Origin of the sequence: Burkholderia sp. Bp9143, from assembly GCF_003853645.1 — a bacterium.
Classification (GTDB): domain Bacteria; phylum Pseudomonadota; class Gammaproteobacteria; order Burkholderiales; family Burkholderiaceae; genus Burkholderia.
The window spans coordinates 109,109-165,114 of the sequence record NZ_QTPO01000011.1 but is presented as its reverse complement, the minus strand read 5'-3'; the positions used below and the strand labels follow the sequence as shown (position 1 = coordinate 165,114).

The following is a 56,006-nucleotide window of genomic DNA, read 5'->3' as shown; positions in this document are numbered from 1 at the left end:
GCCGGTGAATGGTCCGGGCGACGTTGATCCCGCCGCCGCCGGGGTCGCGCCGCGGCCGTGCGCAGCGCAGCTTGTGCGTATCGACGATGTGCTCGACCGACGTCGCGACATCGACGGCCGGATTCAAGGTGACGGTGACGATATCGGTCATGGTGCGTGGCTCGCAGTCGATGGCAGGCACGATCCGCCGCTTTGCGCGACGGACGCCGGCGCGGCGATTCCCGGCACCGGATGCGTGCCGGCCGTGGCTCCACCTTACGTTCGACGCCGGTCGCGGCGTTGACACCCATCAAGCGATGCCGCGAAGGCACCCGATTGCGCTCGATCAACGACACGTTCGGGCGGGCTCTTACAGTGAGTCATTGACCGTTGCCGAGCCCCGCCATGGACGAGCAGCCGCTTTGCACCACCGTCTTCGCCGAGCGCTACGCGCAGCCCGGCGAAACGTCTCGCGCAGCCGTATTCCATCGCGTCGCCCATGCGCTGTCGCTCGCCGAGCCGCCGGAGCTGCGCGCGCAGTGCGAGCGTGCGTTCTTCCGGAACCTGCAGCGCGGCGCGATCGGCGCGGGCCGCATCCTCGCGAACGCCGGTGCGGATACCGGCGGGACGATGGTCAACTGCTTCGTCCATCCGCTCGCGATTCCGGCCGACACACCCGTGGCGGCCGTCGACGCGGCGCTCGCGCAGGCGCTCGACGAGGCACGGCTCACGCTGTCGATGGGCGGCGGCATCGGCTATGACTTCTCGCCGGTGCCGCCTGCCGATGCATACGAACGACGCCTGGCATCCGGACGCGGCGTATGCGCGGCGATCGACCGCTTCGATGAAATGTGCCGCGCGCTGGCGTTCACCGGCCCGCGCCGGGGCGCGCAGATGGGCGTGCTGCGCTGCGATCATCCGGACCTCGTCGCATTCGTCGCGGCCAAGCGCGGACGCGCGCGCTGGCCGACGTTCAACCTGTCGGTCAGCGTCACGGACGCGTTCATGGAGGCGGTCCGGTACGACCTGCCGTGGTCGCTCGTCCACCACGCGCCGCCCGGCTGCGCATCCGGCGCACCGCCCCGGCTGCCCGACGGACGCTACCTTTACGCGACGGTTCCGGCCCGCACGCTCTGGCACGCGATCGTCAACGCGGCGCGCGACAGCGCCGAACCCGGGGTGCTGTTCCTCGACACGATCCGCGACGCGAATCCGCTGCGCGAGCACGAACGGATCGACGCGACGAACCCGTGCGGCGAGCAGCCGTTGCCGCCCTACGGCAGCTGCGTGCTCGGTCCGATCGACCTGTCGCGGCTCGTTCTCCACCCGTTCGGTGTCGACGGCAAGCCGCGCTTCGACTTCGCGTCGCTAGCGGACGCGGTGCACATCCAGGTCCGCATGCTCGACAACGTGCTCGACCTGACCGCGTGGCCGCTCGCCGCGCACGAGCACGAGGCGCGGCGCACGCGGCGCATCGGGGTCGGCGTGACCGGGCTGGGCGACGCGCTGACGATGCTGCGGCTGCGCTACGACAGCGAGGAAGCACGCGCGTTGGCACGCGGGATCGTGCTGACGATGCGCGAGCATGCATTTGCCGCGTCGGCCGCGCTTGCCGCCGAGCGCGGCGTGTTTCCGGCCTACGACCCGGCCGCCTATCTGGCCGGCCCCGCGCACCGCATGCGCCTGCCGCTGAAGGTGCATCACGCGATCGCGCGGCACGGACTGCGCAACAGCCATCTGCTGTCGTTCGCGCCAGCCGGCAGCGTGAGCCTCGCGTTCTGCGACAACTGTTCGAACGGGATCGAGCCGGCCGTCGGCTGGACGCAACGTCGCCTGGTCCGCACCGCGGACGGGCGGGTCCGGCCGTTTCGTGCGGAGAATCACGCTTACCGGCTGTTTCGCGAACTGCATGGCGATAGCGTCAAGCTGCCGGGCTATTTCGTCATGGCGGCCGATATCGCGCCGGCCGATCATGTCGCGATGCTCGCGGCACTGCAGCCGTACGTCGACGCCGGCATCTCGAAGACCGTGACGATGCCTGGCCAGTGTTCGCTCGCCGAGGTCGACGCGCTGTTCTTCCAGGCGTGGCGCGACGGGCTCAAGGGCATCACGGTCTTCCGGCCCGATCCGCGGCTCGCGTCGGTCGTGACCGATGACGCGGCGCAAGCGCGGCGCGACGGCCCGGTCTGCATCGGCTGTTGAACGACACGATGGCCGGCCGCAAGCGTCCGGCGCGATCGTGGCGATCGTTGCTTCAGACGGACTTCAGGCGGCCTCGCCCGTGGTCGTTTCCGCGTCGGCTTCCACCGGCCGGGGCGTCTCGCCGGCCGCGTCCGGCGGCGCGATGAGCGCCACCAGCATGTCGTGATCGATCGATTCGTGCTGCAGCAGGCTGCGCGCGATTCGTTCGAGCGCATCGCGGTGTTCGCCGAGGGTCGCCGTGACCCGCGCATGCGCATCCTCGAGCAGCGCGCGCACCTCTTCGTCGATCAGTTGCGCCGTGTGCTCGCTGCAGTGGCCGTCGCCCGGGGTCCAGACGCCCGGCGCCCCGATATGCGGCGCGGCGTCGTCGAAGGTCGCCAGCCCGATCTTGTCGCTCATCCCGTACTGCATGACCATGTGGCGCGCCAGCGCGGTCGCGCGCTCGAGATCGTTCTGCGCGCCGGTCGATACGTCGCCGAACACGAGCTCTTCCGCGACGCGCCCGCCGAGCAGCACGTCGAGCCGGTCGAGCAATTCGCTGCGGCGCAGCACGTAGCGATCCTCGGTCGGCACCTGCTGCGTGTAACCGAGCGCCGCGATCCCGCGCGGGATGATCGACACCTTCTTCACCGGGTCGCAGTGCGCACGGCTTTGCGCGACGAGCGCATGCCCCGATTCGTGGTACGCGATGGTCCGCTTCTCCTGCTCGTTCATTACGCGGCTCTTGCGCTCCATGCCGGTCATCGCGCGATCGATCGCTTCGTCGAAATCGGCCATCCCGATCGCGGGCTTGCCGAGTTCGGCCGCATGCAGCGCGGCTTCGTTGACGACGTTCGCGAGATCGGCGCCGACGAAGCCCGGCGTGCGCTGCGCCAGCTCGGCCAGGTCGACTTCCGGCGCGAGCTTCACGTGCTTCGTATGCACGGCCAGGATCTGCTTGCGGCCGGTCAGGTCCGGCCGGTCGATCGCGATGTGCCGGTCGAAACGCCCCGGGCGCAGCAGCGCGGGATCCAGGATCTCCGGCCGGTTGGTCGCGGCCATGATGATGACGCCCGAATTGGCCTGGAAGCCGTCCATCTCGACGAGCAGCTGGTTGAGCGTCTGCTCGCGCTCGTCGTTGCCCGACATCAGGCCGACACCGCGCGCCTTGCCGAGCGCATCGAGCTCGTCGATGAACACGATGCACGGCGCGCTCTGCTGGGCCTGCTCGAAAAGATCGCGCACGCGCGCCGCGCCGACGCCGACGAACATCTCGACGAACGCCGAGCCGCTGATCGTGAAGAACGGCACCGCCGCCTCGCCGGCGACCGCGCGCGCGAGCAGCGTCTTGCCGGTACCGGGCGCGCCGACGATCAGCACGCCCTTCGGGATCTTGCCGCCGAGCCGCTGATAGCGTTCGGGATTGCGCAGGAATGCGACGATCTGCTGCAACTCGGCCTTCGCCTCGTCGATGCCCGCGATGTCGTCGAACGTGATGCCGGTTTCCTTCTGCATGTACACGCGGGCCCGGCTTTTTCCCATGCCGCTCATATCCCGCATCCCGCCTGGCCTGCGCAGCATGAAACTCCAGATCACGACGAAGCCGATCAACGGGAAGATCCATGACGCGAGCGTCCCGATCCAGCCCGTATCCGTCGCGCCACGGTAGCGAATCCCGGCAGTCGTCAACGTGGCGACCAGGCCTTCGTCGCTCACCCGGTTCGTCGTGAAGCGCCACGGCGGTCCGGCCGTCTTCACCTCGGCCGCGTCGGACGCGGGCAGCGCCGCGCCGGCTTCCGGCATGCGCAGCGTGCCCGAGATCGACGACGGGCCGATCTCGAGATCGTCGACGAGCCGTGCGTCCACCAGATGATGAAAATCGCTGTAGGAAATCGACGTCGACGCCGGCTGACGCGCCAGCAGTTGAACCGCGACCAGCACGGCGAACGCGATCGGAATCAGCAATCCGGAGTAGTCGAATGATTTTTTCATGGGTTCGAACCTGCGCGGCATACAACCGCCCGCTCATGCATCGTCGCGCTTCCATTGCGCGCGCAGCACGTCCTCGCTGTCGCGATAGTTGAGCGCGAGATCGCCGTGATGCGCATGCAGCAACGCATCCGCCAGACGCCGGACCATGTGCACGCCCGTCGTCCTGACGATGAGCGCATCGGCGGATTGCTCGATGTCCATGATGCGTTCGAGCGCGTGCTCGCTCGTCTCCCTCTCGGCCTGGCGCTGGAGCAGCTCGAGAATCGTGGACCGGTGCGCGCGCAGGTACGCGCCGTGCAACGTCAGTTCGCCCGCCGGCACGTTTTCGCGCATGCGCTTGCAGGCCGGGCATTCGAGCTGGCGCCGGTCGAGCGAGGTCGCGTACCAGGTCCAGCGGCCTGCGTCGCAGACGGCGCCGCAGCCTTCGCAGATCCGGTCGCCTTTGGGCCGCTTGGGATCACGGTAACTGTCTTTCGTATGGGGCTGCATGCGCTTGTCGCGGCGCAGGGTGTGTCGGCCGAGGCCGGTATGCGAACGGTTCATCGCTGCTTCTCCTGGTAGTGGACGGAGCGGGCAAGCCGGTCAGGCGACGGTCAGCCGGTCGACGACTTCCCGGACACCTCTCACCGATCCGGCCGCACCGCACGCGGCACGCCGTTCGGCGAGCGAGGCGACCGTGCCCGTCAACGTGACGATGCCGTCGGCCGCTTCGATCGAAATTCCCGCGGATTCACGCTGTGCGCGACGCGCAAGCGCTTCGGCGATCCGGGCGCCGACGTCCGGCACCGTATGGTCGGCGCGCACCCGGATGCGGTTCGCCACGCCGATGACGCCGATCATCCGGCTCACCATGGCTTCCGCCGCTCGGCTCTGGAACGCATGATCGACCTCGCCGTCGAGCGTCACGCAGCCGTGATCGACCTCGACGCCGATCTTGTGATTGCGCAACGCCTCCTGCCAGCCGAGCGCGAACGTGATCGCGATCGCCAGCTCCTGGTCCGCGCAGGCGTTCTCCGGCGGGTTGACGTTCAGTTCGAGCACCAGCGCGCGCGCGTCGGCGACATGCAGCGCCGTTTTCTGCGCCTCGAGCTTCTGCGCCCAGCTGTCGACCGTGCCGCGCAACGTCACGACGCGATCGCGGACGTCGACGTCGATCCGGCGCGCTTCGATCGCCGGGTTCCAGAACAGCGCCTGCTCGACATCCTGCTTGAGTGCTGCATCGGACTTCATGTCGGTCTCCCGTCGGCCGGCGCCGATCGCGAAGCCTGCGATCGGATGCGCACCGCACTGCAGCCAGCATCGCGCACGGCGGCGCCGGCGGCTTGACGAGGATCAATCAACGGCCGGCTTGCGGCGGAGGCTGTCGGGCATGCGGCGTCCGACTTTTTTCCGTTGACGCAGATCAACCGTGCGACGCGGCGCGACGCGATCATGAGTACGCGGGACGTCGCGGAAGCCGCGACAACCGGCCGTTTCGCATTCGTACGACCGTCGACGCCCGCCGCTTCCCGGGAGACCGTCATGATCCGCAAGCAGTTCCGCATCGTGCTCGCGACGCTCAGCGTGTTGATCGCGATTGCGTCGCTGGTCGGCATCGTGCACGGGATGCTGTTCGACGAGCAGGTTTTCCGGTACTCGATCGCCACGCTGATCTCGAGCATCATCGCGTTCGTCGTGCTGCTGAACCCCGGGCCGGGCGACCGCCCGTGACATGCGCCGCGCGGTTCGGCACGCCTTCACGGCACCTCACGAACGCGCCCGGCGCACGCTCCGGCACGCGCGTCAAGCGAGGGGCCGCTCGAAACGCATTCCCGCCCGAGTGACGCAGATCAAGGGGAAACCCGGTAATCGTCGGATATAAGTGAATCCGAAGCGGCGACGCCTTGTGGGCGGCGCCATCCCGTGTTCCCGTATTCGACGAGGCACCTCATGCGCGCTGCCGCGCCTCCCGTCCGCTTTCACCCTGCCGTCGCGCGGCGCATGCGTGCCATCGCGCTGGCCGCGGGCATGGGGATGTTGTCGGGATGCCTGTCGCTTGCGCCGCCGGACGAACGTCCCGCCGCGCCGATTCCCGCCTCCTTTCCGGATCCGTCCGCCGACGCGACACCCGCGGCGCCCGTGCTGCCCGAGTGGCAGGCTTACTTCGTCGACGCGCGCCTTCGCGCATTGATCGGGCAGGCGCTCGCCAACAACCGGGATCTGCGCGCGGCCGTTGCACGCGTCGAGCAGGCGCGCGCGCTCTACGGCATCCGCGGCGCGGATCAGTGGCCGACGATCGGCGCGGGCGCGGCCTATGCGCGGTTTCGCACACCGGGCGGTTTTCTCACGCCGACGCCCGTGATTGGCCAGATCTACGAAGTCCAGCTGGCCGAAACGCAATGGGAGATCGATTTCTGGGGCCGCGTACGCAACCTGAAAGAAGCGGCGCTCCAGCGCTACCTCGCGAGCGACGCGGCCCGGCAGGCGGTGACGCTGAGCGTCGTCACCGGCGTAGCGGATGCGTATCTGACCCTGTGCGAGATTGACGAGCGCATCGCGCTGACCCGCGCGACGATCGACACGCGGCGCGAGTCGCTGCGGATTTTCCGGCTGCGTCACGCGGCTGGCGCGATCTCGCGCCTCGATCTGACGCAGTCGGAAATTCTGCTGCAGCAGGCGGAATCGCTCGGCGTCCAGTTGCAGCAGGCCCGCGCGGCGGCGGCCGATGCCCTGGCGCTGCTCGTCGGTGCGCCGCCGGATGCGGCCGACGTGCCGCTCGCGCTCGACGACGACGCGGTGATGCCGTCGCTCGCCCCCGGCCTGCCCTCGACGCTGTTGACCCGGCGTCCGGACGTGATTGCGGCCGAGCACGAACTGCAGGCGACCCGCGCGAACATCGGCGCGGCGCGTGCGGCGTTCTTCCCGCGCATCGCGTTGACGAGTGCGATCGGTTCGGGAAGCACCGCGCTGCATGAACTGCTGTCGTCCGGATCGGGCGTGTGGTCGGTGATACCGAACGTCACGCTGCCGCTCGTCGACGGCGGCCGCAACCGGTCGAATCTCGCGCTCGCGCGTGCGCAACGCGACGAGGCGCTCGCCCAGTACGAGAAGACGCTGCAGCGTGCGTTCCGCGACGTGTCCGATGCGCTCGCGGCGCGCTACTGGCTCGCCGACCAGGTCGCCATCGAGCGTGCCACGCTGGCCTCGCAGGCCGAGCGGGCGCGCCTCGCGAAGCTGCGCTACGACAGCGGCGCAACCCGCTTCCTCGAAGTGCTCGATGCGCAACGTGACCTGATGAACGCCGAGCAGCAACTGGTCATGACCCGCCGCGCGCTGCTGTCGAGCCGCGTCGCGCTGTACGGCGCGCTCGGGGGCGGAACGGCGGACACCGGCGAGACCGCCGCGGCAACGGACCACCTTTCGACAGACTCGGAACACCACCAATGAAAACCATCCAGCGCCCTCTTTTGATCGGTGCCGGTGCGGCCGTGCTCGCGATCGGCCTCGCGTACTACGGCTGGACACGCTGGCACGACGGGCAGGCGGATGCGGGGCTCGTCAGCGGCAACGGCCGCATCGAGGCGACCGAAATCGACGTCGCGACCAAGCTGCCGGGGCGCGTGACCGCCATGCTGGTCGACGAAGGCGACTTCGTGACGGCCGGCCAGCCGCTCGCACGCATGGACGTCGTCGTCCTGCAGGCACAGCTCGACGAAGCGCAAGCCCGGGCACAACAGGCGGTCAACACCGCGGCGAGCATCGACGCGCAGGTGGCGCAGCGCCGCAGCGACAAGGCCGCGGCCGCGGCCGTCGTGGTGCAGCGGGAAAGCGAGCTGGATGCGGCCACGCGGCGGCTCGCGCGGTCCGAAACGCTGTCGCGTGACGGCGCATCGTCGATGCAGGAACTGGACGACGATCGCGCGCGTGCCGGCAGCCTGCGGGCGACCGTGAATGCCGCGCGAGCCCAGGTGGAAGCCGCGCAGGCCGCCATCGACGCCACGCGGGCCCAGCTCGTCGCGGCGCGCTCGGCCGTGACTGCCGCGCAGGCGACCGTTGCGCGCGTGCGGGCCGACATCGCGGACAGCGAACTGACGTCGCCGCGCGACGGGCGCGTCCAGTACCGGATCGCCGAATCGGGCGAGGTGCTGCCGGCAGGCGGCAAGGTGCTCAACGTCGTCGACCTGTCCGACGTCTACATGACGTTCTTCCTGCCCGAAGCGGTCGTCGGCCGGGTGCCGCTCGGCGCCGACGTGCGGATCGTGCTCGATGCGGCGCCGGAATACGTGATTCCGGCGCGCGTGTCCTACGTGTCGAGCACCGCGCAGTTCACGCCGAAGACGGTCGAGACGGCCACCGAGCGGCAGAAGCTGATGTTTCGCGTCAAGGCGCGCATCGACCGCGACCTGTTGCGGCGCCACCTGAAACTCGTCAAGACCGGGTTGCCGGGCGTCGCGTGGCTGAAGGCCGACCCGCACGCGGGCTGGCCGGATCGCCTCGCGGTCAAGGTGCCGCAATGAAATCAACGACGCCTGCCGATACGGATGCCGGCTCGACGGACGGTCAGCCGGTGCCGGCCGGTCCGGGCGTGGTCGCGCGGCTGTCCGGCGTCTCGCTGCGCTATGGCGACAAGTACGCACTCGCCGACGTGACGCTCGAGATCCCGGCCGGCCGCATGATCGGGCTGATCGGGCCGGACGGCGTCGGCAAGTCGAGCCTGCTCGCGCTGGTGGCCGGCGCGCGTGCGATCCAGCAGGGGCGCGTATGGACGCTCGACGGGGATCTTGCGTCGCACCGCCATCGCGCGCGCGTATGCCGGCGCATCGCCTACATGCCGCAAGGCCTGGGCCGCAACCTGTACGCGACGCTGTCGGTCGAGGAAAACCTGCAGTTCTTCGCGAGACTGTTCGGCCACGATGCGGCGGAACGCCGCCGCCGGATCGACGCGCTGACGCACAGCACCGGCCTGCATCCGTTCCTCGATCGCCCCGCCGGCAAGCTGTCCGGCGGCATGAAGCAGAAGCTCGGCCTGTGCTGCGCGCTGATCCACGATCCCGACCTGCTGATCCTGGACGAACCGACGACCGGCGTCGACCCGCTGTCGCGCGCGCAGTTCTGGGAGCTGATCGGACGCATTCGCGCCGCGCGCCCGACGATGAGCGTGCTGGTCGCCACCGCATACATGGACGAGGCCCGGCGTTTCGACCGGCTGATCGCGATGGACGCCGGCCGCGTGCTGGCGACGGGCAGTCCGGGCGAACTGCTCGAGCGCACCGGTTGCGACACGCTGGAGGACGCGTTCATCGCGTTGCTCCCGGACGCGCGCCGGCACGGCTATCAGCCGGTCCGCATCGCGCCGTTCCAGCCCGACCCGGCCGCCGGCTACGCGATCGAGGCCGATGCGCTGACGATGCGGTTCGGCGATTTCGTCGCGGTCGACCACGTGAGCCTGCAGATCCGCCGCGGCGAAATCTTCGGCTTTCTCGGCTCCAATGGCTGCGGCAAGTCGACGACCATGAAGATGCTCACGGGGCTGCTCCCCGCCTCCGAAGGCACCGCGACGCTGTTCGGCCGGCCGGTCGCCGCGAACGACCTCGACACGCGCCGGCGCGTCGGCTACATGTCGCAAGGGTTTTCGCTCTACGGCGAACTGACCGTCCGGCAGAACCTCGTGCTGCACGCGCGCCTGTTCGGCGTCCCGGAACCGGACGTCCCCGCGCGGGTGACCGAAATGGTCGCGCGCTTCGGGCTTGCCGACGCGCTCGACGCGCTGCCCGAGCGCCTGCCGCTCGGCATGCGACAGCGGCTGTCCCTCGCGGTGGCGATGGTGCACAAGCCCGAGCTGCTGATCCTGGACGAGCCGACGTCGGGCGTGGACCCGGTCGCGCGGGACGACTTCTGGCGGCTGATGATCGAGCTCGCGCGCCACGATCGCGTGACCATCTTCATTTCGACGCACTTCATGAACGAGGCCGCGCGGTGCGACCGCATCTCGCTGATGCATGCGGGCCGCGTGCTCGCGAGCGCCGCGCCCGCGGAACTGGTGCGCCTGCGCGGCGCCGCCACGCTCGAGGACGCGTTCATCGGCTACCTGGGCGACGCACAGCGTGCGGATGGCGCGAATGGTGCCGACGGCGCGACGGCCGACGCGACGTCCGACGCCGGCTGGCTCGCCGCGCCGCCCGCGGCGACCGGCGCCGGCCATCCGGCCGCATGGTTCAGCCCGGCGCGTGCCGGCAGTTATCTGTGGCGCGAGGTGCTGGAACTGCGACGCGACCCGCTGCGCGCGACGCTGGCGCTGTTCGGCTCGCTCGTGCTGATGTGCGTGATCAGCATCGGGATCAGTCTCGACGTCGACCACCTGACGTTCGCGGTACTGGACCGCGATCAGTCGATCCTGAGCCAGGACTATGCACAGAACCTCGCCGGTTCCCGCTACTTCGTGCCGCGCGCGCCGCTCGCGGACGATCGCGACATCGAGCGCCGCATGCGCAACGGCCGGCTGTCGCTCGCGATCGAGATCCCGCCCGGTTTCGCGCGCGACGTCGCGCGCGGCCGACGCGTGGAGATCGGCGCATGGGTCGACGGCGCGATGCCGATGCGTGCGGAGACGATCCGCGGCTACGTCGCCGGCATGCATGAAAACTGGCTGCGCGACCAGGCGAAGCGCCGTCTCGGCGTGTCGCTCGTCCCGGCCGTCGACATCGCGATCCGCTATCGCTACAACCCCGACGTCAAGAGCCTGCCGGCGATGATTCCGGCGATCATGCCGATGCTGCTGCTGATGCTGCCCGCGATGCTGACGGCGCTTGCAGTCGTGCGGGAACGGGAGCTCGGGTCGATCGTCAACCTGTACGTGACGCCCGTCACGCGGGCCGAATTCCTGCTCGGCAAGCAGGCGCCGTACGTGATGCTGGCGATGCTGAATTTCCTGCTGATGGTCGTGCTGGCCGACGTCGTGTTCGGCGTGCGGATCAAGGGCAGTTTCGCGACGCTGGCGGCCGCGGTGCTGATCTTCAATGTCGCGGCCACCGCCATCGGGCTGTTCGCGTCGACGTTTACCCGCAGCCAGATCGCCGCGATCTTCATGACGATCGTCGGCACGCTGATCCCCGTCGTGCAGTTCTCGGGGCTGCTCACGCCGCTGTCGTCGCTCGAGGGCAGCGGCAAGTGGATCGGCACGGTCTATCCGGCCACCTACATGCTCGCGATCAGCCGTGGCGTATACAACAAGGCGCTCGGCCTGGCCGACCTGTCGTCCCAGTTCTGGCCGATGCTCGCGGCCGTGCCGGTCATCCTGGTCATGACCGGCGTCCTGCTCCGCAAGCAGGAGCGCTGACCATGGCGCGCCTGCTCGCCATTTTCAGGCTGGGGGTCAAGGAGCTCTGGAGCCTCGCTCGCGACCCGATCCTGCTCGCGCTGATCGTCTACACGTTCAGCGCGTCGATCTACGTCGCCGCCACCGCGCGTCCGGAAACGCTGCACAAGGTGCCGATCGCGATCGTCGACGAGGATGCGTCGCCGCTGTCGGCGCGCATCGCGGCGGCGTTCTTTCCGCCGCAGTTCGCACCGCCCCCGATCGTCGACGCCGGCGCGGCCGATCGCGGCCTGGACAACGGCGACTACACGTTCTCGCTCGACATTCCGCCGGATTTCCAGCGCGACGTGCTCGCCGGCCGCCATGCGACGGTCCAGCTCAACGTCGATGCGACGCGCATGACGCAGGCATTCACCGGCGGCGGCTACGTCCAGCAGATCGTGGCGGGCGAGATCGACGCATTCGTGCGGCGCCAGCGCGGCACGACCTTGCCGAGCGTCGATCTCGCGATGCGGATGCGCTTCAACCCGAATCTCGACGAAGTCTGGTTCGGCGCGCTGATGGAGCTGATCAACAACGTGACGATGCTGTCGATGATCCTGACCGGGGCCGCGCTGATTCGCGAGCGCGAGCACGGCACGATCGAGCATCTGCTCGTCATGCCGGTGACCGCGGCGGACATCATGCTCGCGAAGGTCTGGTCGATGGGGCTCGTCGTCGCGGCGGCGGCCGTCGCGTCGCTGACGTTCGTCGTGGGCGGCGCGCTGCACGTGCCGATTCCCGGGTCGGTGCCGCTGTTCGTGGCCGGCATGGCGTTGCACCTGTTCGCGACGACGTCGATGGGGATCTTTCTCGCGACGCTCGTGCGCAGCATGCCGCAGTTCGGCATGCTGCTCGTGCTCGTGCTGCTGCCGCTGCAACTGCTGTCGGGCGGACTGACGCCGCGCGAGAGCATGCCGCTCGCCGTGCAGGACATCATGCTGGCCGCGCCGACCACCCATTTCGTCGAACTCGCGCAACGCATCCTGTACCGCGGCGCCGGGCTCGACGCGGTCTGGACGCAGTTCGCGGCGCTGTTCGCGATCGGCTGCGTGCTGTTCCTGCTGTCGCTGAAGCGATTCCGCAAGACGATTGGTCAGATGACTTGATCGCCCCTCGCTCGCGCGAGGCCGGGATTCGTCCGTTGATACAGATCAACCGGGACGTGGCCCGGCACGCGATCATGACGCCATGTGTCGCGCAAGCCGTGGCAGCCGCGGTCGCGGCGCAACCGTGCCACCGGCGGCCGCTTTCCGGGAGAACGTCATGACTCGACAGCATTTCCGAAGCGTTCTTGCGACGCTCTGCGTGTTCATCGCGCTCGCGTCGCTGCTCGGCGTCGTGCATGCGATGCTGATCGACGGGCGTGTCCTCGCGTACGCGATCGTCACGCTGGTGTCGGGCATCGTCGCATTCGTCGCGCAGCTCGATCCGGCGCCGGCCGGACGTTAGCGACGCGGCCGGACGCGTCGCATTCGACATCATGAACGGCATCCTCCGTCTCGCGTTCAAGCTGCTCGTCAACGACAGCGCGAAATTCACCGCGCTGACCGTCGGCATCACGTTCTCGGTGCTGCTGATGATCGAGATGACCTCGCTGTTCGCCGGCATCCTGAACAAATCGTCGGCGTCGGTCATCAATATCGGCGCGAAGGTCTGGGTGATGGACCCGGCCGTGAAGACGATCGCGAACAGCATCGGCATGCCCGGCTACGTGCTCGACGCCGTGCGCAGCATCGACGGCGTCAAGTACGCGGTGCCGCTCTATTCCGGCGGCGCGCTCGTCAAGCTGCGCTCGGGTACCTATCAGGCCGTGACGGTCGTCGGCCTCGACGACGCGAGCCTGCTCGGCCGCCCGACGATGCTGCAGGGCCGCATCGAGGACATCTACGCGGAAAACGGCTTCATCGCGATCCAGGATCCCGAGTTTGCCAAGCTCGAGAATCCGTCCGTCGGCACCGATTTCGAACTGAACGATCACCGCGGCGTGATCGTCGGCATCGCGAAGGTCGCCGCGAGCGGCCTGTTCGGCACGCCGACGCTCTACACCACGTACGCGCGCGCGATCCGCTATATTCCGTCGCCGCGCTTCACGACCTCGTACATCCTCGTCGAGCCGAAGTCGGATGCGGACATCGCACACATCAAGGCGGTGGTGACGTCGCTCGGCTATCGCGCGTACACGCGCGACGAATTCATCGCGCAGATCGCGCGCTTCTACAAGTATGAGACCGGGCTCGGCACCAACATCATGCTGATGACGATCATCAGCTTCATCATCGGCCTGTCGATTTCCGGCCAGACGTTCTACGCGTTCATCCTCGAGAACCTCGACAAGTTCGGCGCGCTGAAGGCGATCGGCGCGAAGAGTCGCGAGCTCGTCGCGATGATCCTGTTCCAGGCGACGTTTACCGCGCTGACCGGCTACGGCATCGGCGTCGGGCTGTGCGTGCTGATGATCACGCTCGCGAAACTGCGGATCCCCGACTACGCGGCGCTCATTACATTCGGCAACCTGTCGCTGGCGTTCGGCATGGTGGTCGTGATCGCGACGATCTCGAGCTATCTCGGCGTGCGGCGCGTGCTGCGCATCGAGCCGTTCGACATCTTCCGGGGCTGACGATGGCCGGCATCGCGATCGACGCCCGCGGCGTCAGCAAATGGTTCGGCGAAGGCGACGCGCGCACGCAGGCGTTGCGCGACGTGTCGATCCAGGCGAACTTCGGCGAAATGCTGCTGATCGTCGGGCCGTCCGGCAGCGGCAAGACGACGCTGCTCAGCGTGATCTCCGGCATCCTGCGGCCGGACGACGGCTCGGTATCGATCGACGGCGTCGACCTGTGGGCGCAGCCGAACGACGCGATCGCCGATTTCCGGCTGAACCGGATCGGCTTCGTGTTCCAGGACTATCACCTGTTCCCGCGGCTCACGACCGCGGAGAACGTCGCGATCCCGCTGATCCTGAAGCGCCGGCCGTGGGATGACGCCATCAAGGAAGCGCACACGTATCTGGACGTCGTCGGGCTTGCGAATCGCGCGCAACTGCCGCCCGTCAAGCTGTCCGGCGGCGAACAGCAGCGCGTCGCGATCGCGCGCGCGATCGTCAGCCAGCCCGACCTGCTGATCCTCGACGAGCCGACCGCGTCGCTCGACGGCGACACGGGCCGCATGATCATCGACTTCGTCAAGAACAAGGTGCTCAGCGACACGCGCTGCATCGTGATCGTCACGCACGACGCGCGGATCTTCGAGTACGCGGATCGCGTCCTGCGGATGGAAGACGGCAGGCTGAACGGCATCGAGCGCGGAGGTGCGCGATGAAGCACCGGCTCGTGTTCGTGGCGGCCCTGCTCGGCTTCCTGGCAAGCCTGATTGCCGCGTGGGTTTACAGCCGGCACGAGCCGCCGCAGCCGCCGGTGTTCAAGCCGGCCGCCAATCCGTACGCGCGCGGCGTCTATGCGAACGGCATCGTCGAGAGCGAGCAGCCGGCCGGCGCGAACGTGAACGTCTATCCGGACGTGTCGGGCGCGGTGACACGCATTCTCGTGCGCGACGGCGATCCGGTGAAGGCTGGCGACGCGCTGCTGACGATCGACGATTCGGTGCAGCGCGCGACGGCCGCGCAGCTCGCGGCACAGGCCGACGCGGCGGCCGCGCTGCTCGACGAGCTGAAGGCGCAGCCGCGCCGCGAGGTGCTCGACGTGGCCAGCGCGCAGACGGCGGCCGCGCAGGCGAGCCTGAAGCTCGCGCAGGATCAGTACGACAAGCAGCGGCACGCGTACGACATCGACCCGAAGGCCGTCAGCCGCGATGCGCTCGACACGGCCGCGAACGCGGTGCGCGTCGCGGCGGCCAACCTGGACGTCGTGACGCGGCAGTATCGTCTGACCAAAGCCGGCGCATGGAGCTACGACGTGCGCAACCAGGAGGCGCAGGCCATCGCGCTGCGGCGCGCGGCCGATGCGGCGGCCGCCCTGCTCGCCCGCTACACGCTGCGCGCGCCGGCGGACGGCACCGTGCTGGCGATGAACGCGGCCGTCGGGTCCTACCTGACCTCGCAGGGGCTCTACGACACCTATACGCGCGGCAGCACGCCGGTTGCAGTGCTCGGCACGGCGGTCGACCGGCTGCAGGTGCGCTGCTACATCGACGAAATCCTGATCCACCAGTTGCCCGACCTGCGCGCGTTGAAGGCGCACATGTTCGTGCGCGGCACGTCGGTCGAGGCCGATCTCCAGTTCGTCCGCGTGCAGCCGTACGTGACGCCGAAGATCGAATTGTCCGACCAGCGCACCGAGCGCGTCGACGTGCGCGTGCTGCCGGTCATTTTCCGTATCGTGCCGAACAGGAATGTGCGGCTGTTTCCCGGGCAGATCGTCGATGTCTACGTCGCAGGCAAATAGCGGGGCCCGTCTCGCGCATGCGCCGCGCCGCCGAACCGGTGCACTGATCATCGCCGCGCTGCTCGCGGGCTGCACGGTCGGGCCGAACTTCGTCCCGCCGCCCGCGCCGCGCGTCGCGCGCTTCGTGCCGCGCGACGATCCGGGCACGGCGGCCGGCCCCTGGACCGGCGGCGGCCGCGCGCAGGCCTTGTCGGCAGACACGGCGCTCACGCGCGACTGGTGGACGCGCTTCGGCAGCCGCGCGATCGACTCGACCGTCAACGAAGCCCTGACCGGCAGCCCGACGCTCGATCTCGCCGAAGCGACGCTGCGGCGCAGCGAACACGCGCTGCGGGCCGGCCAGGGCGTCTTCTTCCCGCAGGTCGATGCGCAGGCCGGCGCGTCGCGCGAGCGCGCCGTGCTGCTGCGCACCGGCCAGGCGCTGCCGGCGTCGATATTCAACCTGTTCACGCTGTCGGCGACGGTCAGCTATACGATCGATCTGTGGGGCGGCGAACGGCGCCAGGTCGAGGCGCTCGCGGCCGGCGTCGATGCGCGGCGCCAGGCGCTGGCGGGCGCATACCTGATGCTGACCGCCAACGTCGTCAATACGATGGTCGCGCGCGCCGCCTATCGCGACGAAGCCGCGGCCACGCGCGAAATGATCGGCCTGCTCGACGAGCAGGTTCGCCTGACGCGCGCGCAGGTGACGGCCGGCGCGGCGGCCTACGTCGCGGTGCTGACGCTGGAATCGCAGCGCGCGTCGCTCGAGGCGACGCTGCCCGCGCTCGACCAGAAACGCGCGCAGGCCGACGACCTGCTCGCGCTGCTGGCCGGCCGCTACCCGTCCGACTGGCGGACGCCGGACCTGTCGCTCGACGGGATCGAACTGCCCGCCAGCCTGCCCGATACGGCGCCGTCGTCGCTGGTGCGCCGGCGGCCCGACATCCTGCAGGCGGAAGCCGAGTTGCATGTGGCCAGCGCGCAGGTCGGCGTCGCGACGGCCGCGCTCTACCCAAACCTCACGCTGTCCGCGTCCGGCGGGTTCGACAGCATGGTCGCCGCCAAGCTGTTCTCGCCGGCCGGCCGCGCATGGAGTGTCGGCGCCGGACTCACCGCGCCGCTGTTTCATGGCGGCACGCTGCTGAACCAGCGGCGCGCCGCGCAGGATGCGTACGACGAAGCCGATGCGACCTATCGGCAGGTCGTCCTGTCGGCGTTCTCGCAGGTGGCCGACACGTTGCGCGCGCTCGCGAACGATGCGACGGCGCTCGATGCGCAGGCCCGCGCGATGGCCGCGGCCCGCGATGCGCTGAGGCTCACGCAGGTCGGCTACGACGCCGGGATTGCAGGCTATGTCCAGTTGCTGGTCGCCGACGTGCAATACCATCAGGCGCGGCTTGCGTGGCTGCAGACGGTCGCGCAGCGCCTGCAGGACACGGTCGCGTTCTACGTCGCGCTCGGCGGCGGCTGGGGCGAAGCCGGCTGACGAGTGCGCCGCACGGGCATTCGGCCCGATTCGGCTCGCTTCAACCCGATTCAACCCGATTCAACCCGATTCAACCCGATTCAACCCGATTCAACCCGATTCAGCCCGTTTGCGCCACGACGTCGGGCCGCCGCCAGGGCGGCAATTCCGCCCAGCCGAGCGGGCCGTAGACGGTACCGCCGGCGGCCTCGATCGTTTCGACGAACGCGGCGAGCGTCATCCCGGCCGGAACGGTCAGCGTCATCGCGTCGACGAAATCCTCGCTGCGCAGCCACGGCGCCGCGCCGTGATTGATCTCCTGGACGCTCCATGCGTGGCCGTGCCGCCCGGCCTCGGGCGGCAACAGACGCGGCGCATCGAACGCCACCCGCAGCAATTGCGCGCGCGAATCGCTGTACGGCGGTTTCGCGGCGTTCTGGTAAGGCACGTCCGCCCAGCGCTCGCCGCATTGCTCGTCGAGCGGCAAGCAGGTGAACCACGCCCATGGCGAGCGGACGAAGCACAGCCGGTAGAGGGGCCCGGCGCCGTCCAGATTGGCGATCAGCGTCATGATGGATTCGTCCCGAAAGGCTCGTGATGCCGATGCGCGGCGTGCGAACGGCATGCGCGGACAACGCGGTCATGACATCGCCTGCGCGCACAGGATCACTATCCTGCCGCCGCCGGGGCCGAGGGTTGATCGTTGTCAAACGGCACGAGCGGCGTGCCGCCCCGCCCCGGAACCTCGGCCGGCCACGGAATCCCGCAATTCCTGATTTCGGTCAACCGTCGCGCACGCGTTCGCGCTGTAATCAGCTTACTGTTCCGTCGACTCCCAGCGAGGCGATTCCATGAAACTGACTTTTCTCGGCGCGACCGAAACCGTGACCGGCTCGAAGTATCTGGTCGAGCACGGCGGCCGGCGCATCCTGGTCGATTGCGGCCTGTTCCAGGGCACGAAGAACCTGCGGCTGCGCAACTGGTGCCCGTTGCCGATCGCGCCCGACACGCTGGACGCGGTCGTGCTCACGCACGCGCATATCGATCACACCGGCTATCTTCCGGTGCTGGTGCGCGAAGGCTATCGCGGGCCGGTGTACTGCACGGCGGCCACGGCCGAACTCTGCGACATCATGTTGCGCGACAGCGCGCGGCTGCAGGAGGAGGAAGCCGACTTCGCGAACCGGCACGGTTACTCGAAGCACCATCCGGCGCAACCGCTCTACACGCTGGACGACGCGCAGCGCGCGCTGCACCTGCTGAAGCCCGTCGCCTTCGACGAATGCACCGCGCTGGGCGGCAGCCTGGCGTTCCGCCTGCTGCCGGCCGGACACATCCTCGGCGCGGCGAGCGTCGTGATGCACTGGGATCACAAGGTGCTCGCGTTCTCCGGCGACCTCGGCCGCTATCACGACCCGATCATGCAGCCGCCGCGACCGCCCGGACACGCGGATTACCTGGTGGTCGAATCGACCTACGGCGACCGGCTGCACCCCGAGTCGGATGCCGAGAACGAACTGGCCGCGATGTTCGACAAGACGTTCGCGCGCGGCGGGGTCGTCGTGATGCCCTGCTTCACCGTCGGCCGCGCGCAGGAAATCCTGCACTACATCGCGCGGCTGAAAGCGTCCGGCCGCATGGCGCGCGTCCCGGTGTACCTCGACAGCCCGATGGCGACGGACGTGACGGAGATCTATCGCCACCATATCCTCGAACACCGCCTGACCGTGTCGGACGCGAATGCGCTCGGCCACGCGGCGACGATGACCCGGTCGGTCGACCAGTCGAAGGCGATTGCCGAGCACCATGGCCCGATGGTCATCATCGCCGGCAGCGGGATGGCGACGGGCGGGCGCGTGCTGCATCACCTGAGCCGCTACGCACCCGATGCGCGCAACACGATCGCGCTGGTCGGCTACCAGGCCGTCGGCACGCGTGGCGCGGCGCTCGCCGCGCACGAGCCGACGCTGAAGATTCACGGCGAATATGTTCGCGTGCGTGCGCAGGTCGAGTCGATCACGACGCTGTCGGCCCATGCCGATTACGAAGAGATTCTGAAGTGGCTCGGCACGATGCAGTGCGCGCCCGTGCGGACGTTCATCACGCATGGCGAACCCGCCGCCGCGGATGCGTTGCGCCGGCGCATCTCGGAGAGCCTGCATTGGCCGTGCGAGGTGCCGACTTACGCGCAGTGCGTCGATCTGGACGAGGTCGAATCACGCGACACGCAGGAACCCGCCGCGCTGTCGTCCTGACTGGCGGCGACGCCGCCGAATCGCCGAACCCGCGTGACGGGAGGCAGGCACGCCCTGGTCCCGTCACGCGCCGCCCGGCCAATCAGGCGACCTCGATGATCACCTTCAACGCATGGGTTTGCGCGGCACTCCCGAACGTGTCGTAAGCGCGTTCCACGTCGTCGAGCGAAAACCGGTGCGTGATCAGGCGCGCCGGATCCAGGCGCCCGGCGCGCACGGTCTTCAGCAGCATCGGCGTGCTGACCGTGTCGACGAGCCGCGTCGTGATCGCGATGTTTCGATCCCACAGCTTCTCGAGGTGCAGGTCGGCCTTGACGCCATGTACGCCGACGTTCGCGACCACGCCGCCGGGCGCCACGAGCGACGTGCACATCTCGAACGTCGCCGGAATCCCGACCGCTTCGATCGCGCAATCCACGCCGACGCCGTCGGTCAGCTTCATCACCTCCGCCACCGGATCGGCGCCGTGGCCGTCGAAGCAGTCGGTCGCGCCGAAGTGCCGCGCGACCTCGAGCCGATTGCTGTCCGGGTCGATCATGATGATCTGCGCCGGCGAGTAGAACTGCGCGGTCAGCAACGCGGCCAGCCCGATCGGGCCCGCGCCGACGATCGCCACCGAGCAGCCCGGCTGCACCTTGCCGTTCAGCACGCCGCATTCGAATCCGGTCGGCAGGATGTCGGACAGCATCACGAGTGCGTCCTCGTCCGCGCCGGCCGGAATCCGGTACAGGCTGGTCGGCGCATGCGGGATCCGCACGAACTCGGCCTGCGTGCCGTCGATCCGGTTGCCGAGAATCCAGCCGCCGGTCGTGCAGTGCGAATACAGCCCGCGGCGGCAGTACTCGCAGCGGCCGCACGACGAGATGCAGGAAATCAGCACGCGATCGCCCGGCTTCAGCGTGTCGACCGCGGCGCCGACCTGCTCGATGATGCCCACGCCTTCGTGGCCGAGAATGCGGCCCGGTTCGCAGCTGGGCACGTCGCCCTTGAGGATGTGCAGATCGGTGCCGCAGATCGTCGTGCGCGTCACGCGGACGATCGCGTCGGTCGGCGACTGCAGTTCCGGCATGGGCCGCCGTTCGAGCGCCTTGCGTCCCGGGCCCTGGTAGACGAGTGCTTTCATCGCGGTTCCTCCAGCGAAAGGGTGGCCTGTTCAACCATCGGGGCGGCGGCATGCCGGACTTGTGCCAGCAACACCGCCAGCGCACAGGAAGCGACCCGGACGGCGACGCCGTCGGCGCGGCTCGTCAGCACGATCGGGACGCGCGCGCCCACGACGACGCCCGCATTCGCGGCACCGCCGAGGTACTCGAGCTGCTTCGCGAGCATGTTGCCCGCTTCGATATCGGGCACGACCAGGATGTCGGCGCGGCCGGCAACCGGCGAGTCGATTCCCTTCTCGCGCGCGGCCCGCTGCGAGATCGCGTTGTCGAACGCGAGCGGGCCGTCGACGATCGCCCCCGTGATCTGGCCGCGCTCGGCCATCTTCGCGAGCGCCGCCGCGTCGAGCGTCGAACGCATCGCCGGATTGACGGTCTCGACCGCGCACAGCACGGCCACGCGCGGGCATGCGACGCCGAGCGCATGCGCGACGTCGATCGCGTTCTGCGTGATGGCCGCCTTCTGCGCAAGATCCGGTGCGATGTTCACCGCCGCGTCGGTCAGGATGAACGGCCGTGGATACGCCGGCGCCTCGATCAGGAAACAGTGCGACATGCGCTTGTCCGTGCGCAGGCCCGATTCCGCGGCGACGACCGCGCCCATCAGCTCGTCCGTATGCAGGCTGCCCTTCATCAGCGCCCCGACCCGGCCGGACGACGCGAGTTCGACCGCGCGGACCGCGGCCGCATGGCTGTGCGGTACGTCCTCGATCGTCCATTTCGTCAGATCGACACCCGCCTCGCCCGCCACGCGCAGCACCTTCGCGCGCGGCGCGACGATCAGCGGCGCGATCGATGCGCCCAGCGGCGACGCGTTGATCGCGGCAAGCGCGACGAGGCTGGCCGTGTCGCACGGATGGACGACGGCGACGGCAAGCGGCGGCGCATGGCACGCACGCGCGATCAGCTCGGGCAGCTCGCCGTCCGCACGCGGCAACAGGCCGGGCAGGCACGCGCCGCCGGGTGGGTCGGGAAGCAGGTTCCTGTTCATGGCTCGAGCACGTAGCTGCCGGGCGCCGCCGCGAAACCGGCGGCCGGCACGCGTGCCGGCACGTCGCCCGACGAATGCGCGTGCAGCCAGTCGCGCCAGCACGTCCACCACGATCCGTCGACCGCGGGCGTTTCGCTCACGAAGTCGTGCCGGCTGCGGTAAGGCGCGCCGGGCTCGCGCGTCGCGCAGCGATAGTGGCGTCCCGGATGCCCGGGCTCGGACACGATGCCGGCATTGTGGCCGCCCGACGTGAGCACGAAGGTCAGCGCGTGGTGCGTGAGCAGATGGAGCTTGTAGACCGAACGCCAGGGCGACACGTGATCGCGCTCGGTCCCGACCACGAAGGTCGGCACGTCGATATCCGACAGCGCGACCGGCCGCCCGTCGACGCAGTAGCGGCCGGCCGCGAGATCGTTGTCGAGAAAGAGCCGCGTCAGGTATTCCGTATGCATGCGATACGGCATGCGCGTGGTGTCCGCGTTCCACGACATCAGGTCGTTCGGCTTCGTGCGCGTGCCGAGCAGGTATTCGCTCATCATGCGCGACCAGATCAGGTCCCGCGCGTTCAGCAACTGGAACGCGGCGGACATTTGCGCGCCGTCCAGGTAGCCCTGCCGCCACATCAGTGCATCGAGCGCCGACAGTTCGCTGGCGTCGATGAAAAGACCGAGTTCACCGGGTTCGCTGAAATCGGTCTGGGCCGCCAGCAACGTGACGGACCGCAATGTCTCGTGCTGCCGCCCGTCGCGTGCGAGCGCCGCCGCGCCGATCGCCAGCAGCGTGCCGCCGAGGCAATAGCCGACCGCGTGGACGGCCTCGCCGCAGATCGACCGGGCGGCGTCGAGCGCCGCCATGCAGCCGTCGCGCAGATAATCGTCGAGCCCGCGCTCGCGCGCTTCCGCGCCGGGATTGCGCCACGACACGGCAAACACCGTGTAGCCGGAATCGACGAGGAAGCGGATCAGCGAATCGTGCGGCTGCAGGTCGAGGATGTAGTACTTCATGATCCACGACGGCACGATCAGGATCGGCTCGCGGGCGACGTCGGCCGTCGTCGGGTCGTATTGCAGCAACTCGCACAGCGCGTTGCGCCAGACGACGCGGCCCGGCGTGATCGCCACGTCGCGCCCGGGCAGATAGGTGCGCGTGTCGCGGGCCCGCGTGCCGCTCGTACGGTCGAGCAATGCGTTCGCGTCGTCCAGCCAGTGCCGGAAGCCGGCCGCGAGATTCGCGCCGCCGCTACGCATCGTCGCATCGAGCACGACCGGGTTGGTCGCCAGGAAATTGCCCGGCGAGCACGCGTCGAGCCACTGTCGCGCGACGAAGCCGACCAGTTCCTCATGATGCCGTTCGACGCCCGGCACGCCGCGCGTCGCGTCGCGCCACCAGCGCTGGATCGACAGGAAGCCGTCACGGTATACGTGAAACGGCCATCCGTCCCACGCGGGCGCGGCGAAGCGCGGATCGGCTTCCCCGGCGTGCACGGCCAGGCCGGTCGTGTCCGCCTCGTCGGCCTCGCCCTCGCGCCGGTTTGCCGCCGGTGCGACGGCAGCCAGCCACGCCTGCATCGCGAGTTCGAAGCATTTTCCCGGCGCCACCGCCAGATGCGCGCCCCAGTCGAGCATCGCCAGCGCCATCGACACGGGCGACAACCCGAAGGTCATCGCGGCCACGCTCGCATGCGCGGCGCGGTTCCACTGTTCGACGGGCGTCGTACGAACCGGCGCGCATTCGGTCGCGCCCGGCACCGGTTCGGCCGTGCGCGGCGGCCGCATCGATTCGCGCGCGAACGGTGTGCGGATGACGGTCGCTTTCATCGCATGTGCATGCCGCCGTTGACGTCGAATTCCGCACCGGTCGCGAATGCACCCGCGTCGGAGCAGAGGAAGGCGACGAGCTCGGCGATTTCGCCGGGATCGCCAAGACGACCGACCGGAATCTGCGGCAGGATCTTCGTGTCGAGCACCTCCTTCGGCACCGACTCGAGCATCGCGGTCGCCAGATAACCGGGCGCGACCGTGTTGACCGTCACGCCGTGGCGCGCGAGCTCGAGCGCCAGCGCCTTCGTGAAGCCATGGATGCCGGCCTTCGCGGCCGCGTAGTTCGCCTGCCCGTACGCGCCGCGCGAACCGTTCACCGAGCCGATGTTCACGATCCGTCCGAAGCCGGCTTCGATCATGCCGGGCACGAACGGCTTCGTCATGTTGAACATGCCGTCGAGGTTGGTGCGCAACACCGCATCCCACATGCTCTTGGTCATCTTCACGAAGGTGGCGTCGTGCGTGATGCCGGCGTTGTTGACGAGCACGTCGACGCGCCCGAACTCGGCCAGCACGCGTGCCGCGCAGTGCTGGCACGACTCGTAGTCGGCCACGTCGACCTCGAACGCATGGAACGTCCGGCCCGCCTCGCGTTCGTGCGTGAGCCACGTCGCGACGTGGTCGTTGCGTTCCGTATGCGACACCGCCACCGTCATGCCGGCCTCGTGCAGGCGCCGGCTGATCGCGGCGCCGAGGCCGCCCATTCCGCCCGTGACGAACGCGACACGCTCAGCGCGCATGGTCGTTCTCCCGTGCGTCGGTCGTGCCGTTCAGGCGCCGCGGCGCGACCGGCGCCCCGTCCTCGATCCCGCGCTCCAGTGCCGTCATCCAGTCGGCCCACGGCATGCTGGCCTCGTTGACCACGGCCAGCCGCTCCAGATCGGGCAGCCAGTCGATCTGATAACGCGACAGCGCGCCTGCGCCGTATTCGCGCAACCAGCTGCGCCAGGCTCCAGCGCTCTCGAATTGCGCACGCATGCACAGCTCGGCGGCATCCTGCCAGAGCGCGACGCTCGCGAGCGCATAGTCGCGCATCACCTGCCGGGTTGCGTCGCCGAAGGCCGTCCACTCGTTCGTATCCGCCAGCGCCTGCTGCAGCTGGCGCACCGCGACGCGGTCCCGCTCGATGCGCCGCCCTGCCAGCGCATGCCATTCGTGCTGCCAGTCGCGGTTCAGCGCGGCCGTGCGCAGCGCGAGATCGCAGCCCGCGCGGCAAACGTCATTCGGTGTCGTCAAAGCGTACGTGCTCATCGGCTTCCCTCCTTCGATCCGATCCATGGGTTGGCATCCCGCCTCTTGCCGCCTGCCCTTGACCGGCATCGCGACCGCTTCACTGTGCGGGCATCGCGCGCGGCAGCCGTTGATCTGAGTCAAGCGCGCGGAAACCCTGCTCCGTAGACTGGATGGCACTGGCGGATCACCCGTCGATGGAGCGATTCCGATGAGCTACAAGAGCATAGTCGTGCACCTCGATACGAGCGTCCGCGCGCATTCGCGCCTGGAACTCGCGTTGCGGCTCTCCCGGCGCTTCGGTGCGCATCTGACCGGCGTGTTCGCGGTCTACACGCCGGAACCGCACTCGTTCTACGTGATGGCCGGATCCGCGGATTACTTCCGTGAGCAACGCGAACAGCGCGACGAACGGCTCGCCGCGCTGGAACGCCTGTTCCATGCGGAGACGGCACGCGCGAAAGTGGCGGCAGCCTGGGTGCGTGCCGACGAGCGCGCGAACCTGGCCGTGCCGCACGCCGCACGTCTTGCCGACCTCGTGATTGCGGGCCAGAGCGACCCGAACGATCCCGAGACCTACATCGACGACCAGTTTCCGGAGAACCTCGTGTTGTCCGCCGGTCGCCCGGTGCTGTTCGTGCCGTACACCGGGGAATTCCCGTCGATCGGCGAACGGGTGTTCGTCGCCTGGGACGGAAGCCGGGAAGCCGCCCGCGCCGCGCATGACGCGATGCCCTTTCTCGAGCATGCAAAGCGCACGACGGTCGTCGCCGTGGTCGACGGCGACTCGGAAGCGGCGACCACGCGCATTCCGGCCGCCGATGCCGCGTTGATGCTGGCGCGCCATGCGCGCGACGTGACCGTGCTCGACATCGATACCGGTGCCGGCTCGACGATCGGCGACACGTTGCTGTCACGCGCGTATGAAACGGGTTCCGACCTGCTCGTGATGGGCGCCTACGGCCATCCGCGCTGGCGCGAGCTGGTGATGGGCGGCGCCACCCGGACGGTGCTGGCGTCGATGACGCTGCCGGTGCTGATGTCGCACTGAGCCGGCCGATGCGTACGCTCGCGCTGCTCGTCGTCAATGCCGGTTCGTCGAGCGTGAAGTTCGCCGTCTTTGCGTATCCGCCGCACGGCGATCCCGTGCGGCGGCCGCTGCACGACGGCGAAGCGGTCGCGACCGGCAACGGCGTGTCGATCCGCTTCGACGCCGAGCCGGGCGGTTCGCTGCCGCGGGTCGCGGGCGATCCCTACCGCGCCGTGCTGGCGCGGATCGCGACCTGGATCCGCGAGCAGCTGCCGCACATCACGCTCGGCGCGATCGCGCATCGCGTCGTGCACGGCGGCGCGCGGTACGTGGAGCCGGTGGTCGTCGACGACGACGTGCTCGACGCGCTTCGCACGCTGACGCCGCTGGCGCCATTGCATCAGCCGCACAGCCTGGACGCGATCGACGCGCTGCGCGACGCGTTTCCGGACGTCGCGCAAATCGCGGTGTTCGACACGGCGTTTCATCGCACGCTGCCGCGTGTCGAGCAACTGCTGCCCTTGCCGCATGCATGGTTCGACCAGGGCGTGCGTCGTTACGGGTTCCATGGGCTGTCTTACGAATACCTGGCCGTCGCGCTCGACGAGTCGTTCGGCGCGCGCGCGCACGGCCGCGTGATCGCCGCCCATCTCGGCAGCGGCGCAAGCCTGTGCGCGCTGCGCGACTGCCGCAGTGTCGCGACGACCATGGGCTTCTCCGCGCTCGACGGATTGATGATGAGCACCCGCTGCGGGACGCTCGATCCGGGCGTCGTCCTGCACCTGCTCGAGGTCGGGAAGCTATCGGGCGACGACCTGGGGCACCTGCTCTATCACGAGTCGGGGCTCAAGGGCGTGTCCGGCGCATCGGGCGATCCGCGCGTGCTGCTCGCGTGCGAGGCGGCCGGCGACACGCCGGCCCGCGATGCGCTGGCCCTGTACGTCCATCGCATCGTGCGCGAGACCGGTGCGCTGACCGCCCTGCTCGGCGGCCTCGACATGCTGGTCTTCACGGCCGGCATCGGCGAACACTCGGCGCAACTGCGTGCACGGATCTGTGCGTCGCTCGGCTGGCTCGGCATCGAACTCGACGCACATGCGAACGCCGACCACGCGCATGTCGTGTCGTCTGCGTCGAGCGCGGTCACGGTCGTCGTGGAGCCGACCAACGAAGCGTGGGTCGCCGCGCGCGCCGCGGTGCGCGTGCTGCGCGGCAACCGCGACGGTTGATCCAGATCAGCGCGATCGGCGCACATGCGCCGATGATGATTTCATCGACATCCGTTCTAGGGAAACACCATGTACTCGAACATTCTGGTTGCGCTCGACGGCAGCGACACGTCGTCCCGCGCACTCGACGCCGCGCTGGATCTCGCGTCGGAGACGGGTGCACGGCTGACCCCCGTCTACATCGTCGATTTCCTGGTGCCGGCCTACGATACCTACGGATACGATCCGTCGATCCTGATCGATGCTTTCCGCGAGGAAGGGCTGCGCGTCACGGAGGACGCGGCGAAGCGCATGAAGGCGCGCGACGTCGCCGGCACGCCGCAGATCTCCAATGTCGCGCCGACGGGTGAAGACGTCCCGCAACGCATCGTCCGTCTCGCCGGCGAGATCGGCGCCGACCTGATCGTGATGGGCACGCACGGCCGGCGCGGCTTTCAGCGCATCTTCCTCGGCAGCGTGGCCGAGCGCGTGCTGCGTCTTGCCTCGCGCCCGGTCCTGATGATTCCGGCGAGCTGCGCAGCGAAGGCGTCCGCCGAGACCACCGCGGCATCAACCGAAAAGGAGCCGTCATGAGCTACAAGACCCTGCTCGTCCATCTCGACGACAGCGAGCGCTGCAAGACACGCGTCGACCTCGCGCTCGAACTCGCGGGACGCTGGAACGCCCACCTGATCGGCCTCTACGTGGTCTGCCAGGATCTCTTCGAGCCGTTGCGGCGGCCTGACGAGCCACTCAAGCTGGCCGTCTATGAACGCCTGTGCGAACAGCGGCGCAAGGAAGCGGAAGAAAGGTTCCTGATCGCCGCCGAACGCGCCGGCCGCAGCGTCGAATGGCAGGCGCCGACCGGCAACGCGACCGAGGCCGCGGTCCTGCATGCGCGCCACGCCGATCTGCTGGTGCTCGGCCAGGAGGACCCCGACGACCGCCTGACCTACGTGGCGCGCCATTTCGTCGAGGATGTCGTGATGGGCAGCGGACGGCCGGCGCTCGTCGTGCCCTACGCGGGCGACGTGCGAACGATCGGCGAGAACGTGCTGATCGGCTGGGACGGCGGACGCGAGGCCGCGCGCGTGATGGCCGATGCGCTGCCGCTGCTCGCCCGCGCGCGCTTCGTCAACGTCGAGACGGTCTCCCGCGGGCAACCCGATCCGGACAAGACGCCGGCGGGCGTCGATGTCGCCGCGTATCTCGAACGTCACGGCATCCGCGCGTCGTTCTCCACCACGCCGCGCGCGCGGTCGGTGAGCGTGGGCGCGACGCTGCTGAACCGGGTGACCGACCTGCATGCGGATCTGCTGGTGATGGGCCTGTACAGTCATGCCCGCATGCACGAACGCGTGCTGGGCGGTGCGACGCGCACGATCCTCGAGACGATGACGGTGCCGGTCCTGCTGTCCCACTGAGCGCGTGAAAACGGGCAGCCGCCTGCGGCTGCCCGCTACGTGTGACTGTGACGCTCCTCCGTCACAACCTTCACAACATGCAGGCGCACGCGCCCGGCCCCTCCCGTACGACCAGCACCGGCCGGTCCGCGATGCGCACCAGCGATTCGGCGACGCTGCCGAGCAACGCCCGGTGCACGCCGCGACGTCCATGCGTGCCCATCACGATCAGGTCCGCATTGCATTCGGCGGCGGCACGCGCCAGCACGTCAGAAATGTCCTCTCCGCACGCGTCGATCGTTTGCGCGATGCCGCGCACGCCGGACAGCTGAAACGCCGTTTCCGCATCAGAAACCGCGATCGCGGCCCGGTCCGCGTCGAGTCCGGCCGGGTCGCGCTGGTCGATATAGCCGCTGTCGACGTCGGCCAGACGGGGCGCATCCGATACCACGCACATCGCGATGACCAGGCTGCCCGAATCGCGGGCGAGCGAAATCGCCTCGTCGAGCGCGAGCCGTGCGCCGCGGCTGCCGTCGAGTGCCGCGAAGATCCGTTGGTACATGATGCCTCCCTGCCGTCATCCGGATTCGATGGGTTCGTCAAGTCAGTCTGATCCCGGCGAACGCCTTTTCGTTGACACGGATCAAGCCCGCACGGCGGCGCCCGTACGCATCGGTCCCGATTGGCGAGCGTCGTTAAAACGCGCACAATCCGGGCAACATCGCAGTTCCGGCCCGCCCCGCTTTTCGTGCCTCGCGTCCGGCCCGCCGCCAGCCCGCCAGCCGCCGGCGAAATCCGTCAGGATGAACGGCAATGACAGTGAATGCGCCCTCCTTCGAGGCCGGGCCGGCTCCGCACCGGATCCGGCCCGCCCGATACGCAGCCATGGCCGCGCTGCTGACGCTGGCGCTGGGTCTGGCTGCAACGTTTGCGGCATCCCGGTTACTGCAGGAGGAGACCCGACAAGCCGCCCAGGCCAGGTTCGAGCAAACCGCGACGCTCGCGACCGCCGACCTCCGGCGCAGCCTGCTCGGCGCCGCTGCCGTATTGCGCGGCGCGCGGGGCTTCGCGGCGACACTGGCACCGCCGCAATCCGGGCCTGCGTGGCGCGGCTATCTCGCCAGTCTCGATCTGGACGGGTTGCAATCTCCCGTCCGCGGCCTCGGCAGAATCGAACCGAGCGCCGCCATCGACGATCAGTCGACCCGGCACGCGCTGCAGCGGGCGGTGGAAACCGGCAGGGTCGCGATGGCCGCGAACGCGTTCCAGGACAGCACCGACGCGTCGATCGCCCGGACGGAACTGACGCTGTACCTGGCGATTTATGCGGATGCTGAACACGGGGCGCGGTCCGGGCCACGGCACGCGAGCGCGACCGGATACGTTTACGCGTCGCTGAACCCGGACCGTCTCGTCAATGCGTCCGTACTCGACCGCCTGCGCATGGAAATCGTGGCCGACGATCCGGCGGCCCCGGTCTATTCAGGCGGCTTCGGCGGCGGCGACGCCGCCTCCGGCGCACGCGATACGTTCAGGCGAATCGATTCGCTGACCTTCGGCGGCATGCCGCTCTCGCTGCACTACACCGCGCCGCGCCCCGCCATGTCGGGCGCCGCGATGGCCGTGCTGCTGGCCGGCGTCGCACTGTCGCTGACGCTGGCCACGCTCGTGCGGCAGCTCGCCGCGAAGCGCGCGCGCGCCGATATCCACGCGGGCGACACCACCCCCACCGAGGCCCGGATGATGGGCATCATCCGGTCATCGATGGAGGCCATCATCACCGTCGACGAAAGCCAGACGATCGTCATCTTCAATCCGGCCGCCGAACAGGTGTTCGGCGTCTCCGCGATGGAGGCGGTCGGTGCGCCGCTGTCGCGCTTCATCCCCGAGCGCTTCCGCGCCGCGCATGCGCGGCACGTCGAGCAATTCGGCGTGACCGGCGTGTCGGAGCGCCAGATGGGGCGGCAACGCGTGCTGTTCGGCATGCGCGGCGACGGCACCGAGTTCCCGATCGAGGCGTCCATCTCGCAGATCCGCGACGGCACCGGCAAGCTGTACACGGTCATGCTGCGCGACGTCACCGAGCGGGTGCGGGCGGAAAACGCGCTCAAGCAGTCGCGCGAGGAACTGCGCGACCTGTCCGCCAACCTGCAGAACGTGCGGGAGGAAGAGAAAACGCGGATCGCGCGCGAATTGCACGACGACCTCGGCCAGCAGCTCACCGCGCTCAAGATGGATCTCTCCGCCGTCGAGCTGGGGCTCGCCGGCATCGTCGCCCCCAACACCGGCGTGCGCGAGCAACTGGGCGGCATGCACCACCTGATCGATTCGACCGTTGCGTCGGTTCGGCGCATCGCGGCCGATCTGCGGCCGGTGATGCTCGACGACCTGGGCCTCGTCCCGGCGATCGAATGGCTTGCAAACGATTTCACGCGCCGCTACCGGATCACGGTCGACCGCGACATCGCGCCCGTCGATACCGCGTTCACCGGCGCCGGCGCAACCACGCTGTTCCGCATCGTGCAGGAGGCGCTGACCAACGTCGCGCGGCACTCGGACGCGACGAACGTGACGCTGGCATTGAAAATGGAAGACGGTTATTGCATGCTGCGCATCGCGGACAACGGTCACGGCGCGCCGGAGAACCCCCGCGGCAATGTGCAGGACCGCCCGTCGTTCGGCCTGATCGGCATCCGCGAGCGCGCGCACATGCTCGACGGCACGGTGACGATCGACAACCGGCCGGGAACGGGATTCACGATCACCGTGGCGCTGCCGCTTCACGCCATCCAGCAAGGAGATGTGCATTCATGATCAGGGTACTCATCGCCGACGACCACGCCCTCGTCCGGGACGGCCTGCGGCACATCCTGCAGAACGCAAGTGGCTTCGAAGTCGTCGGCGAAGCGCAGGACAGTACTTCGACGATCGCGCTCATGCGCGACAAGGACGCGAACGTGCTCGTGCTCGACCTGTCGATGCCCGGCCGCAACGGCGTCGAACTCATCAAGCAGATCAAGGACGAGAAGCCGGCGTTGCATATCCTCGTGCTGACGATGCATGCCGAGCAGCAGTACGCGGTGCGTGCATTCCGCGCGGGGGCCTCGGGGTACATGACCAAGGAAAGCGCCAGCGCGGAACTGGTCGCGGCGCTCACCAAGATCGCCGCCGGCGGCGTCTACGTCAGCCTGACCATGGCCGAGCAATTCGCGCAGAGCCTGAACGAGCCGACCGATCTCCTGCCGCACCAGCGCCTGTCCGACCGCGAGTTCGACGTGTTCCGGCGCGTCACCAGCGGCGAGTCGATTTCCGAAATCGCGCAGGCGCTCTGCGTGAGCGTCAAGACCGTCAGCACCTACAAGACGCGGATCCTCGAAAAGATGCAGATGCCGAACGACACGGCGCTCGTGCGCTACGCGATGCGCCACAAGCTGTTCGACGACCCCGACGAGCTCTGACGGCGGGCGGCATCGGGCACGGTCGAGTCCCCGCCCCCGCCCGGATTTCCCGAACGCACCGGTGACGGCGGCCACGCCGGCACGGCGACGGCCCGCCCGCCATCCGGATCCGACGCACGCCCGCGCCGAGCGCGACAAGTTGCCGCGCCCCTGTAGGAAACCCCCTACAAGACTTCCCGCTCTCCTACCGCAAGTTCAATTCCGGCTGATTTTCTTGACGTCGCGCAACATCCATACTGCACATCAAGAAAAGCAAACAAGCGTGCCTCGTGGAGCAAGGGCAGCATCACCGTCGAGACCGGCGTATCGGTCTCCCTGCGCGTCCGATGAGGCTTTCCCGACACGAAGGCGGCAGAGACCAAGGCCGCCGGTACAACGGCCAGCGCGACCCCGCCCGACGGCGAGCCGCCGCTGTCCCCGAACTGGAGCCGATCATGCAGAGCAGTGCCGAAGTCTCGACGACCATGCCGTTACGCCCGTTCATCCCGCTGCATCCGGTCGAACCGGCGGATCAGCCCAAGCGCGCCGCGTCCCGCTGTTCGACGTGCGCATTGCGTACCGTCTGCCTGCCGCCCGATCTTTCGTCCGACGACTTCGCGCGCGTCGACGCGATGATCTGCACGACGCGCCACGTCAAGCGCGGCGAAACGCTGTTTCGCGCGGGCGACGCATTCAACAGCATCTATGCCGTGAGAACCGGCTCGTTCAAGACCATCGTGATGCATCGCGACGGCGACGAGCAGATCACCGGCTTCCAGATCGTCGGCGAGTCGCTCGGGCTCGACGGCGTGCACACCGGACACCACAACGGCGACGCGATCGCGCTCGAGGACAGCACGGTCTGCATCATCCCGTTCGGCCAGCTCGAGCAGATGTGCCGCGAAGTGCGGCCGTTGCAGCATCACGTGTACCAGATGATGAGCGGCGAGATCGTGCGCGAATCCACGCAGATGCTGCTGCTCGGCACGATGACCGCCGAGCAGCGCGTGGCCGCGTTCCTGCTGAATCTTTCCGCACGCTTCAAGGCGCGCGGCTACTCGGCCGCGGAATTCGTGCTGCGGATGACGCGCGACGAAATCGGCGAATATCTCGGGATGAAGCTCGAGACGGTCAGCCGCATGCTGTCGAAGTTCCAGCACAAGGGGCTCGTCGCGGCGCAGGGAAAGCAGATCCGGATCGTCGATTCGGAAGGCCTGCGGCAGATCTGACCGCGCCGCTCATCCGTCGAGCCGATCAACTGCGCATGCCCAGCACGGCGGCGCCCGACACGCGCCCGCCGCGCAAGTCGTCGAGTGCGCGGTTCGCATCGGCCAGCGCGTAGCGCACGGCCTCGACCCGCAACGGCATCGCGGCCGCGATCCGCATGAACTCGACCGCATCCGCACGCGTCAGGTTGGCCACCGACGCGATGCGGCGCTCGCCCCACAGCCACGCGTACGGAAAGCCCGGGATGTCGCTCATGTGAATGCCGCCGCACACGACGATCCCGCCTTTGTCGAGCGCGCGCAACGCGGCCGGCACCAGCGCACCCACCGGCGCGAAAATCAGCGCGGCATCGAGCGGCTCGGGCGGCGCTTCGTCGCTGCCGCCCGCCCATGCGGCGCCCAGTGACAGCGCGAGCTGCTGCGCCACCGTATCGCCGGGCTTCGTCAACGCAAACACCTTGCGTCCTTCGCCATGCGCGACCTGCGCGACGAGATGCGCCGCGGCGCCGAAACCGTAGATGCCGACGCGGCGCGCGTCGCCCGCCATGCGCAGGGTTCGATAGCCGATCAGCCCGGCGCACAGCAGCGGCGCGGCTTCCAGATCGGAATAGCGCTGCGGCAGATGCACGCAATACCGATGGTCGGCGACCGCGCACTCGGCATAGCCGCCGTCGATCGTATAACCGGTGAATCCCGGGCTGTCGCACAGGTTTTCGCGGCCGGCTCTGCAATACGCGCAATGCCCGCATGTCGAGCCGAGCCAGGGCACGCCCACCCGGTCGCCGACGGCGAAGCCCGTCACGCCTTCGCCCAGCCGGCGCACCGTTCCGACGATCTCATGCCCCGGAATCAGCGGCAGCTTCGGGTGCGCGAGCTCGCCGTCGACGACGTGGAGATCGGTCCGGCACACGCCGCACGCATGGATGTCGATCAGGAGCTGGCCCGCCACGGGCGACGGATCCGGCACGCGCGCCTCGCGCAAATGCGGTGTCGTGCCGTCAAACATCATCGCAAGCATGCTCGCCTCCCCGCGCGATCGTCTTCGCGCGCTTTGCCTTCCAAGGCTACGCGTCAGTCACAGCGTGCGTTCGGCCCGATGACTCGCGCTTGATGTGGGTCAACGGCCACCGAACGGTTGCTGACACGATGAAGTGGCGTTGCGCCGCCGGAGCGGCGACCTGGAGATGATCGATGATATCCGTTCCCCCGCTTGCCGCAAGCACCCGTCCCGACCATGATCTGAGGTCGCTGCTGGGCTACGCGGTGCTGGCTCCGTCCAGCCACAATTCCCAGCCGTGGCGCTTCCTGGTCAACGGCGCCACGATCTCGGTGTGCGCCGACCGCGTTCGCGCGTTGCCCGTGATCGACCCGTTCGATCGCGAGCTGATCATCAGTTGCGGGGCGGCGTTGCTCAATCTGCGTGTCGCGCTCAATCATGCCGGGCTCGCGCACACGATCAGCACGTTTCCTTCCGAAGTCGACCCCGATCTCCTGGCGCAGGTGCGGATCTGCGACGACGGCTATTCCGACGCATCCCTCGGCACGCTGTTCGATGCGATTCCGGACCGCGTCACCACTCGCGCACCGTTCGAATCGACGGCTGTTCCGGACGAGATCCAGCAAGAACTGATCGCAGCCGGCGTCGCGGAAGGCGCCGACGTCGCATGCGTCGATTCGATCGCGCATCGTGCACGCGTCGCCGAGCTGGTCGCGGAGGCCGATCGTCAGCAGTTCGCGGACCCGCGCTTCCGGCGCGAACTGGCGAGCTGGATCGATCCGCGCCGGCACGACGACGGCATGCCGGCATTCGCGGCCGGCGTGCCGACGCTGCTGGACTTCGCGGCACCGGTCGTGACGATGGCGGTACGGACCTTCGATCTCGGCAACGGGCTGGCCGCGCTGCATCACCAGCTCGTCGGCGCATCGCCGCTGATCGTGTGCATCGCGACCGTGCGCGACGATCGCGAAGCCTGGCTCGCCACCGGCCAGGCGCTGGAGCGGATCCTGCTCGTCGCGACGCGCGCCGGTTATACCGCGTCTTACCTGAACCAGCCGATCGAGACGGCCGGGCTGCGCGCCCATCTGTGCCATATGCTCGGGCTGCGCGGCGAGCCGCAGTTGCTGCTGCGGGTCGGGCGCGGTCCGCACACGCCGCATTCGCCGCGTCGCCCGCTCGACGACGTGATCTCCTTCTCCTGATCCCGACGAGGAAACGAACATGAGCATCATGCGTTGCGCCGCCCTCTGCGTGATTGCCGTGACGGCCGGCACGGCCGCCGCGCAAACGACCGTGCCCGAGCCGACCGAACTCGTCAATGCGCAGCACTGCATGTTCTGCCATACGCCCGACGTGACGTTCCTCGGGCCGTCATTCCACGAGATCGCGGAACGGTACCGCGGCGATCCGAAAGCCGCCGCGGAACTGGAACGCAAGCTGCGCGTCGGCGGCCGCGTGCACTGGGGCGACACGCCGATGCCGTCGGCGGTCGATCGCGGTGGGCCGCTGTCCCGCGACGACGCGCATCGGCTCGTGCAATGGGTGTTGAGCCAGTAACCGGCGCTCGGCCCTTCCGTTCATGTCGACCATCGTCAAACGCATTTCCACGGGTGTCGCGAAGGGCCGCGCACGCCCCCGAACCGTATCCGGCGCGTCGGCGGCAAAGACACGCGGCAAGCGGCTGCGGACACGGCCGGATGCAATCGTCGCCGACGACGGCACCCGGCGCATCCCGCGTCGCACAGGGCGCGTCGTCAAGCGCCCGAACCGCCCCGCTGTCGCTGACGACGCGACGCTGCTGCAGCGCCCGAGCATGCGGGGCATCCGGCTGCAACTGGACTACTGGAAAGCCGAGGAGCGCCTGCAGATCGAACGCATCGGCCATGCGGTCGTGATCTACGGCAGCACGCGCATCGCCGCGCCGTCCGTCGCGAATGCACGGCTGGACGAAGCGAATCGGCTGCTCGCGGAGCGTCCGCACGACGCGGGCCGGCGCCGCGCCGTCGCGGTCGCCAGCCGGCTCGTCGAGCACAGCGTGTATTACCGCGTCGCGCGCGAATTCGGGCGCATCGTCGCGCATGCCGACCGATGCACGCGCACCGCGCGGCTCGCGATCGTGACCGGCGGCGGCCCCGGCATCATGGAAGCCGCCAACCGCGGCGCCTACGAGCGCGGCGCACCGAGCATCGGCTTCAATATCGAGCTGCCGCGCGAACAGGCGCCGAATCCGTACATCACGCCGGATCTCTGCTTCCGGTTTCACTACTTCGCGATCCGCAAGCTGCACCTGCTCGAGCGCGCGAAGGCGGCGGTATTTTTTCCCGGCGGCTACGGCACGTTCGACGAGCTGTTCGAGGTGCTGACGCTGCTGCAGACGCGCAAGATCGCGCCGTTGCCGGTCATCCTCGTCGGCGAGGCGTATTGGCGCCGCGCCGTCGACCTGCCGTTTCTCGCGGACGAAGGGATGATCGACCGCCGCGATCTCGAACTGTTCACGTATTGCGAATCCGCGGCCGAGATCTGGCACGCGATCGGAAGCTGGTATGCCCGCCGTCGGGAACGTGCGCCGGCACGCTGCGGCTAATCTCCTCTTCGACGTCCCGCGCCGTGTAGGAATCCGCCGACGTAACGGTCGCGATTCCTACCTCGACTTCGGGACACGCTGATTGAACCGGGGGCGCGCGGCAACGATACTGAAATCACGGATACCGGCAGCCCGGCACACCGATCGCAAAACAACCAGGAGAGACGCCATGTCACACGCCGACTATCGTTCCGATTCGGGGATGCGGGCCGCCACGTCCGACACGTCCGACACCGCCGCGCTCGATACGATCGCACTCGTCGCACTCGCCCGAGACGCCGGCATGCTGGTGACACTCGACGGGCAGATCGGGCGCGAGCGGTACGAAAGCGTGACGGGATCGATCGCCACGCTGGCCCGCTTCGCCCAGGCGCTGCAACTGGCGGGGATCAAGGCCGCGTGAAGCTGAAGCGGCGTGCGGCCGTGTCGGGACACCGCGCCGGCATCCGGTGCGCCGGCATCGCCGCGGCATTTGACGCCACGGTCACGCTCGTAACACCATTCGTACCTCTGTCGATACCGACCGCATCCCGATGAACTCGCGCTCGCCGGACCAGGCCCCGTTTTTTGCCTGGATTGCGCCCGGATGACGATGCGATGAACGCGCCCCTTTCCGGACGGATCGTCCGCATGCTCCCGGGCGTCGCGCTGCTCGCGAACTACCGGCGCGCATGGCTGTCGCGCGACCTGTACGCAGGCATCGCGCTGTCCGCCGTGCTGGTGCCGGTCGGCATGAGCTACGCGCAGGCGGCCGGTCTGCCCGCCATCACCGGGCTCTATGCGTCGATCGCCGCGTTGCTCGCCTATGCGCTGCTCGGCCCGAGCCGGATCCTCGTCCTCGGCCCCGATTCCGCGCTCGCGGCACTGATCGCGGGCGCCATCGCCCCGCTCGCCGGCCACGACCCGCAGCGCGCGATCGCGCTGTCCGGCGCGCTGGCACTGTCGGCGGGAACGATCTGCATCCTGCTCGGTGCGCTCGGCCTCGGCTTCGTCACCGATCTGCTGTCGCGCCCGATCCAGTACGGTTACCTGAACGGCATCGCCATCGCGCTCGCGGTCGGGCGGCTGCCCGAACTGCTCGGCATGCCGGTATCGGGTGGCGACGTGTTTTCCAGCATCCCGCGTATCGTGCATGCGCTCGTCGACGGCCGTTTTTCCAGCGCTGCCGGTCTGCTCGGCGTCGCCGCGCTCGCGGCCATTTTCCTGATGAAACGCGTGACACCGCGCTGGCCCGGCGTATTGATCGCCGTGCTGGCGGCCACGCTCGTCGCCCGCCTACCGCCCTGGCACGGGATCGCGACGGTCGGCGCGTTGCCGGCCGGCATGCCCGCCCCGCAGCTTCCGGTCGTCTCGCTCGCCGACGTGAGCGCACTCGCGTCCGGCGCGATCGCCGTTGCGCTGGTGTCGTTCGCCGACATCAGCATGCTGTCGCGCGCGCTGTCCGCCCGCGCAGGCGATGCGCCGGACCGCAACCAGGAGCTGATCGCATTGGGTGCCGCCAACCTGCTGGCCGGCGTGACGCGTGGCTGCGCGGTCAGCAGCAGCGCGTCGCGCACGCCGGTCGCGATCGCCGCCGGCGCGCAAAGCCAGGTCACGAATGTCGTCGCGGCCGCGTGCATCGCGATACTGCTCATCGCCGCGCCGGCGCTGCTGACCTTCGTCCCGCGCACGGCGCTGGCCGCGGTCGTGATCTACGCGGCGTTCGGCATCGCCGACGTCCGCAGCGTCGTGCGGCTGTACCGGATGCGCCGCGGAGAATGCCTGATTTCCGTGCTGTGCTTCGCCGGCGTGATCGGCATGGGCGTCGTGCCCGGCATCCTGCTCGCCAGCGCGCTGTCGCTGCTGTCGTTCGTCTGGCGGGCCTGGCATCCGTACGACGCGGTGCTGGGCCGGCTGACGGGCGTGCGCGGCTATCACGACGTCGCGCGGCATCCGGACGCGGCGCAAACGCCCGGGCTCGTGCTGTTCCGCTGGGACGCGCCGCTCTTCTATGCGAACGTCGAGATCTTCTGCGAGCATCTGGATGCCGCGATCGCACGATCGGCGGGCCCGGTCACGCGCATCGTGGTCGCGGCCGAGCCCGTCACCGACATCGACGTGAGCGCCGCGGATCGGCTCGTGGCACTGCACGAGGAGTTCGGGAAGCGAGGCATCGCATTGAATTTCGCGGAGATGAAGGGGCCCGTGAAGGATCGCCTGCGCGCCTACGGCTTGTTCGACGTATTCGGCGCCGCCAGTTTCTTTCCGACCGTGACCGATGCGGTTGCCAATCATGTCCGGCGGCCGCGCCGGCATACGCGTGCGTGCAAGAGACGGCGCGTCCAGCGCCGCCGCGTCTCGCACAAGACGAGATAGACGACCGGCGCGCGAATCGATGCGTCGCGCGACGGCACCGACGCGGCGACCGACGCGCCCCGCCCGCGACACCCGCCGGTTCAGACCGTGAAGGTGTCCGACTTCTTCATCTCGATCCACGTCATCCCAATGCGCAGCCCGTCGATCGCGGCCTCGCGCTCGGTTGCATGGGTTCTGCAGTGCGCGAACGTCCGCTCGCAGACGCCATCCGGCGACGCGAGCGTGACGTGGATCCGGCAACGAAAGCCGCCTGGTTCGGCCGCGACCGTCTCGATCGCGACCGACCAGTCCGCTTCGTGCAGTTCGCCTGACAGTGTCATCTGGCTTTCCTCCTGGCGCCCCGCGAGCTGCGTATCCGCCGGACGCCCGCCGGCTTCACTCGACGACCAGGTCGTCGACGACCGCGCGCACGCCTCGCGCCGACCACGCGGCACCGCGCACGGCCTTGCGCTCGGAAAACGAGCCGACCTTGCCGGACAACCGCACGGTGCCGTCGTGCACGTCGATCGCGATGTGCTTCGCTTCGCGCTCCGCGTGACGCATGATCGCGCGCTTGATGTTGCTGCCGATGTCGTCGGCGCCGACCGTCCCCTGCACCGCGATGTGGTCGGTCACGCCGGTCACGCTGCGCATCTGCGAGATCGACCGCACGGCCAGATGGCTCTGGTACGCCCAGTCGACCTTGCCGGACAGCGTGATCCAGCCGCGCTCGACCTGCACCTTGACCGCATCGTCGTGCAGACCGACCGTCCAGTGCAGGACCGAGCGCACCGCTTTCGCGATGTCCTCGTCGGTGCGCACGTCGTCGTCCGGCAGATGCACGGTCATGTCGACGACGAGCGCCTTGACGCCGCCCACGCGGTTCGCCGCGCGCTCGATCGCCAGCTTCTCCGCATAGCTCGGCGGGTGCCCCGAAAGCGTCACGATCCGGTCGGTGACCTCGACACCGATGCGTGTCGAATCGATCGACGGGTCGGACTCCAGTTCATCCTGAACGTCCTGCTTCAACTGCTTGTCGGTTTTCATCGTCTGCTCTCCTGTGAGCCGCGGCGCGCCTGTTCGCCGCACACAAGCAGAGTTGCACACGCGCGGCCCCCGATCGCTGATGCAGGTCAACGGATGCCTCGCGCCGCACGGCGTGACCGGTCGATGCGTCGCTTGACGGAGGTCAACCCGATGCGGCCCGGCCGCCTTATCGTGAGATCGCCGATGCGCGACGTTCCAGGCACGCGCGGTCACGCTTCAAGGAGACTCGAATGACCGAACAGCAACTGCTGACCTATTCGCCGGCGCCCGCGGCGCAGCCGGTGTCGCCCGAGGGCGAGTCGCCGCCGATCGTCGACCTGCCGCGCCCGATGCTCGACACCGGCGTGCCGTTGATGGCGGCGCTCGCGACCCGGATGAGTTCCCGCGAATTCGCCGCCACGCCGCTGCCGCCCGCGACGCTCGGCACGATCCTGTGGGCGGCGGACGGCATCAACCGGCCGGCAAGCGGCGGCCGTACCGCGCCGTCCGCGCACGCATTCAATGAAATCGACATCTACGTCGCGCTGCCGTACGGCGTCTATCGTTACGATGCGCCCGCGCACCGGCTCGTGCTGAAGCATGCGGTCGATGCGCGCAACCTGACCGGCTATCAGGACTTCGTCGGCCGTGCGCCGCTGGATCTCGTCTACGTCGTCCGGACTGCCGCGATACTCGACATGCCGCCGCAACAACGCGACGTGTTCTCGGCAATCGCGGCCGGCGCCATCGCGCAGAACGTCTCGCTGTACTGCGCGGCGGCCGGCCTCGGCACGGTCGTGCGCGGCTGGATCAATCACCGCACGCTCGCCGACGCATTGCGGCTGAACGAGGACGAGTTGCCGATCCTCGCGCAGACGGTCGGCTATCGGATCGGCGGTACGCCGTCGCATGCGTAGGCGCACATGCGGCCGCTTCAACGAAACGGCGCGCGGATCACTCCGCGCGCCGGCTCCTCATGGTGGGCGATGCGTGTCGGCATCGCCCGCTGCCTGTCACCCGATCAGCTGATCGTGAGCTTCTTCTGCCCGACCGGCGCCTTCTTCGGCAACGTCAGCGACAGCACGCCATCCTGATACGTCGCCGTCGCGTTCGCGTCGTCGATGTCGCCCGACAGCGAGAACGAGCGGCTGATCGCACCGCTGTAGCGCTCGCGCCGGATCACGCGCTCGCCGTCCTTCTGCTCGCTGTTGCGCTCGATCTTCGCGTTGATCGATACGGTATTTCCCGTGACCTGGACGTCGATGTCGTCCTTGGCGACGCCGGGCAGTTCCGCGTTGACCGTATACGCCTTGTCGTTTTCGGTGACGTCGATCTTCATCGACGCAAGATTGGGTTCGTCGGCCAGCGCCATGCCGCGCAGCGGCCTGAACAGCCCCTGGAACAGGTCGGAAACGGGTTCGATCGAAAAAGGATCGTAACGCGTCATGTTGCTCATGGTTCGTACTCCTTCGATAGTTGACGTGCGGCCGTCGCCTTCGTCCCGACGGCATCGGCCGCAATGAAGATCGGATGGCGCGACGCCGCAGGCCGCGCAAGGGACGAGTGATCTTTCGAAAATCCAGCGTACGCGCCCGCCCAGGCACGCGCTTGATGCGCGTCAAGGGCGGAGGCCGCTCACGTGCAGAATCGGAAATAGCCGCTGTGAAGCAGGATCGGCCGCCCGCCGACTTCCTCGAGCAGGCAGCGCGCCGCCCGTTCGATGGCGGGACGATGGCGCGCAAACGCGTCGACGAGATCCTGCTCGCGAGGCGACGCCGCGCGGAAGTGATCTTCCAGCGCGGCTGCGGTGATCGCGCAGTGCACGCGGCGGCCTTCGACGAGGGCCGGAAAGCTCAGCGCGGGGTCGACGCCGTAATACGTCGGATGTTCGGAAGGAAACGAGATCTGCATGATGATCACCTGGGCAGGTGGCATGGCAGCGACGCTAGGCCGCCGCGACGGTAGCGTGCGCGGCATCGTCGTCGCGCACGAGCAGGACCGGGCAACTCGAGGTGCGCAGGAAGCGTTCGGCGACACTGCCGAGCACCAGCCGCCGGACACCGCGTCGACCGTGCGTGCCGACCACGGCCAGATCGATCGCATGGTCGACGACGTATTGCTGCAGGCGCTCCGCGACGTCCTGACCGTAATCGGTCTCGATGATTTCCGTCTCGCCATTGACTGACGCGTGCGAGATCGTCCGGTCGGCATCCCGCAGGATCGCCGCGCCATGGCGCCGGATCTCGTCGAGCAAGGCTTCGGGTTCCATGCGGCCGCCGTAAACGAACAGGGTCGATTTGTCGACGACGAAAACGGCGAACAGCCGGGCACCGCACAGCCTCGCCATCCTGAGGCCTTCGTCGAGCGCCTTTTTCGCGGAAGGACTGCCGTCCATTGCGACCATGATATTCGTGTACATGCGAACCTCGCGGAATGAGCGGACGCGCTTGCGGCGTCCGGATTCATCAGAATTTGCTCCGAGAAACCCCGCCATTTCCCCCAAGGGGACTTCCTTCGGGGCGAATGGCGGGAAGGAAAGGAGTGCTGTTGACAGGCAGCTTCTTCCACGGGTTAGGATCACCAGCATGATCCTTGTCTACCGCTACCGGGTGAAGTCGCTCAACGGACTGCTTAACAAGCAAAGCCGCGCGGTGAACTACGTCTGGAACTTCTGCAACGACACGCAGAAGCACGCGCTCAAGTGGCTCAAGAAATGGCCGTCGGGTTTCGACTTGAACGTGCTGACGACCGGCAGCAGCAAGGCGCTCGGCATTCATTCCGGCACGGTCAACGCCACGTGCGAGCAATACGCGAAGTCGCGCAGTCAGTGCCGCCGATCCTACCTGCGCTATCGCGGCAGGAAATCGCTGGGCTGGGTGCCGCTGAAGGGCCGTGACCTGAAGCGCGAGGGCGATGCGTTTCGCTTTGGTGGCAACGCCTTTCGCGTATTCAATAGCCGACCGCTTCCCGACGGAAAGATCAAGGACGGAACCAACTTTGCGCAGGATGCGCGCGGCAACTGGTTTCTCAACATCGTGATCGAGATGCCTGATGTTCAGGCACGCCCGATCCGTTCGGGTGTCGGTATCGATCTCGGCCTGAAAGACTTCGCCACACTTTCGACCGGCGAGAAGCTGCCTAACGATCGGTTCGGTCGGCGCGCGGCCGAGAAGCTCGCGAAAGCGCAACGGGCGCGAAAGCACAAGCGGCATATCGCGAAGTTGCACGCCAAGGTCGCGAATGCCCGTGCCGATTCCCAGCACAAGCTCGCGCTCGATCTGGTCCGTCGCTTCGATTACATCGCGGTCGGCAACGTGTCGGCCGCGAAGCTCGCCAGAACCAGGATGGCGAAGAGCGTCTACGACGCATCCTGGTCGTCCTTTCGAAACAAGCTCCGTTACAAGGCGATCGCGCACGGAGCCACGTTCGAGGAAGTCGACGAAAGCGGTTCCACCCAGTCCTGTTCGGCGTGCGGGTCGAAAGACAGCACGACGCGGCCGAAAGGCATCGCAGGATTGCGAGTAAGAGAGTGGGCCTGCAGTGACTGTGGTGTCGTGCATGATCGTGATACCAATGCTGCTCTGAACATTCTCCGATGCGGACGTGCATCGCCAGGTGTGGGAATCCTCCGCCTTTAGGCGCGGAGGAGGACGTCAATTCCATCATCGGCACTCGGCGCAAGCCCGCGTTGACCAAGGTCAACGGTTTGAAACCACATCGAAATCGGCCGCGACCATACGGGCGGCCAGAGCCGCATGCCGGCCGAAGTCGTCTGCCGTCTGCCGTCTGCCGTTTGCCGTCTGCCATTGCCCCGGATCCGGGCATCCACGACATGAGAGGCCGCGTTGTCGCGGTGCGGCGGCATTCGCCGCTAACGGGGCGGGTTCTCGTACGACTGAAAACCGTTCCCTATCTCGAGGATTTTCCTGGCGCACGCATCGTATTGCCACCCCGGCCCGCCATTGCTGTCGTACATGCCCTTGCACATCACCTTGAGCCGGATCACCGCGCCGCCGTCGCCCGATGCCGCGCGCAATGCCCAGAGATAGACTGCGCCCGCGAGATACGGTTGCGCCGTTTCGATCCGGTCGGCACTCGCTCGCGTGATTCGGGTCGACGAATGGGCTTCGACATAGCGCCGCGTGCGACTCCACGCACGATCGCATTCCGACGGTGTCGAGCACTGCAGCGATGCTGCCTGACGCATCGCAAGCAGTTGCGTTTCCGTCGTCCTGAATGTTCCGGCCCGCTCTGGCCCCGCACATGCGCCCAATGCAAGCAGCACGCCGATCATCAATGCCCGTTGTTTCATCGTGAATGCCTCGTCGGGCCGTGAGTTCCGCCCGCAATCGAGCGACATGACCGCGCCCGGCGCCAATCCCGCCATCGCGCGGCGCGCATGCCGCATGCCGCGCGCTGTCACGCCTTCACGGGTGATGGAACCGACTGTATTGCCGCACTCGCGAACGCGGTTGACCTGCGTCAAGCGTCCTCTTGCGTGGCAGGCTTGACGCGTATCAAGTCGGCACGCGCGCTGCTCGGCTGCAATGGAGTCCGTCGAGCGGTGATGCTTGGCTTGCCCCACCGGTCCGGCAAAATCGAGCAGACGAGAACGTGCCGTTCTCGTGCGAACCCAACCCGCGGGGCGCGGCAACGAGGACGCGCGCCCCGCCACACCGATCCGTCCATCATGTCCCGAACGCCTCACGTACCGTTCGCGCTGGGCCGCGGAAATGCACGACGAAAGGCGATGCAGTTCGATCGCGCATTGAGCCGGCCCGTCACGTATCCGCACCCCGCGGGCCGCATCGAGCGGATCGAAACCCATCTGTCCGTCGTCTATCTGGCCGGGCGCTACGCGTACAAGCGGATCAAGCCCGTGCACTTCGCGTTCGTCGATCTCGTGCGCCCTGCACAGCGGCGCCGCTGCGCGCTCGCGGAGTGCACGCTCAATCGACCGTTCGCCGGCCCGCTGTACCTGGGCGTCTGGCCGCTCGTCGCGCGCGGCCGGCGCTGCACGTTCGGTGCGCCGGTACCGACCGGCGGGCGCCGGCGGCGGCAGACGGCGCCCGGCGAGTACATCGTGCGCATGCGCCGGTTCGACGCGGATGCGATGTTGTCGGTTCGCAGCGCGTCGCGCGACGACGGCCTGGCCGATGCGGACGCCCTCGCCGATACGCTGGCCCGCCATCATCTGCACGCGCCGCGCCGTGCGCCGCGCGGCCATCCCGGCAGTGCGGCGAGCGTCGCGGCCCAGTGCCGGCCATTGCTCGACACGCTCGACGTCGCCGTGCCGGACGAAGCCGCGCTGCGCGCCTGGTACGCAGCCGAGTTGACCCGCATCGCACCGCGGCTTGCCGATCGGCATGCGCACGGTTTCGTGCGCGCGTGCCACGGCGATCTGCATCTCGACAACATCGTCCGCTGGCGCAACCGGATTCTGATGTTCGACTGCATCGAATTCGCCGACGCGCTGCGCTGGATCGACGTGGCGAGCGATCTCGCGTTCGCGTTGATGGATTTCTCCGCCCACGGGCGCGAGGATTGCGCCCACCGCCTCCTGTCCGGATGGCTGGCACGCACGGGCGACCATGCGGCACTGGGCGTGCTGCCGTGCTACTTCGTCTATCGGGCGCTGGTGCGCGGGCTGACCGCGCGTCTGCGCGGCGACGAAGCGGTGCGCGCCCGCTATCTGCGCACTGCGTCGGCCATGGCCGCTACGCGACGCGATGCGCACCCGGTGCTGCTCCTGTGTCACGGCGTGTCCGGGTCGGGCAAATCGCTGGCCAGCCGCGCCCTGTCCGAGCGGCTCGGGGCGATCAGGCTGTCCAGCGATGTCGAACGCAAGCGCTTCGCGGGTGCGTCCGAGCAAACCCGCCTGCCGCCGGGCGCCTATTCGGACACGGCGATCGACGAAATCTACGAACGACTGCTTTCAGAGGCCGGCGTGGTGCTCGACAGCGGCTACACGGCGCTCGTCGACGCGACGTTCCTGCGCGAACGCAACCGCGCGGCGTTCATCTCGCTGGCCGCACGGCTCGGCGTGCGCGTGGTGATTCTTGATTTCACCGCGAGTCAGGCGACGCTCGCCGCGCGTGTCGCGGCGCGGGCGGCACATGGACGCGATGCCTCCGATGCCGACACCGCCGTGCTGGCCCGACAGATCGAGCATGCGGACCCGCTGACCGAACCGGAGGCTGCGATCTCGATTCGTTTCGACACCGATTGCGATGCCGCGGCGTACGGAAGCCACGCGTTCTGGGCGCCACTGCTCGCCTCTTTGCGTAAGTAAGCTGGCGGTGCGAGCCCCGCGGGCAACCGGCCCGGCCACCCGGGCCGGGCGCCGCCGCCGCGACGTCACGCGCGGAACCGCTGCTCCTCGATCTGCTGCAGCTTGCCGACTTCCGCGACGCCGCCGAGCAGCCCCGCGAGATGCTCGACGATATCGTCGAGCGTCACGATGCCGACGAGGCGGCCCGCGTCGTCGACGACCGGCAGCCTCCGGATGCCCGACCGGCGCATCTCCTCGAGCGCGACGCCGATCTCGTCCGTGTCCGACACGACGACCAGGCCCCGCGACATGATCTGCCCCGCCGTCACGTCGGCCGGATCGTCGCCGCGGGCCATCACCTCGATCACGAGATCGCGGTCCGTCACCAGGCCGATCGGAACGGCTTCGCCATCGCGGTACTCGATCACGACGATATCGCCGACATGCGCGTGCCGCATGCGGTCGGCCAGTTCAAACGCACTGCATTCGGCCGTGCACGATTCGACCGGCTGGGTACTGATTCTTCCGATGTGCATGATGAAGCTCCCGTTGCCCTTTGCGTGGACGATACGCACGTGCCCCGCGCGGCGGCGACACATGCTTCCGGAGTTCAGCGTAAGCGCGGCGCCCCGGGCAGGCTTGACGCACGTCAACGTGACGCTCGCGATCGCCGCGACGAAGCGCGGACGGCCAGGCTCGACCGGAACGCACCAGGCGGCGGCCGGCCATGATCTGCCTCAACGGCCGCGCACGTGCCACCGCTAACTTGACGGTATGTCGTGACGTTCGATCCCGGCCGCGCCGCTGGCCGGCAACGTCACTTCCGTCCCGCGGATTCCATCGCCATGACCTACGCATTGATTCTGGTGAACTTCGCCGTGTTCATCGCCGAGGCAAGCGGCGGCCCGGCGCTCATCGACCTGTTCGCGCTGTGGCCGCCCGCTCGCGCGGGAATGCCGGCGGCGCCGGGTTTCCACGTCTGGCAACTGCTGACCTACAGCGTGCTGCATGCCAGTCTCGCCCATCTTGCGTTCAACATGTTCGGGCTCTACATGTTCGGACGCGACGTCGAACGCGTGCTCGGGCGCGCGCGCTTTCTCGGGCTCTATCTGGCGAGCGTGCTGGCCGGCGCGATCACGCAGCTCGCGGTCATCCGGGCCTTGCCTGCCGGCGGCGCGCCGACCGTCGGCGCGTCGGCGGGCGTGTTCGGTGCATTGATCGCCTACGCCGTGCTGTTTCCGCAACGGCGCGTCGTCCTGCTGTTTCCGCCCGTGCCGATGCCGGCCTGGCTCTTCGCGACCGGCTATGCGGTGACCGAATTGCTGTCCGGTCTCAGCGGCGACACGAGCGGTATCGCGCATTTCGCCCACCTCGGCGGGATGCTCGGCGCGCTCGTGTGCCTTGCCGTCTGGAGAAAGCGCGCGGACGTGCGTGCCTAGCGGCTGTTCAAGCGAATAACGGGCCGTGGCGCCCGTTCCCGCCGATGCCTAGATGCTGAGATACCCCTGGAACAGCCACGGCGGGCCGGTTCGTTCGCCCGTCGCGCGACCGCTCGCGGCAGGCGCGCAGACCCCCGAGAAGCCGGGCGACCCGTCCTGCCAGAACGACGGCACGAACGAAAATTCGCCGTTGACCGTCACGACGAAGTCGCGATTGAACGGCGACGGCGCGAAGATCGTCACCTCGCGGAAGAACGACGTAGCCTCGTCGTGCGCCGTGCTGCGCGCGGCAAGCAGCCCCCGGGAGTCATAGCGCGCCGGCAGCGTGTAGATTTTCCCGCCGCGCTCGACCGCTTCCGCCGGCGTGAACACGAGTTCCACACCCGGGTACGGCAGGCGATAAGGCTCGCGACAGATCGGGCCGTCAGGCCCGAGCGCGAGTGGCGGATGAGCCCACAGCGAAAGCGACAACGGGCTCGTGCGCTGGGCGAAGTATTCGGCAAGCCAGTTCATGGTCAGTCCTCCCGTGAACGGTCGGTGGCATCGGGTTGCGGAGCATCTCCGCCGGATCGACGCGGCTGCGCCGACGGTACATCCAGCGTCGCACGCCCCGCCGCGCGACACTTGATGCCGATCAAGCACGCAACCGACATGCGGCCCGAACGGTCAGCGACCGAAGGTACGGGTATGGTCGTCGTAGTCGAACAGCCCCGCATAACGCCCCCAGTCGGTCACGACCCGCAGCGCCTGCTCCGCGCTGCGTGGATCGAGATGGTCCTCGAGCTCGAGCTCGAAGCGCGCGCGCGGCGCGCGATGCCCTTCGCGTTCGCCGAGCACTTCGTCGATATGCGCGGCGAGCGGCACGAACCGGACAATATGCTCGCGAAACAGACGCCGCCGGGCATCATCGTCGCTGTGCGCGAACACCTGGCCCGCGGCGCTCAGCCGGATGGTCCTGTCGTGCCATTCGGCAAACGCGAGCAGATGGAGCGCGGCCGCCGTCGAATACAGCGCGTCGACCCGGAGGGCGAGCGCCGACGCGATCGCCCCGAGCTCCACATGTCCGTCGTACGGCGCGGCCGCGAGCGTGTCGACGAACCCGGCGAGATGGTGGCTCGACACGTTGGGCAGCTTCATGGCCAGCGCACTGCCCGTCGCTTCCCGGCCTGCCGTCGCGTCGGCGATGCGTGCGGTCAGCGTCGCATAGATCTTGCCGACGATCGCCTGGACGGCCGGATCGTGCCGGCTGCGCGGACGCGGCAGCGGCACGTTCAGCGTCGCCTCGATGCGCGCCGGAGCGGCGCCGAGCACCAGGATGCGATCGCACATCAGCACGGCTTCCTCGATGTTGTGCGTCACCATCAGCACCGACCGGGTCGACAGCTGGCGCGCGTCCCACAGGTCGAGAAAATCGGTGCGCAGCGTTTCCGCGGTCAGCACGTCGAGCGCCGAGAACGGTTCGTCCATCAACAGCAGCACGGGTTCGCTGACGAGCGCGCGGGCGAAACCCACCCGCTGGCGCATGCCGCCCGACAGTTCGCGGGGAAATGCCGATTCGAACCCGTCGAGCCCGATCAGCTCGATCGCGGCGGCCGCGCGGGCGCGCACGTCGCGTGGGGCGAGGCCCAGCGCGTCGAGGCCGAGCTCGACGTTTTCGATGACGGTCAGCCACGGGTACAGCGCGAAGGTCTGGAACACCACCGCGATGCCGTCGGTCGGACCGGCGAGCGGTGCGCCGCGATACGCCACCGCGCCGGACGACGGTTTGACAAGGCCGCCGGCGATCCTCAGCAGCGTGGACTTGCCCGAGCCGGAGCGGCCCAGCAGCCCCAGTATCTCGCCTTCGTGCAGCGCGAGATCGATATCGGCCAGCACGTGCAGCGGTTCGCCGGACGGCTTCGTGAACGACTTGCATACGGCCAGCATCTCGAGCACGACCGCCGCCGTGTCCGAAGGCGGCACGGTCGCGCTCGCGACATTCCGTTCCGTGGATTCGTCGAGATTCGGCACGCGGTTCTCCCATGAGTAAAGGGCGCCAAAGGATCGAGTGCGGGCTCAATCGAGCCGCGTGCGGCGCTCCGCGAATGCGTACATCGGGCGCCACACGAGCCGGTTGGTCGCGATCACGAGCAGCGACATGACGGCGACGCCGAGCGCGATGCGCGGATAATCGCCGGCGTCGGTCATCCGCGCGATATACGCGCCGAGTCCGCCGGCGTTCAGGCGCGTGCTGCCCCAGCTCACCGCCTCGGCGACGATGCTCGCGTTCCATGCGCCACCCGACGCGGTAATCGCGCCCGTCACGAAATACGGCAGCACACCCGGCAGCATGACGCGACGCCACCACGTCACGGGCCGCACCCGGAAGCATGCCGCCGCTTCGCGCAGGTCGGCCGGGAACGCGCTCGCGCCGGCGATCACGTTGAACAGCACATACCATTGCGCACCCAATATCATCAGCGGGCACAGCCAGATGTCGGGCTCGAGCCGCAAGCGCACGATCGCGAAGACGGCGACCGGAAACAGCAGGTTGGCCGGAAACGCGGCGAGGAACTGCGTGACCGGCTGGATGCGGGCGGCCACGCGCGGCCGCAGGCCGATCGCGATACCGATCGGCACCCACAGCGCCGACGCGAGCACGACCAGCACGGTCACGCGGGCGAACGTGAGCCCCCCTGCGCCGACCACGACGCGCAGGTCCGTCCAGGTCAGCGTCGCGCGTCCGAGCCGGAACAGTGCGTACACCGCATACGCGCATCCCGCGGCGCACAGCGCGAACCAGAGCACGTCGCCCGTGTGCCGCGGCAGCGCGATCCGGCCGCGCCACGCCGGCGTGAACCCGCGCAGCCGCGCACGCGCCGCGCGATGCAGCAGCGCGCGGACCGGGCCGCTCGCGCGGGCGACCCATCGCGAGCGGTGGAACAGGTCGAGCATCCAGCTGCGCGACGCGACCGTGGGCGCCGCATCGCCGTACCGGAACCGCTCCGACCACGCGACCAGCGGCCTGAACAGCAACTGGTCGTACAGGACGATCGCGACGCTCATCGCGACGATCGCCCAGCACACCGCAGCCAGGTCGCGGTTCGCGATCGCCTGCGCGACATAGGCGCCCACGCCGGGCAAGTCGACGTGCAGGTTGCCGACCGCGATCGCCTCGGATGCGACCACGAAGAACCAGCCGCCCGACATCGACATCATCGCGTTCCAGACCAGGCCGGGCATCGCGAACGGCACGTCGAGGCGCCAGAAGCGCTGCCACGCGGACAGCCGGAAGCTGCGGCTGGTCTCGTCGAGATCGAGCGGCACCGTGCGCAGCGCCTGGTAGAAGCTGAACGTCATGTTCCACGCCTGGCTCGTGAAGATCGCGAAGATCGCCGCGCACTCGGCGCCGAGGATCCGCCCCGGGAACAGCGACAGGAAGAACAGCACGGTAAACGACAGGTAGCCGAGGATCGGCACCGACTGCAGCACGTCGAGCAGCGGGATCAGCACGCGCTCGGCGCGACGGCTGCGCGCCGCCGCGGTCGCGAAGACGAACGTGAAGGCGATCGACGCGAGCAGTGCCGCGAACATCCGCGCGACGGTGCGCAGCGTGTAGCCGGGCAGCGCCGCCGGGGACAGCGAGATGGCCGGAGGATGCGCCACCGTCAGCGGGCCGGCCATCTGGTGCGCCCAGGTGCCGGCCAGCAGCAGGAAACCGACGACGATCAGCGTCGCGACGAGATCCCGCCAGCCCGGCGCGGGCAGCGTCCAGCGCCCACCGCGCAAAACCTCCGCATGGTGCTCCACGACGCCTCCCCCGGCGATGATGGCGGTTCATCTTCCCGGGCCGGCAGGCCGGCGGGCTTGACCTGAGTCAACCGCCCTGCAACGGGCGGCGCCACGATTGCAGCGCGTACCCCCGCGCAACGGCCACCGTTCAGGAGCATCTCGATGACACCCGTTCCGGCCACACCGTACCGCCTCGACGAGCACGCCTGCGCCGGCTCACGCGGCGGGGTATGCGTTCGAGAGTGCGTCGACGAACGCGTCGAGGCGATCCGGCGCGAGCCGGTTGATGCCGGCCGCCCCTTCGCGGCCGCCGCCTTCCGGAAACGCGCGGCACAGACGATCGGCGCCGTACGGCGCGGCGACCGGCGCGCGAACGCTGACTGTGTAAACGCCTGCTGCCGACATCGTCAGCACCGCGTGAGCACGTGTCGCGTCCCCGCGCGCGAGCCGGTTGGCAAAGACGCCGCGCACGCGGCGCGCCCAGCGCGCGTCGGGCAGGATATAGACGTCCGCCCCGGGCAGTGCGATGCTCGCGCGCTGTCGCTCCGCACGCGCGATATCGCGCCGCCGGTTGGCGTCGAGCCGCCGCGCAAGCGGCGACGCCGCGAAATCGAGCGGGTTCGCATAGTGCCGCAGCACCGCATACACGGCCAGCGGCGCCATGAAAAGATCGTCGGGGGAATCGCCGTACCCGTTGTAGTTGACGGATTCACCGAGCCCCTGCAGCCGGTAGGCATCGGCATCCGTCAGGCCGGAGGCGGCGGCGAGGCTGGCGGCCACGCCGACGAGATTGTCGCCATATGCGCCGACCACCGCCCAGCGCCGCTGCCGGCCCGCCAGGTACCGGTCGACGATGACGCTCGTACAGGTGTCCGGCGCCGTATCGATATGCGCGCGAAGATGCGGATGAGCCGGCACGGCGCCGGGCATGTGGTGATCGAAATAATCGACGTCGACCCCGCGCGCCAGCAGTGCATCGAGGGCCGCGCGGTTCGCGTCGAGCGATACGTCCAGGACGGTGACGGTGTCGCCTCGGGCGGCCGGCACGCGCGCGAGCAACGCGATGTCGCGCTTGGGGCCCGTCACGAGCACCGAGTCGGCCGGCATCGCGAGCCGGAGCTGCTGGAGCGCGCAGATGCCGTCCGCATCGCCGTTGAACACGTCAAAGCGTGTCATGACGCGCAAGGCCCGATGACCGCGTGAATCGAGGTAGCCCTGCCATGGAACGTCTCCCTTTCAGCCCGTCGGCGTTCGCCGCGTGTCGCGCGTTCGGCGAGCGTGACAGGCGCAACGCGGCCACCTCGTCGCTCGGCGCGATCGCGCGGTCATCCGCGATACGGGCATCGTTCATGCCGCTTGCTGCCCCGCGTGCTCGCCCCACTGCGCGGCGAGTGCCGCCAGCGCCGGGGAAATCAGCGGCTGCAGCGGCATGACGGGCATCAGCGCATGCATGGGATCGGGCAGCGTGGACAGTTCGCGCAAGGCGTGAATGCGGCTCTCGCCGAGCGTGGGGGCCGCGAGCCGCGTCCCTGCGACCATGGCGGGCCGCAACAGTGGCGCTCCGTCGATGCACTCGCCGTCGAGACCGACGCAGTCGGCGCTGATTCGCCCATCCGAGCCGTATTGCCGGAACACCTGCTTGCGGCCGGGCAGCGTCGCCTTGCCCTCCGAGCGTTTGCAGCGCGCCCGGCCCGCATACTCGACGAGCTTGTACGCGCAGTCGAGGCACGGTGCGTCCGCCGACGTACTCAACTGCGTGCCGATCCCGAAACCGTCGATGGGTGCGTGCTGGCGGACGAGCTCCTGCAGCCGGATTTCGTCGAGATTGCCGCTCGCGAAGATCGTCGCATCGGTCAGGCCGCCGAGATCGAGGATCGCGCGAACGTTGCGTGCGTGCGCCGCCAGATCGCCGCTGTCGATCCGCACGCCCTTGATGCGCACGTTGTCGGGCGCGAGCCGCTGCGCAAGCTCGACGACCTTGCCCGCCGCATGCTCGGTATCGTACGTGTCGATCAGCAGCAACGCGTTATCCGGCTGCGAGCGCGCGAAGTGCTCGAACGCGAGCGCTTCGTCGTCGTGCGCCTGGACGAATGAATGCGCCAGCGTGCCGTACACAGGAATGCCGTAGCGCAATCCGGCGAGCAGGGTCGCCGTACCGGAGAACCCGGCCAGGTAGCTGGCACGCGCGGACAGCATCGCCGCCTCCGCGCCATGGGCGCGCCGCAGGCCGAAATCGACCAGCAGCCTGCCGTGCGCGACGAGCGTGACGCGCGCGGCCTTGCTTGCGACCAGCGTCGCGTAGTGGAGCAGGTTCATCACGCGGCTCTCGACGAACTGTGCCTCGCGAAACGGCGCCGTGATCCGCAGGATCGGTTCGTCGGCGAAGAACACCGTGCCTTCCGGCATCGCGTCGACGGTGCCCGTAAAGCGGAAGCCGGCGAGCGATGCAAGGAAATCCGCGCGAAAGCGCCCGGTTGCGGCCAGTCGTTCCAGCGCGGTGGCAGTGAAGCGCAGGCCCTCCAGATAGTCGAGCACCGGTTCCAGTCCCGCCGCCATCAGGAATGCGCGATGCTCCGGCAGCGCCCGTACGAAGAACTCGAAGCTGGCCGCGTCGTTCATTCCGCTATCGAACGCGGCCTGCATCATCGTCAGCTCATACAAATCCGTCAGCAGTACGTCGTCGACGTCAGCATCCGGCGAGGATCCGTTCATCATGTGCCTCCCGCGTCGCGTGCGCGCAGTCGTGCGGCCGGTGCCCGGCCGCTTCGATGCGGACAAGCGTCGCTTCAATCATTGCGGCGCCCGGCCCGGGCTCGACGGAACCGCGGTCCAGACGCCATTGCACGACGCGACATACGGATAGTATCCGCGCGGGTCGTTGCAGTAGTACCACGTGCGTGCCGGTGGAAGCCGGCTGGGCGTGGGCGGCGGCCGCTGCATGATGACCGCGGGCGGGATGTACGTCGGATACGGATACATGGGTTCCGGATAGAAATACCAGTAGCCGTCGACGATCCACCACCACGCGTAACGTCCGCCATGCCAGTCCTGCACCCAGTGGCCGCCGCGCCAGTGCGCGCGCTCCCTCGGTGCGAAGTGACGAAAGTCCCGGCCGTGGAAATCCTGGCGAGGGACATGGCGCGCATGCTGCGCATGTGCCGGCTGAGTCGGCACGCAGCACGCCGCAGCGCAGAGCACGAGCACGCGAGATGCGGCTGTGATCCTGTTCATGGTCGTCATCCGTCACGGAGATGCGATCCATCGTATTGACGTGGCGCCGCGCGGCATTGACCGCGATCAACGCATGTCCGCGGGCCGGCCGGATGCCGACGATGCGGCTTCCGGCGGCTTCAGCCGCCATCGTCGTTCTCCCTTCCCTGCTGCTTTCGCGCTGATCGCCGTCCCGCCTGGCCGCACGCATGTCGATTCACCGCGTCAGCGATCGACGGAAATCGGCCGGACATGCCGATGACGTTCACGCGTTGCCGCCGTTGCGACGATCGCCGCTCGTCCCGGGGCCCGAGCCGCGGTGGCGATGCCGGATGAACAAGAACGAGCCGGCGACGAGAAGCAGTATCGTCGCCCACAGCAAAAGCACATAGCCGAACAGCCGCCAGAATTCGCCGACCCGCTGCTGGAGGATCCACGTGCGGTACGACGCGACGTCGCTCGCGGCATCCGGATACGACGCGCGATACAGGAACAGCGGCAGGCAGATGTCGTGATCGGGAAGCGGCGCCGTCAGCAGCGATCCGGCCGGCCGCGCGCTCACGCGCCCGCATTCCGGCGCCGTCATGCCGGCCACGACACCCGCGCTCGACGGATGGTCGTGGATCGCGCCGAGCCACGTCGTCGCACTCGCCAGCAGCAAGCAAAAGCCGATGCCGCCGAGCCAGAAACGCAGCGGGGTGCGCGGACCGGTATGGCGGCCGCGTGTCATGGCGTTGCGCGTGCACGGGCGGCGCACCGCGCCGGTGTCGCGCCCGCCGCCATGTCGTGCACGGCGCGGCGCAAGCCGGACCGCACCGGATCAGTCACGCTGCTTCTCCTCGAAATACGTCTGGCGGGCGGCCACCAGACGCAACTCGTCGAGCAGCGTCGCAGCCGCGCGCAGCATGTCGTCGAGCGAGACGACACCGACCAGGTCACCGTCGCCATCGACGACCGGCAGCCGGCGGACACCGTGCTGGCGCATCCGCTTCGCGAGCAGCCAGATGTCGTCGTCGACGTTCGCGATCGAGACGGGCGTCGACATGATGTCGCCGACGAACAGCGAGCGGGCCTCCGCGTCGGCGCCGACCACGGTGAGCACGATGTCTCGATCGGTCACCATGCCGACCGGCGCACGTCGCCCGTCCTGTTCACGTACGACGACCAGATCGCCGGTGTGCGCGTCGCGCATCATTTCGGCCGCCTCGACGACGGTTGCCTGCGTCGTACATGTGGCCACATCGCGGGTGCAGAGCATCGCGGCATTCATGTTCAATCT

The 56,006-nt window shown here is 68.6% G+C and carries 56 protein-coding genes (1 of these 56 cut by a window edge); 29 read left to right on the top strand and 27 right to left on the bottom strand.

All coding sequences use genetic code 11. The annotated features are described in order from the left end of the window. Positions 1-151: the beginning of a 1-phosphofructokinase family hexose kinase gene (locus DIE23_RS11140; RefSeq protein WP_124612170.1), read on the bottom strand. Its footprint begins 785 nt before the window's first position; 151 of the gene's 936 nt are visible here — the first part of the coding sequence; it begins with the start codon at positions 149-151; its stop codon lies beyond the left edge, outside the window. A gap of 233 nt (positions 152-384) precedes the next feature. Here DIE23_RS11140 and DIE23_RS11135 point away from each other — a divergent pair, with 233 nt between their 5' ends. Next, positions 385-2,181: an adenosylcobalamin-dependent ribonucleoside-diphosphate reductase gene (locus DIE23_RS11135; protein WP_124612169.1), complete on the top strand. Its 1,797-nt coding sequence runs from the start codon at positions 385-387 to the stop codon at positions 2,179-2,181. Between the two features lie 63 nt (positions 2,182-2,244). Here DIE23_RS11135 and ftsH read toward each other — a convergent pair whose 3' ends face one another. The 3 genes from ftsH to DIE23_RS11120 are packed head-to-tail and all read right to left on the bottom strand — an operon-like array spanning position 2,245 to position 5,382. Beyond that, entirely contained in the window at positions 2,245-4,152 is a 1,908-nt protein-coding gene (ftsH, locus tag DIE23_RS11130) for an ATP-dependent zinc metalloprotease FtsH (RefSeq protein WP_124612168.1), read from the bottom strand. Positions 4,153-4,185: 33 nt separating this feature from the next. Beyond that, the gene (locus tag DIE23_RS11125) at positions 4,186-4,695 is read right to left on the bottom strand and encodes a BCAM0308 family protein (RefSeq protein ID WP_124612167.1); all 510 of its coding nucleotides are present in this window, start codon (positions 4,693-4,695) and stop codon (positions 4,186-4,188) included. A 39-nt stretch (positions 4,696-4,734) separates the two neighbouring features. After that, positions 4,735-5,382 carry a BON domain-containing protein gene (locus DIE23_RS11120; RefSeq protein WP_124612166.1) on the bottom strand — a complete coding sequence of 216 codons (648 nt, stop codon included), beginning with the start codon at positions 5,380-5,382 and terminating at the stop codon, positions 4,735-4,737. Positions 5,383-5,673: 291 nt separating this feature from the next. On the opposite strand from DIE23_RS11120, the gene DIE23_RS11115 reads away from it, so the two are divergent. The 10 genes from DIE23_RS11115 (at position 5,674) to DIE23_RS11070 (ending at position 17,356) form a co-directional block, all read left to right on the top strand. After that, a complete protein-coding gene (locus DIE23_RS11115) occupies positions 5,674-5,862 on the top strand; it encodes a DUF2964 family protein (protein WP_124612165.1) in 189 nt (62 codons plus the stop codon). A gap of 219 nt (positions 5,863-6,081) precedes the next feature. Continuing rightward, positions 6,082-7,578 (top strand): efflux transporter outer membrane subunit, encoded by a 1,497-nt coding sequence (locus tag DIE23_RS11110; RefSeq protein WP_124612164.1) that lies wholly within the window; start codon positions 6,082-6,084, stop codon positions 7,576-7,578. Continuing rightward, the gene (locus DIE23_RS11105; RefSeq protein ID WP_124612163.1) at positions 7,575-8,648 is read left to right on the top strand and encodes an HlyD family secretion protein; all 1,074 of its coding nucleotides are present in this window, start codon (positions 7,575-7,577) and stop codon (positions 8,646-8,648) included. The genes DIE23_RS11110 and DIE23_RS11105 overlap by 4 nt, the downstream gene beginning before the upstream one ends. Further along, positions 8,645-11,467, top strand: a complete 2,823-nt coding sequence (gene rbbA / locus DIE23_RS11100) for a ribosome-associated ATPase/putative transporter RbbA (protein ID WP_124612162.1) — start codon at positions 8,645-8,647, stop codon at positions 11,465-11,467. Before DIE23_RS11105 ends, rbbA begins: the two co-directional genes overlap by 4 nt. A 2-nt stretch (positions 11,468-11,469) precedes the next feature. Continuing rightward, a complete protein-coding gene (locus DIE23_RS11095; RefSeq protein WP_124612161.1) occupies positions 11,470-12,594 on the top strand; it encodes an ABC transporter permease in 1,125 nt (374 codons plus the stop codon). Positions 12,595-12,751: 157 nt separating this feature from the next. Further along, on the top strand, positions 12,752-12,937 hold the full coding sequence (locus tag DIE23_RS11090) for a DUF2964 family protein (RefSeq protein ID WP_124612160.1): 186 nt from the start codon (positions 12,752-12,754) through the stop codon (positions 12,935-12,937). Between the two features lie 31 nt (positions 12,938-12,968). After that, the gene (locus tag DIE23_RS11085; protein ID WP_124612159.1) at positions 12,969-14,105 is read left to right on the top strand and encodes an FtsX-like permease family protein; all 1,137 of its coding nucleotides are present in this window, start codon (positions 12,969-12,971) and stop codon (positions 14,103-14,105) included. Further along, positions 14,102-14,806 carry an ABC transporter ATP-binding protein gene (locus DIE23_RS11080; RefSeq protein WP_185646427.1) on the top strand — a complete coding sequence of 235 codons (705 nt, stop codon included), beginning with the start codon at positions 14,102-14,104 and terminating at the stop codon, positions 14,804-14,806. Before DIE23_RS11085 ends, DIE23_RS11080 begins: the two co-directional genes overlap by 4 nt. Beyond that, a complete protein-coding gene (locus DIE23_RS11075; RefSeq protein ID WP_124612157.1) occupies positions 14,803-15,888 on the top strand; it encodes an HlyD family secretion protein in 1,086 nt (361 codons plus the stop codon). Before DIE23_RS11080 ends, DIE23_RS11075 begins: the two co-directional genes overlap by 4 nt. Continuing rightward, positions 15,866-17,356: an efflux transporter outer membrane subunit gene (locus DIE23_RS11070; RefSeq protein ID WP_124612156.1), complete on the top strand. Its 1,491-nt coding sequence runs from the start codon at positions 15,866-15,868 to the stop codon at positions 17,354-17,356. Before DIE23_RS11075 ends, DIE23_RS11070 begins: the two co-directional genes overlap by 23 nt. Before the next feature lie 100 nt (positions 17,357-17,456). Here the strand turns inward: DIE23_RS11070 and DIE23_RS11065 are convergent, their stop codons facing one another. Continuing rightward, entirely contained in the window at positions 17,457-17,906 is a 450-nt protein-coding gene (locus tag DIE23_RS11065; RefSeq protein ID WP_124612155.1) for a hypothetical protein, read from the bottom strand. Positions 17,907-18,186: 280 nt separating this feature from the next. Here DIE23_RS11065 and DIE23_RS11060 point away from each other — a divergent pair, with 280 nt between their 5' ends. Beyond that, a complete protein-coding gene (locus DIE23_RS11060; RefSeq protein WP_124612154.1) occupies positions 18,187-19,590 on the top strand; it encodes an MBL fold metallo-hydrolase RNA specificity domain-containing protein in 1,404 nt (467 codons plus the stop codon). Between the two features lie 82 nt (positions 19,591-19,672). Here DIE23_RS11060 and DIE23_RS11055 read toward each other — a convergent pair whose 3' ends face one another. Genes DIE23_RS11055 through DIE23_RS11035 form a run of 5 tightly spaced genes read right to left on the bottom strand, consistent with a single transcriptional unit; the run spans position 19,673 to position 24,812 of the window. Next, positions 19,673-20,713, bottom strand: coding sequence for a zinc-dependent alcohol dehydrogenase family protein (locus tag DIE23_RS11055; RefSeq protein ID WP_124612153.1), 1,041 nt, complete (start codon positions 20,711-20,713; stop codon positions 19,673-19,675). Then, on the bottom strand, positions 20,710-21,741 hold the full coding sequence (locus DIE23_RS11050) for a bifunctional enoyl-CoA hydratase/phosphate acetyltransferase (protein ID WP_124612152.1): 1,032 nt from the start codon (positions 21,739-21,741) through the stop codon (positions 20,710-20,712). The genes DIE23_RS11055 and DIE23_RS11050 overlap by 4 nt, the downstream gene beginning before the upstream one ends. Continuing rightward, complete coding sequence (locus DIE23_RS11045; RefSeq protein WP_124612151.1) at positions 21,738-23,558, bottom strand: alpha/beta hydrolase; 1,821 nt, start codon at positions 23,556-23,558, stop codon at positions 21,738-21,740. The genes DIE23_RS11050 and DIE23_RS11045 overlap by 4 nt, the downstream gene beginning before the upstream one ends. Beyond that, entirely contained in the window at positions 23,555-24,301 is a 747-nt protein-coding gene (locus DIE23_RS11040) for a beta-ketoacyl-ACP reductase (protein ID WP_124612150.1), read from the bottom strand. Before DIE23_RS11040 ends, DIE23_RS11045 begins: the two co-directional genes overlap by 4 nt. Then, positions 24,291-24,812 (bottom strand): hypothetical protein, encoded by a 522-nt coding sequence (locus DIE23_RS11035; protein ID WP_124612149.1) that lies wholly within the window; start codon positions 24,810-24,812, stop codon positions 24,291-24,293. The genes DIE23_RS11040 and DIE23_RS11035 overlap by 11 nt, the downstream gene beginning before the upstream one ends. A 190-nt stretch (positions 24,813-25,002) precedes the next feature. Here DIE23_RS11035 and DIE23_RS11030 point away from each other — a divergent pair, with 190 nt between their 5' ends. The 4 genes from DIE23_RS11030 to DIE23_RS11015 all read left to right on the top strand — a co-directional run bounded on the left by DIE23_RS11030 (position 25,003) and on the right by DIE23_RS11015 (position 28,453). Next, positions 25,003-25,842, top strand: a complete 840-nt coding sequence (locus tag DIE23_RS11030; protein ID WP_124612148.1) for a universal stress protein — start codon at positions 25,003-25,005, stop codon at positions 25,840-25,842. A gap of 8 nt (positions 25,843-25,850) precedes the next feature. Next, on the top strand, positions 25,851-27,050 hold the full coding sequence (locus DIE23_RS11025; RefSeq protein ID WP_124612147.1) for an acetate/propionate family kinase: 1,200 nt from the start codon (positions 25,851-25,853) through the stop codon (positions 27,048-27,050). A gap of 69 nt (positions 27,051-27,119) precedes the next feature. Then, complete coding sequence (locus DIE23_RS11020) at positions 27,120-27,623, top strand: universal stress protein (RefSeq protein WP_124612146.1); 504 nt, start codon at positions 27,120-27,122, stop codon at positions 27,621-27,623. Next, entirely contained in the window at positions 27,620-28,453 is an 834-nt protein-coding gene (locus DIE23_RS11015) for a universal stress protein (RefSeq protein ID WP_124612145.1), read from the top strand. Before DIE23_RS11020 ends, DIE23_RS11015 begins: the two co-directional genes overlap by 4 nt. Before the next feature lie 70 nt (positions 28,454-28,523). Here the strand turns inward: DIE23_RS11015 and DIE23_RS11010 are convergent, their stop codons facing one another. Further along, positions 28,524-28,994: a universal stress protein gene (locus tag DIE23_RS11010; protein ID WP_124612144.1), complete on the bottom strand. Its 471-nt coding sequence runs from the start codon at positions 28,992-28,994 to the stop codon at positions 28,524-28,526. Between the two features lie 251 nt (positions 28,995-29,245). Here DIE23_RS11010 and DIE23_RS11005 point away from each other — a divergent pair, with 251 nt between their 5' ends. The 3 genes from DIE23_RS11005 to fnr all read left to right on the top strand — a co-directional run bounded on the left by DIE23_RS11005 (position 29,246) and on the right by fnr (position 33,098). Next, on the top strand, positions 29,246-31,246 hold the full coding sequence (locus tag DIE23_RS11005; RefSeq protein WP_124612143.1) for a PAS domain S-box protein: 2,001 nt from the start codon (positions 29,246-29,248) through the stop codon (positions 31,244-31,246). Further along, positions 31,243-31,890 (top strand): response regulator transcription factor, encoded by a 648-nt coding sequence (locus DIE23_RS11000; protein WP_124612142.1) that lies wholly within the window; start codon positions 31,243-31,245, stop codon positions 31,888-31,890. The genes DIE23_RS11005 and DIE23_RS11000 overlap by 4 nt, the downstream gene beginning before the upstream one ends. A 434-nt stretch (positions 31,891-32,324) precedes the next feature. Beyond that, entirely contained in the window at positions 32,325-33,098 is a 774-nt protein-coding gene (fnr, locus tag DIE23_RS10995) for a fumarate/nitrate reduction transcriptional regulator Fnr (protein WP_124612141.1), read from the top strand. A gap of 25 nt (positions 33,099-33,123) precedes the next feature. Here the strand turns inward: fnr and DIE23_RS10990 are convergent, their stop codons facing one another. Further along, on the bottom strand, positions 33,124-34,113 hold the full coding sequence (locus tag DIE23_RS10990) for a zinc-dependent alcohol dehydrogenase family protein (RefSeq protein WP_124612140.1): 990 nt from the start codon (positions 34,111-34,113) through the stop codon (positions 33,124-33,126). Between the two features lie 173 nt (positions 34,114-34,286). Between DIE23_RS10990 and DIE23_RS10985 the strand changes: the two genes are divergently transcribed. From DIE23_RS10985 to DIE23_RS10965, 5 genes are all read left to right on the top strand, one after another. After that, positions 34,287-35,294 (top strand): Acg family FMN-binding oxidoreductase, encoded by a 1,008-nt coding sequence (locus DIE23_RS10985; protein WP_124612139.1) that lies wholly within the window; start codon positions 34,287-34,289, stop codon positions 35,292-35,294. A gap of 19 nt (positions 35,295-35,313) precedes the next feature. Continuing rightward, positions 35,314-35,649: a c-type cytochrome gene (locus tag DIE23_RS10980; protein WP_124612138.1), complete on the top strand. Its 336-nt coding sequence runs from the start codon at positions 35,314-35,316 to the stop codon at positions 35,647-35,649. Positions 35,650-35,671: 22 nt separating this feature from the next. Beyond that, positions 35,672-36,676 carry a TIGR00730 family Rossman fold protein gene (locus DIE23_RS10975; protein ID WP_124612137.1) on the top strand — a complete coding sequence of 335 codons (1,005 nt, stop codon included), beginning with the start codon at positions 35,672-35,674 and terminating at the stop codon, positions 36,674-36,676. Between the two features lie 202 nt (positions 36,677-36,878). Beyond that, entirely contained in the window at positions 36,879-37,079 is a 201-nt protein-coding gene (locus DIE23_RS10970; protein ID WP_409364230.1) for a hypothetical protein, read from the top strand. A 194-nt stretch (positions 37,080-37,273) separates the two neighbouring features. Then, positions 37,274-39,031 carry a SulP family inorganic anion transporter gene (locus tag DIE23_RS10965; RefSeq protein ID WP_124612135.1) on the top strand — a complete coding sequence of 586 codons (1,758 nt, stop codon included), beginning with the start codon at positions 37,274-37,276 and terminating at the stop codon, positions 39,029-39,031. An 80-nt stretch (positions 39,032-39,111) separates the two neighbouring features. Here DIE23_RS10965 and DIE23_RS10960 read toward each other — a convergent pair whose 3' ends face one another. Then, entirely contained in the window at positions 39,112-39,351 is a 240-nt protein-coding gene (locus tag DIE23_RS10960; protein ID WP_124612134.1) for a hypothetical protein, read from the bottom strand. Positions 39,352-39,406: 55 nt separating this feature from the next. Then, positions 39,407-40,057 (bottom strand): BON domain-containing protein, encoded by a 651-nt coding sequence (locus DIE23_RS10955; RefSeq protein ID WP_124612133.1) that lies wholly within the window; start codon positions 40,055-40,057, stop codon positions 39,407-39,409. A gap of 230 nt (positions 40,058-40,287) precedes the next feature. On the opposite strand from DIE23_RS10955, the gene DIE23_RS10950 reads away from it, so the two are divergent. Continuing rightward, positions 40,288-40,953 carry a nitroreductase family protein gene (locus DIE23_RS10950; protein ID WP_124612132.1) on the top strand — a complete coding sequence of 222 codons (666 nt, stop codon included), beginning with the start codon at positions 40,288-40,290 and terminating at the stop codon, positions 40,951-40,953. Positions 40,954-41,057: 104 nt separating this feature from the next. On the opposite strand, the gene DIE23_RS10945 is transcribed toward DIE23_RS10950, so the two are convergent. The 3 genes from DIE23_RS10945 to DIE23_RS10935 form a co-directional block, all read right to left on the bottom strand. After that, entirely contained in the window at positions 41,058-41,492 is a 435-nt protein-coding gene (locus tag DIE23_RS10945; protein WP_124612131.1) for an Hsp20/alpha crystallin family protein, read from the bottom strand. Between the two features lie 179 nt (positions 41,493-41,671). Then, a complete protein-coding gene (locus DIE23_RS10940) occupies positions 41,672-41,947 on the bottom strand; it encodes a DUF1488 domain-containing protein (protein ID WP_124612130.1) in 276 nt (91 codons plus the stop codon). 34 nt (positions 41,948-41,981) lie between these two features. After that, on the bottom strand, positions 41,982-42,455 hold the full coding sequence (locus DIE23_RS10935; RefSeq protein WP_124612188.1) for a universal stress protein: 474 nt from the start codon (positions 42,453-42,455) through the stop codon (positions 41,982-41,984). Between the two features lie 166 nt (positions 42,456-42,621). On the opposite strand from DIE23_RS10935, the gene DIE23_RS10930 reads away from it, so the two are divergent. Further along, entirely contained in the window at positions 42,622-43,674 is a 1,053-nt protein-coding gene (locus DIE23_RS10930; protein WP_124612129.1) for an RNA-guided endonuclease TnpB family protein, read from the top strand. 233 nt (positions 43,675-43,907) lie between these two features. On the opposite strand, the gene DIE23_RS40125 is transcribed toward DIE23_RS10930, so the two are convergent. Then, positions 43,908-44,621, bottom strand: coding sequence for a hypothetical protein (locus DIE23_RS40125; protein ID WP_260436036.1), 714 nt, complete (start codon positions 44,619-44,621; stop codon positions 43,908-43,910). A gap of 105 nt (positions 44,622-44,726) precedes the next feature. Here DIE23_RS40125 and DIE23_RS10920 point away from each other — a divergent pair, with 105 nt between their 5' ends. Continuing rightward, positions 44,727-46,328 carry a bifunctional aminoglycoside phosphotransferase/ATP-binding protein gene (locus DIE23_RS10920; protein ID WP_124612128.1) on the top strand — a complete coding sequence of 534 codons (1,602 nt, stop codon included), beginning with the start codon at positions 44,727-44,729 and terminating at the stop codon, positions 46,326-46,328. Between the two features lie 65 nt (positions 46,329-46,393). Here the strand turns inward: DIE23_RS10920 and DIE23_RS10915 are convergent, their stop codons facing one another. After that, positions 46,394-46,843, bottom strand: coding sequence for a CBS domain-containing protein (locus DIE23_RS10915; RefSeq protein WP_124612127.1), 450 nt, complete (start codon positions 46,841-46,843; stop codon positions 46,394-46,396). A 309-nt stretch (positions 46,844-47,152) separates the two neighbouring features. On the opposite strand from DIE23_RS10915, the gene DIE23_RS10910 reads away from it, so the two are divergent. Next, a complete protein-coding gene (locus DIE23_RS10910) occupies positions 47,153-47,746 on the top strand; it encodes a rhomboid family intramembrane serine protease (RefSeq protein ID WP_124612126.1) in 594 nt (197 codons plus the stop codon). Between the two features lie 48 nt (positions 47,747-47,794). On the opposite strand, the gene DIE23_RS10905 is transcribed toward DIE23_RS10910, so the two are convergent. From DIE23_RS10905 to DIE23_RS10880, 6 genes are all read right to left on the bottom strand, one after another. Then, the gene (locus DIE23_RS10905; RefSeq protein ID WP_124612125.1) at positions 47,795-48,259 is read right to left on the bottom strand and encodes a hypothetical protein; all 465 of its coding nucleotides are present in this window, start codon (positions 48,257-48,259) and stop codon (positions 47,795-47,797) included. Between the two features lie 153 nt (positions 48,260-48,412). Next, positions 48,413-49,708, bottom strand: a complete 1,296-nt coding sequence (locus DIE23_RS10900; RefSeq protein WP_409364229.1) for a nitrate/sulfonate/bicarbonate ABC transporter ATP-binding protein — start codon at positions 49,706-49,708, stop codon at positions 48,413-48,415. Positions 49,709-49,801: 93 nt separating this feature from the next. Next, positions 49,802-51,535, bottom strand: a complete 1,734-nt coding sequence (locus tag DIE23_RS10895) for an ABC transporter permease subunit (RefSeq protein ID WP_124612123.1) — start codon at positions 51,533-51,535, stop codon at positions 49,802-49,804. A gap of 198 nt (positions 51,536-51,733) precedes the next feature. Then, positions 51,734-52,693, bottom strand: a complete 960-nt coding sequence (locus DIE23_RS10890; protein WP_124612122.1) for an acetyltransferase — start codon at positions 52,691-52,693, stop codon at positions 51,734-51,736. A 171-nt stretch (positions 52,694-52,864) separates the two neighbouring features. Next, complete coding sequence (locus tag DIE23_RS10885) at positions 52,865-54,229, bottom strand: nicotinate phosphoribosyltransferase (protein ID WP_124612186.1); 1,365 nt, start codon at positions 54,227-54,229, stop codon at positions 52,865-52,867. Positions 54,230-54,307: 78 nt separating this feature from the next. Next, positions 54,308-54,748: a hypothetical protein gene (locus DIE23_RS10880; protein WP_124612121.1), complete on the bottom strand. Its 441-nt coding sequence runs from the start codon at positions 54,746-54,748 to the stop codon at positions 54,308-54,310. On the opposite strand from DIE23_RS10880, the gene DIE23_RS10875 reads away from it, so the two are divergent. Beyond that, the gene (locus tag DIE23_RS10875) at positions 54,735-54,989 is read left to right on the top strand and encodes a hypothetical protein (protein ID WP_124612120.1); all 255 of its coding nucleotides are present in this window, start codon (positions 54,735-54,737) and stop codon (positions 54,987-54,989) included. The two genes, DIE23_RS10880 and DIE23_RS10875, sit on opposite strands and share 14 nt — an antisense overlap. 3 nt (positions 54,990-54,992) lie before the next feature. On the opposite strand, the gene DIE23_RS10870 is transcribed toward DIE23_RS10875, so the two are convergent. Beyond that, positions 54,993-55,457, bottom strand: coding sequence for a hypothetical protein (locus DIE23_RS10870; RefSeq protein WP_124612119.1), 465 nt, complete (start codon positions 55,455-55,457; stop codon positions 54,993-54,995). 90 nt (positions 55,458-55,547) lie between these two features. Continuing rightward, positions 55,548-55,997 carry a CBS domain-containing protein gene (locus DIE23_RS10865; protein WP_124612118.1) on the bottom strand — a complete coding sequence of 150 codons (450 nt, stop codon included), beginning with the start codon at positions 55,995-55,997 and terminating at the stop codon, positions 55,548-55,550. Positions 55,998-56,006 lie beyond the last annotated feature (9 nt).

Coding starts and splice junctions, on each gene's coding strand:
- DIE23_RS11085 (WP_124612159.1), top strand. CDS start 12,969: ATGAACGGCATCCTCCGTCTCGCGTTCAAGCTGCTCGTCAACGACAGC.
- DIE23_RS10910 (WP_124612126.1), top strand. CDS start 47,153: ATGACCTACGCATTGATTCTGGTGAACTTCGCCGTGTTCATCGCCGAG.
- DIE23_RS10865 (WP_124612118.1), bottom strand. CDS start 55,997: ATGAATGCCGCGATGCTCTGCACCCGCGATGTGGCCACATGTACGACG.
- DIE23_RS11025 (WP_124612147.1), top strand. CDS start 25,851: ATGCGTACGCTCGCGCTGCTCGTCGTCAATGCCGGTTCGTCGAGCGTG.
- DIE23_RS10955 (WP_124612133.1), bottom strand. CDS start 40,057: ATGAAAACCGACAAGCAGTTGAAGCAGGACGTTCAGGATGAACTGGAG.
- DIE23_RS11105 (WP_124612163.1), top strand. CDS start 7,575: ATGAAAACCATCCAGCGCCCTCTTTTGATCGGTGCCGGTGCGGCCGTG.
- DIE23_RS10940 (WP_124612130.1), bottom strand. CDS start 41,947: ATGCAGATCTCGTTTCCTTCCGAACATCCGACGTATTACGGCGTCGAC.
- DIE23_RS11135 (WP_124612169.1), top strand. CDS start 385: ATGGACGAGCAGCCGCTTTGCACCACCGTCTTCGCCGAGCGCTACGCG.
- DIE23_RS10965 (WP_124612135.1), top strand. CDS start 37,274: ATGAACGCGCCCCTTTCCGGACGGATCGTCCGCATGCTCCCGGGCGTC.
- DIE23_RS10885 (WP_124612186.1), bottom strand. CDS start 54,229: ATGAACGGATCCTCGCCGGATGCTGACGTCGACGACGTACTGCTGACG.
- DIE23_RS11050 (WP_124612152.1), bottom strand. CDS start 21,741: ATGAACAGGAACCTGCTTCCCGACCCACCCGGCGGCGCGTGCCTGCCC.
- DIE23_RS11055 (WP_124612153.1), bottom strand. CDS start 20,713: ATGAAAGCACTCGTCTACCAGGGCCCGGGACGCAAGGCGCTCGAACGG.
- rbbA (WP_124612162.1), top strand. CDS start 8,645: ATGAAATCAACGACGCCTGCCGATACGGATGCCGGCTCGACGGACGGT.
- DIE23_RS11005 (WP_124612143.1), top strand. CDS start 29,246: ATGACAGTGAATGCGCCCTCCTTCGAGGCCGGGCCGGCTCCGCACCGG.
- DIE23_RS11010 (WP_124612144.1), bottom strand. CDS start 28,994: ATGTACCAACGGATCTTCGCGGCACTCGACGGCAGCCGCGGCGCACGG.
- DIE23_RS10920 (WP_124612128.1), top strand. CDS start 44,727: ATGTCCCGAACGCCTCACGTACCGTTCGCGCTGGGCCGCGGAAATGCA.
- DIE23_RS11110 (WP_124612164.1), top strand. CDS start 6,082: ATGCGCGCTGCCGCGCCTCCCGTCCGCTTTCACCCTGCCGTCGCGCGG.
- DIE23_RS11075 (WP_124612157.1), top strand. CDS start 14,803: ATGAAGCACCGGCTCGTGTTCGTGGCGGCCCTGCTCGGCTTCCTGGCA.
- DIE23_RS10975 (WP_124612137.1), top strand. CDS start 35,672: ATGTCGACCATCGTCAAACGCATTTCCACGGGTGTCGCGAAGGGCCGC.
- fnr (WP_124612141.1), top strand. CDS start 32,325: ATGCAGAGCAGTGCCGAAGTCTCGACGACCATGCCGTTACGCCCGTTC.
- DIE23_RS10945 (WP_124612131.1), bottom strand. CDS start 41,492: ATGAGCAACATGACGCGTTACGATCCTTTTTCGATCGAACCCGTTTCC.
- DIE23_RS11035 (WP_124612149.1), bottom strand. CDS start 24,812: ATGAGCACGTACGCTTTGACGACACCGAATGACGTTTGCCGCGCGGGC.
- DIE23_RS10870 (WP_124612119.1), bottom strand. CDS start 55,457: ATGACACGCGGCCGCCATACCGGTCCGCGCACCCCGCTGCGTTTCTGG.
- DIE23_RS11015 (WP_124612145.1), top strand. CDS start 27,620: ATGAGCTACAAGACCCTGCTCGTCCATCTCGACGACAGCGAGCGCTGC.
- DIE23_RS10880 (WP_124612121.1), bottom strand. CDS start 54,748: ATGAACAGGATCACAGCCGCATCTCGCGTGCTCGTGCTCTGCGCTGCG.
- ftsH (WP_124612168.1), bottom strand. CDS start 4,152: ATGAAAAAATCATTCGACTACTCCGGATTGCTGATTCCGATCGCGTTC.
- DIE23_RS10985 (WP_124612139.1), top strand. CDS start 34,287: ATGATATCCGTTCCCCCGCTTGCCGCAAGCACCCGTCCCGACCATGAT.
- DIE23_RS11125 (WP_124612167.1), bottom strand. CDS start 4,695: ATGAACCGTTCGCATACCGGCCTCGGCCGACACACCCTGCGCCGCGAC.
- DIE23_RS10980 (WP_124612138.1), top strand. CDS start 35,314: ATGAGCATCATGCGTTGCGCCGCCCTCTGCGTGATTGCCGTGACGGCC.
- DIE23_RS11000 (WP_124612142.1), top strand. CDS start 31,243: ATGATCAGGGTACTCATCGCCGACGACCACGCCCTCGTCCGGGACGGC.
- DIE23_RS10930 (WP_124612129.1), top strand. CDS start 42,622: ATGATCCTTGTCTACCGCTACCGGGTGAAGTCGCTCAACGGACTGCTT.
- DIE23_RS10935 (WP_124612188.1), bottom strand. CDS start 42,455: ATGTACACGAATATCATGGTCGCAATGGACGGCAGTCCTTCCGCGAAA.
- DIE23_RS11070 (WP_124612156.1), top strand. CDS start 15,866: ATGTCTACGTCGCAGGCAAATAGCGGGGCCCGTCTCGCGCATGCGCCG.
- DIE23_RS11120 (WP_124612166.1), bottom strand. CDS start 5,382: ATGAAGTCCGATGCAGCACTCAAGCAGGATGTCGAGCAGGCGCTGTTC.
- DIE23_RS10960 (WP_124612134.1), bottom strand. CDS start 39,351: ATGACACTGTCAGGCGAACTGCACGAAGCGGACTGGTCGGTCGCGATC.
- DIE23_RS10915 (WP_124612127.1), bottom strand. CDS start 46,843: ATGCACATCGGAAGAATCAGTACCCAGCCGGTCGAATCGTGCACGGCC.
- DIE23_RS11040 (WP_124612150.1), bottom strand. CDS start 24,301: ATGCGCGCTGAGCGTGTCGCGTTCGTCACGGGCGGAATGGGCGGCCTC.
- DIE23_RS11030 (WP_124612148.1), top strand. CDS start 25,003: ATGAGCTACAAGAGCATAGTCGTGCACCTCGATACGAGCGTCCGCGCG.
- DIE23_RS10970 (WP_409364230.1), top strand. CDS start 36,879: ATGCGGGCCGCCACGTCCGACACGTCCGACACCGCCGCGCTCGATACG.
- DIE23_RS11090 (WP_124612160.1), top strand. CDS start 12,752: ATGACTCGACAGCATTTCCGAAGCGTTCTTGCGACGCTCTGCGTGTTC.
- DIE23_RS10890 (WP_124612122.1), bottom strand. CDS start 52,693: ATGACACGCTTTGACGTGTTCAACGGCGATGCGGACGGCATCTGCGCG.
- DIE23_RS11065 (WP_124612155.1), bottom strand. CDS start 17,906: ATGACGCTGATCGCCAATCTGGACGGCGCCGGGCCCCTCTACCGGCTG.
- DIE23_RS10950 (WP_124612132.1), top strand. CDS start 40,288: ATGACCGAACAGCAACTGCTGACCTATTCGCCGGCGCCCGCGGCGCAG.
- DIE23_RS11060 (WP_124612154.1), top strand. CDS start 18,187: ATGAAACTGACTTTTCTCGGCGCGACCGAAACCGTGACCGGCTCGAAG.
- DIE23_RS11095 (WP_124612161.1), top strand. CDS start 11,470: ATGGCGCGCCTGCTCGCCATTTTCAGGCTGGGGGTCAAGGAGCTCTGG.
- DIE23_RS11115 (WP_124612165.1), top strand. CDS start 5,674: ATGATCCGCAAGCAGTTCCGCATCGTGCTCGCGACGCTCAGCGTGTTG.
- DIE23_RS10905 (WP_124612125.1), bottom strand. CDS start 48,259: ATGAACTGGCTTGCCGAATACTTCGCCCAGCGCACGAGCCCGTTGTCG.
- DIE23_RS10990 (WP_124612140.1), bottom strand. CDS start 34,113: ATGCTTGCGATGATGTTTGACGGCACGACACCGCATTTGCGCGAGGCG.
- DIE23_RS11020 (WP_124612146.1), top strand. CDS start 27,120: ATGTACTCGAACATTCTGGTTGCGCTCGACGGCAGCGACACGTCGTCC.
- DIE23_RS11045 (WP_124612151.1), bottom strand. CDS start 23,558: ATGAAAGCGACCGTCATCCGCACACCGTTCGCGCGCGAATCGATGCGG.